Origin of the sequence: Chitinophaga sp. CF418 (genome assembly GCF_900142925.1) — a bacterium.
In the GTDB taxonomy this organism is placed as follows: Bacteria; Bacteroidota; Bacteroidia; order Chitinophagales; family Chitinophagaceae; genus Chitinophaga.
The window spans coordinates 1-57,671 of record NZ_FRCN01000001.1; the positions used below are offsets into that span (position 1 = coordinate 1).

A 57,671-nucleotide genomic window follows, 5' to 3' on the forward strand; every position below is an offset into this window, starting at 1 on the left:
TGTACTCCGTATACTCAATCAGGTACCGCAGATCTTCGTTCGACGGGTCCTGCTTCAACAGCTGTTCCCCTGCCTGCTGCTTGTACTCCGTATACCGGATCAGGTACCGCAGATCGTAGTTCGACTTACCCGATAAATCAATTTTATTATCAACTGACATAAAAATTCGATGTTTGTTTATGTTAATTAATGAGTTGCATAATAGAGCGAGTGATGGATATCACCCGCGGATCATTGGCTGTTCGTACTTCTAACTCCAAATTCTTCACTCCGCAATGTTGAGCCGTATTCGGGCATGCCATCTGGCTTATTATCTTCCCATCGCTGCACCATCTCCCGGAACTCTTCAAACCTGGCAGCATCCAACCGGCAGTGATCTGTTAAAGCTGTCATCAGCACTAACCACTCATACTTATTCAGATCATTGAAAGATGGTGCCATCAATATGCTGCGTACACTCATGCTATCTCTTTTTAGATCGTCCCGGCATGAACACCGCATACGGTGAGACGAATATTAACAATGCCAATACACACGTGATAAAAAGCGACATAGGTTATGGTTTATAGCTTTATACTGCGATTTTATTCAGGTAGTGAAGAAGTAGGTTCATGGACATTTCCGCATCTAAGTTGTAGTGCATGAAGCGGCCTAAATCCAACCAGGTGTCGCAAGGAACGTCATACGCAGGCGCGGGCATTGGTACCTTAATTAAGTCTACTCCACTCGAACCGGTAATGTATTGCGCTGCGTGTAACGCTTTAATTACTTGCTCATGAGACATTACCAACAAGGCAGACGTTGCCTTACGGTGATTCTCATATAGAATCTCAGTTCCATTGTCAGTAAAGTGGGCGGACTTAATAGTCACTGCAGAAGCTGTATAGTCCATGTGAGATGGTTTAAATATTGTGGTTAATAGCTCTAGAAGTCTCATCGCACTACTTCTTAGTAAGTTCCTCGAAATCTGCCTTGCAGATACTATCTACGCCCACTATGTATACATCTCCAGGGGTCCTGTGCGTAATGTTCGCCGCTTCGCAAATTAAATCTGACTGTCTCGGATATGTCTTATTAGACTTAAATCCAAACCATGACTTCTTTAGGCAGCCACCACCATCATTATAGATGAAAGTGACGAAAAAATGCCTGTCATCGCCCTTGAGGGAGCCCGGCCTAAATGCTATAGGAAATGATATCGTTGTTCGCTCACCAGGCAATAATGTATCACCCGAACCTGAGCGCTGCGGAGAAACTTCAGAAACGACATATTGTTGTGCGAATACACCATTAACTGAGAAAAAGAGGACTAAGAATGTTGTGAGTGCTTTCATGACTTTGGAATTATATGGATGATGAAATAATTATTTGCGAGGTTTGATGTGTCCCGTTAGGATGCGGGCTTTTAAATCCGCTACTCCGTCCGTCTGCTTTTTGTTACGTTTAGCCCTGGCAGGTGCAGTTGCTTTTACTTCCCGCACCTGCTTCAGAACTAAGTCAGCAATCTTCCGGAGTGCCAATGCGTTTTGTTCTAATTCTATGATAGCCTCAGTGGTCATATGAATTATGCTTTTGTCAGGGCCTTAGCTGTTTCGAAATACTTATTCCTATACTCATTGATTTTGAGTATTACTTTCTCGTCAAATTTTTCCTGATTGCTAAGGGTCATGTAGTTCTTAACTGTCTGCCTATTCAAGCCTGTACCTTCAGCTATCTGTGCTACCGGCACACCCTGTAAATCTTCGTTTATGGTGCGGTGCCACTCTGCTAATAGCTTTTTGATAATCATATGCTCATTTTTTGTATTCTAGACACTATATTTGCGATATATTGTCATCTCAATTGCAGCGACAACACTACAAATGTAGTGAATGCCGTGAAACGAGCAAAAATTTTGGTGTGTTTTTTCAGATAATATTTTAACTAATACATAAATGACTGTAGGAGAAAAAATCAGAAGCCTGCGAAAAAGCATGAAGCTATCGCAGGAACAGTTAGCTGCCGAGTTGGGCGTGGATAGAACTAATGTTTCGATGTGGGAAACAGACAAGGCAAAGCCTCAGCTAACGAGCCTTAAGGCATTAACGAAATTTTTCAATGTCGGAGCGGCATACTTTCTTGACGAAACAGACCCCGCTGCCATTCCACCTCCTGGCGACAAAATGAACCCCATTATGGCAATGGTTGCGACACTTCTTGATGAGGTTGCGATTATGAAAGCTGAGAAACTTGGGATTTCTGTGAGGGATGCGAAACTTCTGATAAAGCAAAAATCAAGTCTAATACTTGACAATTTAGACTCTTGGCTGCCTGACCCTCAACAATAGCCCTCTTGTCTTTCTTTTTTTTCTTCTTAATGCTGGTTTTCCTGACAACCATGTCTTTCATAGACGGAATTTTAAACGTTTACATTTCATAACCTATAGGCGGACACAGATGCCCTTATCCCCCATCGTGGAAATATATTCACGATAACAATAGTCTGTACAGCAAACGCAATGTATCTGCGTGCGGTATGCATAGGAATTATAAATGAGCGTTGAACTGATTTGCCTGACCAAAAACGGCGTTTGGGACCACCGTTACAAACCATTAACAAACATCATAATTGAAGACCCTTACTGCAATATTATGGCTTTGGTTGCTAAAATTAGTTAACCATTAGTTAATTAATTTAATTTATAGATGAAATTGTTTTATAATATATGCTTTATTTTATCATTAACTTCTAATTAACTAATTATAATTCCTGTTAGTGTATTGTTGTTTCAAATAAACAACGCATGATCACATTAACTAAGTATGTTATTGCAATGTCCATCTTCATACTAACAGCCAACGGCTGCGGCTATGGAGACGTCTCAGGAACAGGCAAATATAGCTATACCCACACAGGAGAGCCGCTAAGCGATGATGGGGCATCGAAACTAGATGGCAAATCGAATAAAAAGGAAATTGATGTTTCCAAAATTATTGGAAAGAACATAAGGGAAATAAAGAAAATATTAGGACCTGGTGAGGTTACTTACCAGGCTACCTCTGAGCAAGTTAAAGAAGGAATAACCAGCTCCATTCATTATGTTGGAAACCAGTTCAGCCTTGATATAGATTACTACGATGCTACTTCAAAAATAGAGAGCATGTACTATGGCCCCGATGCGTCGGAAGTAAAAGATTATAAAATCCTTGTTACCGCATCCAACCTGAGCGAAAATGACAAAAGATATGTCATCAAGCCACAAGCTGTTCTTAATAAACCCGGAGAATACGCGTCAATCAAGATAATTCCCAATGAATAAAGCCAGAAACTGGAGCGTCGAATACCTGAATATGTGGTAAACAAAAAGGGAGTGTATCAACTACACTCTCTTTTTGTTTATAGATCTGGCGTCTTTTCAATTATTTGCTTACGCAGCCGCTCTCCCTCTTTCTTTAAGTATACTCCTCTGGCCATGTTGGTGCTTGTGTGGCCATATGAAGCAGCAACAGCCTCTATATCAATACCGGCATCCCGCTTAGCATCTCCGCCCCACCCTTTAAAGCTATAAAAACTAACCTTTATCCCCAGATCCTCAATGATAAGTTGCCGCCACAATACACTTACCCAATGCGCAGTTAGCTTATGAGGCCCGGGGCAGAAGCGTCTGGAAAAAATATAGTTGGAATCCGGCTGTCCTATAGCTCTCTCTTTGAACCACTCTAACAGGAAGCAAGGCACCGGCACTCGACGATATGCCGGGGTCTTGCTAATGAGCTCACCGGCCTCGTTATAAAGAGCGTCTGAAATATTAATGGTGCTATTGAGGTAATCAATCATTGAGAACTTTACATCCAAGATTTCATTCGGCCTCATGCCTGTCACCGTCTCGACCCTCAATAAACTCAAAAATTGCGGATGCCTCTCGGCCAGAAACTCCTTAATTCGCTTTACTTCCAATTCAGTAGGATGGCGATGAGTTCCAAAGTCAATTGGCGTCTTTCGGGTAATTTTCTCACAAGGGTTGTACTCGATAACGTCAGAGTCCTCTAATTCAAAAAAAAGGCAGGATAGCATAGCTAAATAGCTATTATAAAGATTAGGGGTGAACGTCTTGCCTTTATACTGCGGTTCTTGAGATGTATCATAAAACCTCTGCCGGTTTAGCTTCATTCGATCAAGCAATTCTTTAACATAATATCGAGACACCTCTCTAATGTGCATAGTATGAATGCATAGATCTGTCGCTGCCGCAATCACCTTTTTAAGAAAGGGATCGAAGCATCTCTTAGAATTCCGCCTGAGATCTTTCTTTTTATATGCCCAGGTAATCGCTTCAACAAAATTCATCTGCCTTGCGTCGTTAAGTCCTATTGGCCCCTGTGGTTTTGTCTGTTGTGCGGTAATAAATTCTTTGATACTACTTTCAAACGGATTCCACCCCTCCTTCAAGCACTGTTCTACCAGGGCCTTAACATTTTCAGCCTCTTTCGACCGCTCTCTAACAGTGTTATAATAATTGATACCGAGACGGACTTGGGGACGTTTCTTTTTTTTCCGTTGTGCACAATAAAATTTGAACCCAACGAACCATTCCTGGTCTAAACGTTCACCATATATTTTGATGTCTTCGAATGTGTTTTGCATTTCCAAAATGTTTGACTTTTTTGTTTGACTTTTAAAAATCGTCGTTCATTTTGGCACTCCGGAATCATGCTAAACATTATCCACACTAACAATTGCAATATACCGATTTCCAATTTACATATAATTATAAATATTGTTCATTTCGCGATAATTTATAACATATGCGTTCAGGTGCTTCTCTACTGTATATCAATATGACAAAGGAGTCATTCTATCTGCTCAACTTTTTTCGCAATTTTGCGCATATGATATTTTTGATTTAACTTGCCTCAATCTGAGAATGCGATAATCAATAAGTCCGTCAAGTTATTACTTGCATAATGGTGCCCCAATCATTATAAGGTGTCTTATTGTTTCTATTTGATCGCTACTCCATGACTTCTAACACGTCTTCACCACGATATTTTTTTAGCCTGGATGCTATAAGAGGCCTTGCTGCGCTTATTGTCGTCCTGTGCCACTGGCAGTTCTACTTTTATAAGGATCAGACCTTACAGACCAAACCACTGGAAGAACTGGGACTGCCGTTATATCCCTACCTGTCCATTTTTTATAATCATGCATTTTACGCGGTAGACCTTTTCTTTCTTTTGTCAGGATTCATCTTCTTCTGGTTCTATGCAGATAAAATAGCTGACAGGAAAACACCTTTCAGTAATTTCATGTGCTACCGGCTCACCCGTCTTTACCCGGTTCACTTTATTACCCTGCTATCGTTGATAGTGCTGCAATACATGATGGTTAGCATGAATGGTCATACTTTCATTATTCAGAATAATGACACCTATCACTTTCTGTTAAATCTGTTTGTAATACATAGCTGGGGATTTGAAAGCACACCTGCCCTCAATGGATTTAACGGCCCCTCCTGGTCTGTATCAGTAGAACTGCTGCTATATCTGATGTTCTTTCTCATTAGCTGGAAAAAGTTGCATCATAATAAAGGTTTCCTGCTGGCAATCGTGGTGGCAGGCGCTGTTATACAACATTTTTATTCTATGATAGGCCAGGGCATCTACTCATTCTTTCTTGGGGGACTTACCTATTATTTTTACGCATGGCTTATTAAAAGAAGAAACATACACAGGATCACGACTATCGTAACTATTACTGCTGTTGCATTATGGATGGTCGTCCTGACAGAATATGCATTTTCTTATGTCAGGGATTTTTCACTGCTGCTGATGAAAAAGGTACTACCCGGCAAGGATGACACCTTTGATATGGCCTTGTACAGCCTGTCCAGAAATACTTTCTTCCGGACCATTATATCGCCGGTTACAATTCTAACGCTTGCATTGTCGGAAACAATAAGGGGAAGTCTGAAAGTAAAATGGGCAATGGTATTGGGGAATGCCAGTTATGCATTATACCTGCTACATTTCCCCCTAATGGTAGCATTATTTATTGGGATCGATACAATCGGAATTAGCAGGGAGGTCTTTCATTCTCCGTTTGCATTGCTTTTTTTCTATTCAGTGTTGATCCCGCTAAGTATTCTTACTCATTATTATTTTGAGCTACCCCTGCAGGAAATATTCAGAAAGCGGCTACTCAGAAAACCAGCACCGGGTCTTGTTACTGTCGTTAATAATCAAATCACCACATAACGCAGGTTATCAGTACGAACAATCAGCAACTGTTATCACCTTGTTTTATTAATCGAAATCAGATATGATAGCTAAATTCTATTTATTGTTATTTATTACCCTCGTCTTTCTTACAAGCTGTATCAACACTAAAAAGATAACTTATTTCAATGACCTCGAAAAAGCCACCGGAACAGAATCTGCTAACAGGTTGCAGCCTCTTAAAGTGCAATCCGGGGATATACTACAGATCACTATCACAACGATCGACAAAGACATTTCGCTCATATTAAATCCCGCATCGGTCGGTTCATCCCCTTTATCTGCCAACGGTATGGACGCGGGGTATATTGTAGATAGCGCAGGAAATATAAACCTTCCAATGATCGGTAAAGTATACGTAAAGGATAAAACCACAACAGAAATAAACGATCTCATCACACAGGAGTTAAACAAGACGATCCGCAATCCTTATGTGTCGACCCGTATCGCCAATTTCAGGATCTCTGTACTGGGAGATGTGGCTCACCCCGGTTCTTACAGGGTCTCCGGCGAAAGAGCATCGGTGCTGGACGCATTAAGTATGGCGGGAGATCTGAATGTAACAGCGCTCAGGGACGACATCATGATTATCCGTGAGGTGAATGGACAAAAAACATATGCCACGCTGAACCTGAATAATGGTAAAACGCTTGCTTCTCCTTATTACTATCTGAATAATAATGATGTGATATATGTAAAGCCAGGCCCTAACAAACAGTTCAACACTTCAAAAATAGTACAGCTGTTACCTGCAGCTATCGGCATTCTGTCACTGATCACCACCATCGTCATTGTTTCCGCAAATTGATACTGCACATGAACCGCAACAAAGAAATTAGTAATAAAAATGCCATAATAGATCTTGGCGATCTGTTCCAAAAACTGCTATTCCACTGGCCCCTGTATCTCATTGTTCTGCTGATAGCCGCAGGCGGTGCTTTTGCCTATCTCAAGTATGCACGGCCGAGGTATATGTCGAGCGCCAAATTGTATCTCAAAGATGAGAAAAAGAACGGGGAGGAAACAGATCTGCTGAAGTCTCTATCCCTTTTCAACAGCGGGAAAAATATCGAGAATGAAATGGAAGTGCTTAAATCTCCCATCCTTGTTGAAAAGGTGATCCGCGATAATCGTTTCAATGTACGCTACTATGTGAAAGGTACTTTCCGTAATGAGGAGATCTATGAACAGAACCCTCTCACACTGCAGTTTCTGGGCGACAGTACACATATAGGCAATTATACTTTTGATATCAGGGAAGACAAGAACCTCCTGCAGGTAAAGTGGGTGAATAATCCGCACGATGATGGGCGCAGCACATTCAATATACATTCCGGTGAGCCCTTTATGGTGAACAATAACCAGTTCAGCATCATTTTTGATCCAACGGTTCCTGATGCTGCCCATAATACTTACAGGGTACGGATCGACTCTGTAGAGGAACTGGCTTATAAGAAAATAGAAGACATTGGTACTGCCCTGGTCAATAGGGACGCTACCGTTGTCATGGTGACCTACGAAGACAGGATAGCCGCGCGCACCGCGCATTTTCTGAATGCATTGCTGGACACCTATAATGAATACACCCTCGACGATAAGAACCGGGTAGCCCTCAAAACTATCCGTTTTCTCAATGTACGTATCGATTCACTTAAAGATGAGCTGGGATTCCTCGAAAAACAGGAAGAACAGTTTAAGGTACAACGCGGTATCACAGACATAGAAGGTAGTTCCAAATTAGCCCTGGAACAGGTAAAGGAAGCCGATCTGAAGCTGAACGACGCCAATATGCAATTGTCTGTATTTGACCAGATGGAGTCCTATATTAATGATCCCGGTACAGACTATCCGTTTGCGCCGGTGCTGGGCAATGTGGATCAGGCTTTGACGGGTATGATCAACCGGTATGAGGAACTGCTGAAGGAGAAAAAAAGGCTTTCCCTCTCCCTGCAACCGGGCAGTATGATACTGCAGAATACGGACGCACAGATCAATGATGCCAAGAACACGATCAAGAATTACATTTCCGGATATAAACGTAATGCTGGTGTAGCGCAGAACCAGATGCAGAGTAAAGTGAACCAGATACAGGCCAAGATTGCCGATATCCCGGCTTATGAACGTGAGTACATCAATATTAAAAGACAACAGAGTGTAAAGGAGAATCTGTATCTCCATCTGCTGAAGAAAAAAGAAGAAGCGGCGATCTCTTACGCCAGTAATGTTACCGACAATAAAGTGCTGGCGCCGGCATTTGTGCCTTCCAAGCCGGAGTCGCCTAAAAAGACACTGGTATTTGTGAGCTTCCTTGCCGCCGCTCTTGTGCTTTGTACAGTATACGTCTATATCAAATATTTCCTGAACAATAAAGTACTTGATAAGTCAGAAATAGAACAGGCATTTGGCAGGCCGGTGATGGCAGAGATTTACCAGGATGAAACAAAAGGGAAAGATATGTCGCTGCATAACAGGTCGGTATTGCTGGAACAGATCTTTAACCTTCGTACAAACCTGCGCTTCCTGCTGAATGAGCATCACAGTTCTGCTACTATTATGATCACCTCCAGCATTTCCGGCGAGGGGAAAACCTTCATGACAGCGCATCTGGGCAATGCACTTACTGTTAACAATAAAAAAGCCATACTGCTGGAACTGGATCTGCGTAAACCGAAATTATCCCGTTCTCTCGGACTGGACAATCAGATTGGCGTGACCAGTTACATGGTGGAAAGCAAAACGATAGATGAGATCATCAAAAAAGTACCGGGTACGGAGAACCTGTACCTGATCTCTTCCGGCCCCATTCCACCAAATCCTGTTGAACTGATTGAAAGTAACCGGATGAAGACATTACTGGAAACATTAAAACAGCGGTTTGATTATATCATCATTGATACAGCTCCGATCGGCATAGTATCAGACTCGAAGAGCCTCGCGCCATATGTAGACTGTACACTGTTTATGGTACGCTACAACTTTACGCTGAAGTCCAAGATGACGGCTGTAGCCGAAAACGTCAGGGAGAGCTTCTTCCGGAAAACAGGGGTCATTTTCAATGGCATAGAACAGGATTCCTTCTATCCTTACTACTATTATGATCATTATTCTTATTCTGATGATGGTAATAAAACCAGGATGTGGTCAACATTTGCTAAAAAAATGAAACAGCGGATTGCATAAGATATTCAAAAACAGCGGTTGGTTACTGGTAGATAAACTTGCCAGGTTGTTCATAGGTCTCATCACTATCGCAACGATAGCCCGTCATATCGGACCGGAGGCCTTTGGCATATGGAACTATGCCGTTGCCTTAACGGCAATAGTGGGCAGCCTTGCTATACTGGGCCTCGACAAGGTGGTAGTGAAGGAAGTGGTATCCTGTCCGGAAAGACATGACAGGATCATTGCATCTACATTAGCCATACGTTTTGCAGCCGGTATTGTTGCGTTTCTTTTCTGCGCAGCTATTGTGTTTGCCACTAAACGGCACTCACAGGTATACCTTTATTGTACAATCATCACAGCATTAAATATCATCCTGCTAAGCTTTGACGTATTCGACTACTTCTACCAGGCGAAAAATGAAGTACAGAAAGTAATCATTCCCAAGGTCGGCTTCTTTGTAGTCTTTTGCATCATCAAAATTGTATTTGTCTACATCGATGGCACTTTGCTTCAATTTGTATGGCTGTCATTTGCTGAATTGCTATTGACCTATCTCACTATACTTATCTTTTACCTGAAAGAGGGTCACCGCCTTTTTACGGTTATTAGTTTGTCAGAGATAAAACACCTGTTCCTGCATAGCTGGCCACTGATGTTCACGGGCATACTGATACTGCTTTATGTAAAAGCCGATCAGCTGTTACTTGACACACTTGGCACTCCTGTGCAGCTGGGGGAATATGCCGCAGCAGCAAGAATATCTGAGCTATGGTACGCACTTCCTACGGTGCTGGCTACCGCGCTGTTGCCAGGTCTGATAGCCAAAAGACAGGACGACATATCCGCTTATCTGCATGCGATGGAAAGATGGTTACGCTTGTCGTTCTGGGTAAGTGTAGCGATTGCAGTAGTAATGACCTTTTCTTCAGCCAGGGTCACCCAGGTATTATATGGTGTTCAATTCCCAAAATCGGGGATCATTCTTTCCATTCATATCTGGGCCAATATTCCGGTTTTCCTGAGCACGGCCTTAATGCAGTACCAGTTGATAGAGGGCGCCTACAAAACAAATCTGTACGCCAGCTGTGCAGGACTTGTTGTAAACATAGCCATTAACATGCTGCTCATCCCATCTCTGGGCGGAGTGGGTGCTGCCATAGCGACCGTTGCATCTTATATGGTTGTTGTGTCCACCCTGGTGATACTGGACAAAACAGGACAATTGCTATCACTTATACAAAAGATGTTGTCCCCGGCACTGGCGCTGGCGGACACAAGATATATGATCGATGCGCTGAAACTATTTGCAGACAATTTTCTAACAGTAATACGTGAAAAGCATTTGACGAAATGACGAGTGTAAAAAAAATAATTGCCACGCTAGCCTCAAGAGTTGCCCCACAGATCCGGTATCTCGCGCCCGCTTATAGTTCAGAGGGAGAAGATCTTATACTGAAGAGGATATTTGATAATAAGACCAATGGTATCTATGTAGATGTAGGAGCGCATCATCCGTTCCGTGTATCGAATACTTACCTGTTCCACAAAATGAAATGGACAGGCATTAACATAGATCCCATGCCTGGCTCCAAAGCTTTGTTTGACAGGTACCGGCCACAGGATGTCAACCTGGAAATGGGTGTATCTGCCACCAGGCAACACCTGACCTACCATATTTTCAATGAACCGGCTTTAAATACGTTCTCTACTCATAAAGTGGAAGAATATACACAGGATCCAAAATATCGTGTAATAAAAGAAAGAAAGATCGAGACATGGCCATTGGCAGACATCCTGGATCACTACCTGCCCGCCGGCAGGTCTATTGACTTTCTGACCATCGATGCCGAGGGGCTGGACATGGATGTCCTGCGATCCAACAACTGGGAAAAGTACAGACCAGCCTACATACTCGTTGAGTCTGATCCTTTCCTGCTTTCTGACATGCAGCACTGCGAACTGGGGCAATTCATGCAACAGACGGGATATGCCATCTTCGCGAAGACCTACTATACCTATTTCTTTAAAAACATGCATCATGAGTAAGTTATATGTCCAATACGGTTGTGGTCCTTTTTCTGCCCCTAAAGGTTGGAAGAATTTTGATGCCTCCCCTACCCTTCGTTTTCAGCAGCTACCCCTGATAGGTGGTCTGCTCAGAAACAGAATGCATGTCGCGTTTCCGGAAGATGTGTTACTGGGAGATATCCTGAAAGAATTGCCCGGCATTCCTCCGGATTCCTGCGATGGCGTATACTGTTCTCATGTACTTGAACACCTCGCATATGATGACTGCCTGCTGGCAGTTCGTAATACCTATCAAATGTTAAAGCCCGGCGGCTACTTCCGTTGTGTGGTGCCTGACCTCGAAAGCGCAGCAAGGGAATATGTGCAGGACCTTGTCAACAACGACCAGGAAGCCAATACAAAGTTCCTGGAGAAAACCATGCTGGGAAAAAAACAAAGATTACGTGGACTGAAGGGATTGCTGCAAACCACGCTCGGCAACAGGGAACACCTGTATATGTGGGATACCCCATCCCTTTCCAATATACTACAACAGACAGGTTTTAGTCATGTCCGGACCTGTAGCTTTAATGACTGTCCGGATGAAATGTTCAGGCTTGTAGAAGAGGCATCGAGATTTGAAAATGCAGTTGCACTGGAAGCTATAAAATAACTGAACTTGAATACACCTATCTTATTATTGGTATTTAACCGTCCGCAGCAGGCGATACGGATACTGGAAAGTATACGCGGGCAGCACCCCAAACAGTTATTTATTGCAGCAGATGGACCTCGTCATGACAAACCCGGAGAAGCCACTTTGTGCCGGGAAACCAGGGATGCTATACTGCAAAGACTGGATTGGCCCTGCGAAGTACATACCTTATTCAGAGACCAGAACCTTGGTTGCGCCTTCGCCGTAAGCAGCGCTATAGACTGGTTCTTCTCACAGGTGGAGGAAGGGATCATACTTGAAGACGATTGTTTGCCTGATCCGACTTTCTACAATTTCTGTGAGGACCTGCTGGAACGCTACCGTGACAATACACAGGTGATGCATATCGGGGGCACTAATTACCAGGCCGGCGTTACCAGGGGAAATGCTTCCTATTATTTCTCGCGTTACGCACATATATGGGGATGGGCCACCTGGAAAAGGGCCTGGAAATACTATGATTTCACACTGCTCAGGTACAGGAATGCGCCTCAGGATGACCTTCCTCTACAATTCACATGGGACCTGGAGTCCTTCTATGAACAAAAAATGGATACCTGGGACACTCAATGGTTCCTGACGTTACTTTTCAACAAGGGACTTGCTATAACGCCCAACACAAACCTGATCAGAAATATCGGTTACGGGAAAGAGGCAACACACACCAGAACCGAACCAGTATGGTTTAAAAAGATGATATACGGCACTATTACACAGCTCACACATCCGGCCGAAATTACTGCAGATCAGGAAGCAGATGCATACACAATTGAGACAGTGTTTAAATGCAATCCCCTCTTCTACATGGTTAAAAAGATCATCAAAAAAAATGCACTCCTGTATAACCTGTATAAACGCATATCATAAATGCTATGGCGGATACAATCTTTGATATACTTGTAAGCAACAATATATATGTGGAGGTTTTCAAGGAAACCATGCCACTGGTCATTGCGGGTACCTTGTTACACCTGCACTACAATAACCGTATCACTGCGCTGGAAGCGATATTGTATGCGTTTGCCACTGAGGCCTACACGATGCTCAAAGTCGGACCTACCTTTACGGCCACCTTCTTTGTGAGCATCGCCTTCATGTTTGAGCAGATACACCTGTTCATAAAGGGACAGATCTACGTACACCGAAAATTCCTGTTATTGCTGATCCTTCCGGCCTTGTCGAGCTTTACGATATTCCTGATCGTACAATTCTACAGGGACCCATTCTATTATCCACCGGGTAAACAAACAGCCTTCTATCTGCGACCGGTTTATTTCTACATAAAAACATATCTGCCCCTGTTTGCGATCGGAGCCAAGATACTGCAGGAAAAGGAGCGGATATCATTTGAGTTCTTCTCCGGCGTGATGAAAAGGATCGCAAAATTCTCTTTCGTTATAGCTGCGCTGCAGATATTCTGCCAGATGATCTTACGCAATGATACGCTCGGAGAGATCCTGGGCATGCAGCAACGGTATATGATGGAAGCCTCCACATTCATTTTCAGCATCCGCGTACAGGCCTTATTCGGAGAGCCTAAAGTGTATAGCGCATTTCTTTCGTTGTGTATTCCCCTGTTCCTGAAAGATAAAGAATACCGGATGGCAGCGCTTGCGCTGCTAATGGGCATCCTGACAGTGTCACAGACATTCTGGATCAATATGCTGACGGCTACACTGATTTTTATGGTGGTATCCCGGATATCTTCCACCAGGCTCAAAATAGCGGGTACACTGGGAATTATTATCGGGCTGTTCCTGATTATCGCCGAGAGCAAAGATTACTTTATCAAACTGTATGCTAAAAACCAGAATAGCACCATGTATCAGCTGGTATTTAAAAGATCCGTATACCGCTACGATAACGAGTTCTGGCAGAAAAACAATGTGATACTTGGGATGCCGCTGCAGCGGGATATGGAGCTTCCGGTAGTGGACTTCCTCAAAGATCAGCCCTACCTGCTGCTGTCGGGGTATGGCGCGGGCAACAGTACTTTTATTCCGGCACAATACTTCTTCGGACAGATGAACTATGAGAACAGGCTGAATGGAATAGGCGGACATAATCTCAATATGAGATGGTTTTATATACTAGCTGAATTCGGCGTCTTCTCATTACTCATCTTCTTTACAATACTTACACAGACCAAACCGGAAATCACCCTCTTTCAGAGCAGTTATTTTGCTTTTATATGGGTGTGTTTCTTCTTCAGCCAGATAGATCTCTTCCTGATCATCACTGCACTGTTATGCGCTTATGAACCGGACGAATCACCATCATTGACAGTATACAAACCAGATCATTCTTACTAGGCTTTATGCAGATATTTCTCGACAATATCGTTTTCACTATACAGAAAGCCGGTGGCGTATCCGTCTACTGGTATGAGCTGTTGCAAGGTATGTGCAATGCAAGACTGGCAGTCAATTTCCTGAACGCAGGATTAAATCCTGCCAATATCTTTGAGCAACAGCTGGATTACCAGCGTCATACCTGTATCCGTGAAAGCTGGATCCCGCCGAAATATCTGCGCTACCTGCCCCTTCAGTATACCTTACCTCCTTATGCTGTCTTCCACGGTGGCTACCTGCGCGTATCACCGCAAAAGAATATTGTGAACATCATGACCGTACATGACTTCGCCCATGAACGGAAGCTTGCTACTCCTTTTCCACGTGGATTGGTAAACACCAGACAAAAAGCCTATGGCATAAAACGGGCCGATGGTATTATCTGTATTTCTGACAGCACCAGGAAAGAACTCCTGCATTTCTATCCTGATACCAATCCTGCGAAACTGAAAGTGGTATATCATGGAATTGCTGATACCTTTTTCCCGCTGAATAAAACTGGTCTCGCTGCTATATTACCTGCACGGGTAACATCTCCCTACATATTGTATGTAGGCGGCCGGAACAACTACAAGAATTTCAACATCGCATTAGATGCCATTGCACTATTACCGGCACATTATAAACTGGTTGTAGCTGGCGGTGGGACATGGACAAAGCAGGAACAACTACTGGCCGAAGAAAAGATCCGCGGTCGTTATGTTATCATAGAGCATGTGCCTCCCTCCGACATGAACACACTTTACAATTATGCATGGTGCCTCCTCTACCCTTCATCCTATGAAGGATTTGGATTTCCACCAGGCGAGGCCATGAAAGCGGGATGCCCGGTTGTGGCCTCCAACTGTACTTCCATACCTGAAGTAACAGGCAATGCAGGCTTACTTACCACTGCAATAACTGCAGCAGCATTTGCGGAAAAAATATTACTGCTGGAAAATGGGACATTCCGGCAGCAGATTATACACGCCGGTCTTACACAAGCCAGTTCATTCACCTGGCAGAAGAGCGTACGGGAAACAATACGTTTTTATAAAGATTGCTGGAACAATAAATTTTTGTCATGAACCTTATCTTCAAGTTAGCAGAAGCTGCTAAAGTTTTCTCACAATCCGGCAGAGGATTAACGTCGCTATTAAAAAAAGGCGTGTCCATTGCTTCCACACAACTGTTGCACAACTGTAAACGCTATATTCCAGAGCTCAACACTATTCTGGACGTCGGCGCCAACAGGGGGCAATTTGCCTTATCGGCGGTGCATTTTTACCCTAAAGCAGGTATCCATTCCTTTGAGCCCATACCCGCCGTATACACTGCGCTGAAGCAGAATACCCGGAATGTACCTGGCATTCGCACTTACAACTTTGCGCTGGGCAGCACCAGCGGAACACTGGACTTTTACGCTAATCATTATTCACACGCCAGTTCAGCGTTGCATGTATCCTCCTTACAACAACAACTCATGCCGCAAACGGCGGAAGCTGACCAGATCAGTGTTCCCGTAAAATGCATCGACGACCTGCTGCCTTATATTCCTGTCAAACATCCGGTATTACTGAAACTGGACGTACAGGGTTTTGAAAAGGAGGTACTAAAGGGGGCAGCAAACTGTCTCGGACAAATAGACTATCTGCTGTTTGAAACCTCGTTTGTCCAGATGTATGACGGAGAACCGCTGTTCGATGAAATGCACAATTATGTTAAAGAACTCGGCTTCGAATTTATAGCGCCGGTAGGATTCTTACAGACAGACGAATTACAGATCCTGCAGATGGATCTCCTATATAAAAGAAAGAAATAACATCCACATCATTTCACACAGATAAAGCTATTTGCATTGTATTACCTGAATCCCCAAAGCCTATCATCAGCTACAGGCTCACACATCCGCATATCCCGACGATTTATCCTTAACGCTTATAAACCGATACTCTTATGAAACAACGTATTCATGCCAGTCAGTTTTTAAGGCAGACTGTTGATTACATAGTATTGACTGCCGCGTTTTTATTAACAAGACAGTACATCGCAGCAAAGGGTGATGTGTTCCTGTCACACTTCAACATATTTTTACTCGCTGTCAGTCTCGTTACGTGGACAATAACCGGCACCTCCCTGCACCTGTATGACGATTACCAGAAGACGACATCTTTCGCTATTGAGTTTGTAGTGATACTCAAAAATGTTTTACTACATGTCTGCCTGTTTTCTTTCCTGTTCTTTTACTGCTTTAAATTATATCCTTATGCCCGTACCTTCACCCTGCTGTATGGCGGATATTTATTTACCGGCATTATTACAACGAAGTACATCGTGAAGAAGCTGTTGTTGCGCTGGAGAGCTCATCACACCAATCCCACCAATGTATTGATTGTTGGTACAGGACAGACAGGCATGAATTTCTATGACACCATTACTGCCAATAATCATTTTGGTTATAACTGTGTAGGATTTGTAGATGATCATAGCAATGCGCAGATAAACGGCCGTTATCTGGGTAAGCTCTCTGAGCTGACACACATCCTCGAATCCAATGAAATTGATGATGTGATAGTAGCGCTGCCGGAAACAGCAAAGGAACAAACAGCGGGGATCATCATTGCCAGTGAAAGAGCAGCTAAAAGGGTCAAGATCATTGCAGATGTACATCAATATTATACACCTACCACGAGTATGAATCTGTTGGGCAATATCCCTCTCGTAAATATCAGATCGTTCGCCCTGGATGATCCCGGCCATCAGCGCATGAAACGGGCATTTGACATTTGCCTCACACTATTCGTTCTTATAGCCTTTAGCTGGCTTTTTATACTGATCGCAATATTGATAAAAATGACATCCAAAGGTCCTGTACTATTTAAACAGGAGCGGTGGGGGCTTAAGAATAAAAAGATCACCTGCTATAAATTCCGCTCTATGAAAGTACAAGCCTCGGAAATGGACGAAAACGGGAAATTCATGCAGGCTACACGCGATGATCAACGTGTAACAAATATAGGGCGCTTTCTACGTAAAACTAACCTGGACGAGCTGCCACAATGCATCAACGTATTAATGGGCAACATGTCTTTTGTAGGACCGCGCCCACATGCTACCCCACTGCATATCGAAGCCAGAGAGACGGTGGAACACTACATGCTCAGGCAGATGGTTAAACCCGGTATTACCGGCTGGGCACAGGTGAATGGCTGCAGAGGCGAAACCCGTTTTTCCGGGCAGATGCAGAAACGTGTGGATCTGGATATCTGGTATATAGAGAACTATAGCTTCTGGCTGGATTGCCAGATCATTTTCCAGACATTGATGAATATGATAAAAGGAGACAAAAACGCCTATTGATAGCGATATATGCTTAAACGTTTACTATTGATAGGTGGAAACTATGCACCTGAACTCACAGGAATTGGAAAATATAATGGCGAGATGATCAGATGGCTGGCGGACAATGGCTATGATTGTACTGTTATTACATCGTTCCCCCACTATCCTCAGTGGAAGGTACAGGCGCCTTATCAGAAAAGCCGGTATTGGTTCAGGAAAGAGGTGGCAGACAATAACAATATTACTGTTTACAGATGTCCACAATATATTCCCTCTCAGCCCACAGGAAAAAAAAGATTGTTGATGGACTTCTCCTTTGGACTGTCTGTGACAATGAAACTATTGCAACAACTGCTCACCCGTAAGATAGACATAGTAGTGGTGGTAGCGCCGCCCTTTCATCTTGGATTACTGGCGGTGCTCTATAAAAAGCTTCGCGGAGCCAGGTTTCTCTATCATATCCAGGATTTGCAGATCGAAGCCGCACGCGACCTGAAAATGATATCCTCTCCCTCTCTCATAAGATCATTGTTCCGTATGGAAAGATTTATACTGCGTCATGCGGATATTGTCAGCAGTATTTCTGACGGCATGATGAAAAAGGTACAGGGGAAAATAGGACAGGAAGTATCTTTTCTCCCCAACTGGGTGGATGTGACGTTTTTCCATCCACTGGAAAACAGGGCTCAGATTAAAACCGAATACGGCTTTTCAGCTACTGACAAAGTGATATTATATGCCGGCGCTATCGGAGAGAAACAGGGGCTGGAAGCGATCCTTCAGGTAGCTGATAGCATGAAAAAGGATGCCCGCGTAAAATTTCTGATATGCGGTGCCGGTCCCTACCGGGAACAACTCCGGCAGCAGGCTGTAACTTCACAGTTGGACAACGTCTACTTCCGCGATCCGGAACCTTTTGACAGATTTAACCGTTTGCTGAATATGGCAGATGTACACCTGGTGATTCAGAAAGCCAGTGCCGGCGATCTGGTTATGCCTTCAAAACTGACCACTATCCTGGCAGTGGGTGGCCTCGCACTGGTAACAGCCAATGAACATACCAGTTTGTATTCACTTGTGAAGGAAAATAATATCGGAATTGTAATAGAAGCGGAAAATACAGATGCCTTGAAAGAAGGTATCTGTCTGGCAATTTATAAAAGACAAGAGCATATCACCAGGAATGCCTGGCAATATGCCCTCAATTATTTGGCTATAGATAAAATAATGTCCCGTTTGGATCAGGTCATCAGGGCTTCCACATAATGTTGGCGCCACCGGTAGTGTTCTGTGCTCCGTTGTTGGTGGAAGTGAATTGCACATTACAGAAGCTCACCATTGTGGTTGTACCGTTCAATGCCACATATACAGTACCTTGAGTCGCGGTAAAAGGCGACTGCGTGGTTACATTGAAAACTACCCTTGCTTTACCAGCGCCTATAGCGCCTGTACCTGCTTCCACAGTATATTGCCCTTCAGTAGGAGGCTGATTGCCGGGGAATTCAAAGTTGGCTAAAGCCAGACCACCATTATCCGCCTGAATAAGGTAGTTAGAACCGGAAACCATTCCCTGCACCCTGGTGAAAGATACCTGAGTCACCTGGTTGATCTTTAACACGTTACTATCCAGACCACAGGGATTCCATGGACCTGTTACAATGATAGAACCTGAAGTAACTGTATAGGTGCATCCACCATTGGTTACCACACTGAGTGTGTATACCTGGCTCCCTTTAGGGGGATTAGGTATTTCAGGCGCTTTTTCATGAGATACATAGCCGTTTGGTCCTTCCCAGGTATAGCTTTTAGGTTCAGCGATACCGAAAACAGATAATTTCAGGACGTCATTCTGGCCCAAAGGAGCGTTAGAATTTATTACGGCGTTTTGCGTAGGGCATGTAGTCTCTTTACCACCGCCTCCGCCACCGCATCCAACTAATAACGCTGAGATACCAATAATTACTAATAAGAAATATTGCCGCATTGCTGAATATTCATCAAAACTCTTAATATTATTACGATAGTATTTCAAACAATATTTTGAAATAAGATTCCGTTTAAATGCTTTCATAGGGATACACCTGCCATTGGCCGACCAGCTCCTGACGTTCCGGATTCCGGAAAAATCTACTAAATCAGATAAAAACGACAATCTCATTATTGGCATAATACTTGGAATAGGTGTAAACCGATTATAAATATAGTAAATAGTTTATTTATTAATATTTTTTTATATTAATAATAGAATAAGACCATATCAGAGAACCAGATAGAAAAACCATGTAATATCTATCATTAACAAGGACTTGCGAGCATAAAAAGGCTCCTAAACTTTTTTCACTTTTAGTGGACAGGAATACTCATTCCCGGTCAAAAAAGGTAAAAAATACCCATTTTCAGGTAAAAATGAAAAAGGGCCGGAATGCTATTTCCGACCCCTGAAATCTTAAAAAGTCATTAAAAAGTCATCAAGCTTACTTAGCGATATTGATCGTTTGTTCTGACAAATTCCATCCGGAAACAGTCACAACTGCATTACTGCTTTTCCCGATCGCTTCGCCACTGATAGTCACAACCTTCTCTTCACCAGGCAATACGGATACATAGTTATCATTATAGAAAACAGGCAGGATACGCTTCTTTGTTTTGCTATCCACCAGCGATACGCGGTTGAAAAAAGCGACCGGCCCGTTGGCTGGATTGCTGATCTTTACCCTAATACTATCAGCGCCAGCCTTTTGTGCCACGATCTGTACTTTGGCCGCTTCCATTTTCTGCAATCCGGAGTAGTTACCGGTGCTGTCGGGGAACCAGTACAGGTTATCGTCAAGGATCTGCTGGTCTTTGCCCCTTAAACGGGCTGACAGGAACATCCCTTCCTTCGCACCCATTCTTTCTATAGCTCCTTTTACAGAAAGGTATTTTTGTAATGATTTTGGACTGATCTCAGTGAATACCTGGGTAAGCTGCTTTTTCTGCCCCTTCATATCGTAGGCGTTCAGTTCCAGCATTACGTCAGTATAGTATCCAAAGGTGTTATTTACAGTATATATATTACCATCTACAGGATTACACATGACGTGCAGCGGAGCTGCCCCTGTGCGGTTACCATACAGACAGGCATTAGGATCCAGGTAGTAGTCATACATCTGTCCGCGTAAAGCTGTCCATGGGTTCTGGGTTTTCCAGATGATCACCCCTGTATACCAGTCCCACATATGAGCACTGAATCCTTCCATCAGGCCGCGGTACTGATCGTAGTTCACCAGCTGTGCTTTGTTGGCGAAGTCCTTTACATCTTTGGGTTTGCCATACGGATCTACAAAATCGAAGTAAGGAATGTATTTATGATAATCCCATACGGAATCCACTCCATCTTTTACATTCTGCGGCGCTTTCATATTCGCTGCCGGAATGAAACGCTCCAGTGATTCATAGTCGCCTACGCCTACAGATCCTACTTCTGAGTTAAAAGGAAATGTTCTTTCATTCCAGAAAACAGACAGTGGCTGTATATTATAGGGACCATCTCCATTACCTCCTAAAGTATTGTAAGACATACTGTCTGTGTTGGAATAATGGAAGAAGAAACGGGTATTATCCAGTGAAGGCAGCAGGGAGTCCTTAATAGCTGCCAGGATATCTACCGGAGGTGTGATTTCATTGCCACCGCACCAGAAAGCGAGGGAAGCATGATTACGCAACATCTTTATCTGGTCAGCCACTGATTCAATGAACAGGTTATGATCATCAGGGTAGCGGCGGCGCGTCCACTGATCTTCTTTCTTCATAGGGTCTACCCATCTGCCGTTACAATCGCCTGACATCCAGAAGTCCTGGAATACCAGCAGGCCATATTTGTCGCAGGCTTCGTAGAACTCTGGTCTTTCGGTCAGACTTCCACCCCAGATACGGATCAGGTTCAGGTTCATATCCCTGTGAAAACGTATTTCCGCATCGTAGCGCTCCCTACTGAAGCGGAACATAGCGTCGGAGGTGATCCAGTTACCACCTTTAATGAATACCTTCTGGCCATTTACAGCTACTTCGCGGCTATTGGTGTGCGCGTTCCAATAGGTCTGAATTTCCCTTACACCAAAGTTGACATCCTCTGTATCATCCACACCGGCATTATCCACAAATTCCAGCTGGAGTTTATACATATGCTGAGGACCATAACCGCTTGGCCACCAGAGTGCTGGTTGCTTCAGCTCCATGTCCGGCAGCTGTACCGTAGTCGTAGCATTGGGCGCCAGTGTCACCTTCCGGGAAATAGTATTGCCCGCCAGTGTATAACGAAGCGTACCTTCTACGCTTTTTGCTGTTGCATTCTCCAGTGTAGCAGCAACAAGGATATTGGCAGGAGCCTGTTTGCCTTCCGGCAATCTTACACCAGGCACTTTTGTAATGATCTGTGGATCTTTGATGCGCACAGCGCCCGTCTTCTCGATGGTCACCTTATCCCATATGCCGGTGTTACGGTCGCGCATTGGCTGGATCCAGTCCCATCCTGCAGTATACTGAGGACCAACGTTCTTCGCAATGGTTCCGTCACCACCCTGACCACCATTGGGATTTCCCACTACAGCAGGCGGATATACCACCACTGCCAGGCGGTTTTTACCATCTTTGGACAACCATTGCGTAATGTTATAAGAATGACGCAGATATGTTCCAAAATGGGTATTTGCATTCAGACGGTGACCATTCAGGTAAATATCACAACCATCATTTACACCCCTGAAATGCAACCAGACCTGCCCATCGGCAGCAGGATGCTGTTCAGTGAAATCTTTTACAAACCAATAGGTGTAATGATCTCTGCCCGTGGTATAAATATCCGGGATCTGCTGGTTGTTCATTCCATAGAAGGGATCAGGCACCAACTTATTGTTGAGCAGCGTAGTCAGCACCGTACCGGGTACAGTGGCTGGCAGCCAGCCTGAAAGCTTGTAGGAAGGTGCAGAAAGCGCCTCTCCTTTCACAGTGACCTTGGCAATATTGTTACACTGCCACCCACTGTTCAGTTCATATTGGCTTTGTGCGGCCAACGGTAAAAAAGGTGCTAGTAAAAGACCTGTTGCATTCAGTAATTTCCGAACCATAATAAGCATGAAAGTTTATAGGTAGTGAATCCCCCTGTTCACTAATCAGACAAAAATATAGGTTGAAAGTTCAAAATCAAAATACATAAGGGCTAATATTGGATAGACGGCAACAGAAAAAAGCAAAGAGCAATAATGCACCATTAATTGAGAATTCCCTATCAGGGCAAGGAGGATATTAAAAAAAATGCCGGTATAAGACTAAACCAGCAACTGTTTAAACCTACAACTGTTATACTATGCATTTAAGTGCATAAATAAACCATGGCAAAGATACTGCAACGAACAAGCAGAAAGCCCCTGCTTTCCGCAAGTATACCGCTTACCTAAAGGTTACCTACCGGCGGGGCATAAAAAAAGGGGAAAAGTGATATGATCACCTTCCCCCTTTTTATAAACTACTATTTATTATGGAATAGGATCCGAATCTACAAGTACAACCTTCGCATAGATTGTATTCGAAGGGGGATTAATGGTAGATCCATCAGCTCCCTGCACTTCGAGGAACAGGCTACCTGTGGTATAGCTGTATACGAAAGTAGAGCCATTGAACACATCAGGAATAGCTTCATAGGTTACTTTATCCGAAGATATGTATACCAGTATGCCACTATTTTGGTTTACGTCATTATCTATTTCGTCGATTGGAAGCTCTGCAAAATAGGTTTTGGTTTGTGAGTCATATTTCCATGCTGTGGATTTCACTTCAAAAAGGATAGTGCGGTTAGGCTGGACTACTTCCTGTTGAATAATTTCTTCCTTTTTACAGCTAGTGAATAATATCCCCAGCATCAGCATGGGCAGAAGCAAGAGTGATTTCATAATAGAGCCGATTGATAGTGATTTAATATAGATTGATATTATAAACAGTTATTAGATATGATTTAAATATCAAATAGGATGCCACAAACGTTTTTTACAATCCAATAGCCGACAGTGTTGACTTTGCGGCCTGTGCAACTGCCGGATCAGGGTTGTTTAGCAGCAGTCGTATAAAGCGCTCCTGTCCTGCCGCCTGTTTTTGCGCCAGTAACTGTAAGAGGATAACCTGTACAGATGGAGGTGCATGCTGCATGGCTACTGCAATATGGCCAGGCACTTCGCTACTCCTGATGGTCAGTAAAACATCTCCTATTGCTTTTACGGTTGAAGTATCTGCTGTTTTCATTGCAACCAGCAGTGGGCTGATCATCTCTATACTTTGTAATTGTCCCGCTGCATTGATCGCAGCCATTCTGACCTGTGGATCGCTATCTTTTAACGCTTTTGTAAATAAAGATATTGCAGCACGTTGCTTACTGTCTGCCAGCATTGTAATAATTGCGGCCTTTTTGCCGGCATCAACACGCTCTGCTTTCTGTATCCAGCTCTCTGCATTTGCAGCGTTCATAATCTTCACAGCCAATGCCAGCGCAGCAGCACTATACTCACGATCTTTACTGTCTGCCGCCAGCATCAATGTATTGTTGGCATCGTAATCCAGTATATCTGCAACTATTTTTAAAGCAGCAATACGGACGTGCTCCAGGCTATCTCCCTTACATTTTCTCAATATGTTAGTAGCCGCAGTCATAGCGGGAGCTGTAGGCCACTGATGCCCCAGATTTGCGACGAACAATAAATAAGCTGCTGTTGCTCCTGTTATATCATATCCGTATCCCACCTTCTCTGCAGCGGCTTCCAGTATAGGACCACTGTCTCCTCCTACTATATTCGCCAATGCAAACAAAGCAGTTCTTCTCAGTACAGGATTCTCAGATTGTGCTCTTTTAATAATGCCGTTTTCTGCAGCCAGATACCGTAAATCTCCCAATGCTTTTATCAGGCTGATCTCACACGTACCCTGCGCTTTTTCCAACGCAGCTTCCATCGCTATCAATGCTTCGGAACCACCTATCTGCATCAATACACGAACAGCAGGATCACAAAAACGTGGCTGCAATAAATATTGCTTTAATACCGGCACTACACTTTTATCACCAAACAGCTGCAGCTGATCGATCAGGAATATTTTGCTCTCTGGCTGCGTCGTTAATTTCAGCGCTTTTGACCAGGCCAGTATAGCCGTTTTACGCATTTCTTCCCGGGAGGCAGCTGATATATAGGTGGCATATCCTGACAATGCATATTGCAAGCGGGTGTTATCGCCTTTACCCGGAGCATGCAACATGACTGCCATTTCAGTCAGTCCCGCTGCTCCTAAAGCTTTTATCTGCATCATACAGCTGTCCAGCTGCTGTTGGTTACCTGCCGGCAGTTGCTTCAGAATACGGTTGATCCTGGCTGCATAAGGAGGCTGCACTTGTTGTGCATTCACATTGATGCAAACCAGCAGGAAAATTATGGATAGTAACTTTTTCATCATGTTCATATATCAAACCTGCTATGACCAGAACGTACGTGCCGGCGGATCAATTAAACTATTGGCGCCATCGTCATGCAGGAATAATTGTTTTTCAGGATCAAATGCAAGAGAACGCCCAAGCTGCAATGCGATCTTTCCCATATTCACCAGTGTACAGGAACGATGACCATTTTCTTCATTCAGTGCAAACTTTCGCCTGTCCCTTACAGATGTAATAAAATCTGTTACCTGTGGAGGCGGATCGGGGTAAGCTGCCAGCTTTTTCTCCAGGTCAGGTATATCAGACCGGAAACCGGGATATAACTTCCCTGCCGGTCCTGCAATAAATGCCGCCTTTTCATCCCTTCCTTCCCCATCGAGAATGATACGGCAACCATCTTTGTAGGTATAGATGATACGCGACCAGGTACCCACTGCATCAGGATGCTGCTGCGGCGCCTCTACTTCCACAGATACAGGACTGGTGTCATCTTTCCCCAGTATATATTGCACAGGGTCCAGGTAATGTTGTCCCATATCTCCCAAACCACCTCCGTCATAATCCCAGTAGCCCCTGAAGGTCTGGTGTACCCTGTGAGGATGATAGGGTTTATAAGGCGCAGGCCCCAACCAACGGTCATAATTCAGCTCTGGTGGTACTGGTGTGACAGGAAGATCGGTCTTCCCTGTCCAGTGCTGCTTCCAGTCGAACCCTGTATGACGGCTCAGCGTCACCGTCAGCGGCCATCCAAGCAGTCTTGCACTTACAAGCTTTTTGATGGGCTTCACAGGCGTATTCATTCCATAGAAATTATCCGTAAAACGGAACCAGGTATTCAGACGGAACATCCTCCCGAATTGCTGTACAGCCTCCATCACTCTTTTTCCTTCACCAATAGTACGCGTCATCGGCTTCTCACACCAGATATCCTTGCCGGCGCGGGCTGCCTCTATGGCGATTGTTCCATGCCAGTGCGGCGGAGTAGCAATATGCACAATATCCACTTCCGGCAGCTGTATCAGTTCCCGGTAATCGTCAAAAGTTTTCACACCCTCTCCCAGCAACTGCATCGCCTCCTGCAGATGCAGCTTGTCCACATCACAGATGGCCACCACCCTCGTACCGCCATATCCGAAATGTTCTTTTCCCATCCCTCCGGTGCCGATCACTCCTTTGGTCAGCTGATCGCTGGGAGCCAGGTAGCCGCGGCCCAATACATGACGGGGTACAATGGTAAAAGCCGCCACTGTACCAAGACTGTTCCTTAGGAAAGACCTTCTGGATTGATTCTTTTTCTGCTCCATTTATGGTTAAAATTGAATACTAAACGCCAAGATATAAAAATGATTTTGCAAGTATGAATTTCTGTGATGACCGGGGTATCCACTATCATTTACCGCAAAATTTTTCTATATTCGTCCGTGTATCGAATTGTAACATAATATAGTTACGCCGTGACAAACCTCTGTAATAACCCATAAACCACATATTCCCCGAAATCTTTCACCATTAATACACAACCCATGCCGTCGCTTATCCACATACCTGTTGCCCGGAAAGGTAAAAACCCTAAAGGTAGTTCCGCAGGAGTTCCAACAGTAAGTACACCTGTTTTCAAAACCCATCTTAAAATCCACACGCGCCTCTACAAAACAGAAGCAAGCTACCTCCATTCATGGTGGCCGTATGGCAACTGTAGTCAATATGGAGGAAAGCGTGAGCACTATGAAAAGCTACCGGAAAAATGATTCGTTGACCCGCCGTTAAGCACGGCTCTGAGGAACATTAAATACCAATTACGACAAAACATCGACTAGCTATGTTAAAAAAATCACTGCTTGAATTGCCAGCGGTCCTGCTGACAATTTTGTTTACTTATGCCAGTATCAGTAAACTGCTACAGTATAACACCTTTAGGTCTCAGCTTGACCAATCCCCCTTTACTACCGGTTATTCCGGTATCATTGCATGGTCCATTCCGGCCACCGAGTTAATCACCACTGCCCTGCTCATATTTCCGGCAACGAGACTGAAAGGGTTTTATCTTTCCTACGGATTGATGCTCTTATTTACGGTATACATTTATGCTATCCTGCATTACAGTTACTTTATTCCCTGCTCCTGCGGAGGTATATTATCGCGGATGAACTGGGAACAACACCTCGTATTCAATATCACCTTCACTTTGCTTGCACTTACAGGCATATTTACATTTCCCTTTAAGTCCAAAGTATAATCCATCTTCAGTTAAAGACACAACTCCTATGACAACTAGAATATTTATTGTATTACTTACCACGATAGTGGTACTGGGTTTCATATTTACAATCGTTCGTACTTCCCGTCAGCCATACGAAAAAAAACATGGTTTCAACAGGACATTTCGCTCCGGGAACCATTTACAGCTGATAAAAAAAATAACAATGGAGTATCCTCTCTATCTTGCAGGCTACAACAATAGTAATATCTATTTTCATAGTGACGATCCCCACATAATCGCTTATACAGATACTGCATTCAGTACCATAGCAACAATTTCACTTTCGATAGACAGCGCTGTCGGCCATCAACTGGCCAATGCTTTCAGTACGCATGTCAGGTATCCTGAAGCTTTTATTTTCGCTTATAATATGGCGGCAATATTTGTGTATAATTTACAAAGCGGCAGGCATACAGTTATTCACACACCTTCTAACTACAGTAATGCAGTGCAGATCTCCGACTCGACTTTTATACTGAAATATTTCACTGGCAATTCAACAGATCAGTCATTCTGCAAACTCAATGTTTATACAAAACAGCTTACCAAAACGGAGCTGCTCACAGAGGATCTTTCATCCAGCGGTATACTGCTCTATAATGACCGGAATGCCTCCTGTTATTTCATTCATCATTACAATAACCGTATCGCCGTCTTCGACACCGCCTTCCATGCAATAAGTTCCAATCATACTATCGATACCTTTACGCAAAGCCAGATCCAGTATCTCAGCATGATTAAGACTGGCAGCAGCGACATACTGTACAAACCCAATGGCACCCGCATGCTCATTAACTATTTAAGTCAGCTGCACGGGGGCCGCTTGTATATTAACAGTTTAATCAAAGCGGATAACGAAACCTTACTGACGGATCAATCAGAAACTGTTATTGATATTTATAGCACTAATACGGACAACTATCTGGAAAGTTTTTACATTCCGGTCCCTCACAATCAACACCTGAAATCGTTTCGTATATTTGACAGTAAAATACTAGCTACATATACTAACCACCTTGCCCTTTATAAGTTTCCCGGCCTGAGCAAATGAGAATGCCGAATGGCAATATGATGCGTGTCCGAATGGATAAAACTTACTTCAAATTCATCGTAAAATCTGCACGTTAGAAATATCGTGTCAGAAAAAATACTAGCTAAAAATGAAACATCTGAGAATAAACCATGTTCTAGTGGTTTTATTGCTAAGTGCTGCCAGTGCATTTGCCACAGGTATTCAAGCGAACATGCTTAGCGTATGCAGTACAATACCCAGTGCTACCGGCCCAAGTATAAACGGAGAATGCGAATATTCTCCCTCTATTCCATGTTGTTATATTGCCGCGGGTAGCTCCTCCCAGTATGTGATCCAAACCCAGAGCGGAACCTCTGTTTCCATCAGGAGAAATCCTTCAGCCATGGTAACGATCTTTGGCACGATGCCATAGTTATCACAGTACGACGCTTATCATTATTGATCTTCTATCAATAAAACATCAACCAATCGTTCCCCCTCAAGGAGCGCGAGCCCATATTTGCTTAATTCCCTCTTCAGTGAAGAAATATCATTTATCCTGGCTGTTACATTTATATCCACCCTGGATGAAAAATTGGTTTCATCCACTATGATAGCAGATTCCAGCCCTTTATAGGGTGTCGTTTTGCTACCCTCATTATATGCTCTGATATGCTCAGTCAACAAGAAAAAATCCGCATTCTGTAATTTTAAATAATACATATTGCCACGTACATACGGGTCTCCTCCTTTTGTTCTAAGCCTGCTACTATCTACTAAAGAGAGAATGTAACACCATACTTTCCGCTTAACAAATTTCCCGCTGACACCAAAATACCTGTAAAGATCTTCTTTCATTCTTTCCATCAACAGCCGCCGGCCCTTTCCGGGAACAATCAAATCATAACAATACATATCTGCGGTTGTGTCAGGTGGTTGTTTAAAGTCTACCGTCAACTTATGCAATATCGCTGTATCTCTGACACTAAAAAAAACTCTTGGCACAGGCACTAACTCCTGTTCCCATATTTCCTTACCTATTTTCCCATATGCGAGCCGCATCATCGTTCCCAGTGGCAGGTTCCATGTACGGATCCTTCTTTCTGCGTATATGCCGGTATAGTCTGTCGCTGAACTAGGAGGGTACTTCCTGTTATAACCACTTAGCATAGAATATCCGATCAATCCTTTTATGGAATCATTCAACATCATTTTCTCCGCAATATCAGCCTCCTGATAAGAGTATATAGCGGGATGTTCATGGGAAAAAATATTCACTTCCTTATTTATCGCAGCCAGCGATCCACCACCGATTAACAATGCAATATTATCATTGTTCAAAGCTTCATATCCCGTAATAGCTTTTACTATTCTATCTTTACCTATCCAGATATAGTGCGGAATATATTTGTGAGGAAATACAAAAAACAAACTATCATTCACATTGTTGTCAACACCCCGGGCAACTGTCAATAAGTTAAAACCCTGGTACCGGATATCCTCAAATAAATTGGTGACCTTCTCCAGGCTATCACTTGTAACGGTAATTACCTGAAGCTCCTTTTTATATTTTTCCTGTATGCGTTGTAATTTTGGGAACTGCGCCAGGCAAGGCTGACAGAATATAGCCCAGAAATCAATCAATAAGGCCTTGTCACTGAATTCTGATAAACTGATTTCCTTCTTCTTATAATTCAGTACCTGCTGCAGTTTATAATCCGGGACGACTGCACCAATGCTCAGCGGTGCGTATATTGCTTTATAACTTTCAAAAGGCTCCTTTTCCTGAGCCGGCAATGGCAAACACCATAAAAAGATAAAAAATGATATCAGTAAATATTTAAGCATATCTCTCTTATCTGGCATTCTGTTCTATACCACTATAAATTATTTCACCTTCAGGGATGGGATATACATAACGCACGTCATTGGGAGGCAATTGATAAACAGCGCCATTAACTATCCTTGTAAGCGTTTTAGCAAAACGGGCATCCTTATTCAATCGCCTCAGGTCAACCCAACGAAGCCCTCTGAATAATAGTTCCTTTCTTCTTTCCGCTAATACCTTTTTCAATGCATCGTCCGCATCTGCCGCTGTCATATCTGTATAGGTGCCTGACTTCCATCTTGTCTTTAGCAAGGTATTCAGATCTTCCATGGCATGCGCAGCATCCCCCTTCCTGGCATAACATTCCGCCCGGGTGATGTACATCTCATCAACACCTATTCCTCCAAAATACTGCGTGTTATTTCCACTGTAAGTGCCCTTAAATAATTTTGTACCACCTGTTCCGTCTTTGAAAAAAAGGACCTTTCTAAGGTCATTATCCTGATATTGTTTATACAACACAGAATCAACAATCATAGTGGCCATTCGAATCAACCCACTACCAGAAAGTTTCGCGTAGAACAATACGTCATCATTGAACCCATCGAAAGGCAAACTACTAGCGGGATCCTGCGTATTATAGTCCAGTAAATTATGATAAATTGCTAACGACAGGTTTGCATAATCCAGTGCTTCCTGATAATTTTTCAAATCAAGATGGATCCTTGCCAACAAACCATATACCCCGGCTTTGGACGGACGGGTCTTAAATGTAGTTATATCCGGCAAAAGTTCCGCGGCAACAGCAAGATCTGACAACACCTGTTCATAGGTAGCTTTCACACTTGCGCGCTGGTAAATTATCTGCATGTCCGATTTTAGTCTTAATGGAATACCCAGATCAGTAGCAGCGGTAATGCTATCGTATGGTTTGCTGAATTCTCCGGCTAAGGAGTAGAAAGATAATGCCCGGAAAAACAAGGCCGCACCTTTTACATTATTATATGCGGGGGAACCCGTACCGGCAGAAAGCTTCTCAAGCCCCTCCAACACGAGGTTACAATAGTTCACTCTTACATAACCGTTAGCCCAGTCCGTCGCATTTTCTTTCGCTGGAAAAATATCCTTTCCCCATATGTAGGCATTTCGCTCACCAGTTAATGCAAGTCCATTATAACGGGCATCTGTTATATAATAATTATCCGCCCCTACCTCTCCATACGAAGGAATATAAGCATTAAGTATATCTGTAAAGTCCATCATTGCCTGAAAATCAGCCACCGTTTGAGGGACAATCAAAGACTGGTCCGGCTTTATATCCAGCTTTTTAGTACATGCTGATAATAAAATGATGGCAGCCAGGAGAAATATACGCTTTGTCATATTAAACTCATTAACGGTTAGAACTTTGCATTACATCCCAGGGAAAAGGTCCTGGGTGCCGGATACCCCATCACATAATCAGGGTCCAGCCCGGCCTTATTAGCTTTCCAGATAATGCCGACATTATTGGCATAGAAGTACAGCTGTATATCCTTGACGCCGGCTTTACTTAGCAGCGACGGGGCGAATGAATAAGCAACTCTCAAATCCTGCAAACGTATATGATCTCCCTTTTCAACAAGTACACTTGAATATTGATAAAAGTATTCTCTGTTGGAATCTCCGGGATAACTCAGAGAAGGCACATTTGTATGCAACTCATCTCCCGGTTGCTGCCAACGGGATAAGTAATCTTTATGCCCTCCCGACCAGTTGCTAAACAAACTGTTGTACATGACCGAAGATCGTCTGAAATAATATCTCAGCTTATAAGCAAGGTTAACCGACAAAGTGATATGCCGGTATGAAACCGTATTACGCAATGCACCAAAGATTGTAGGACGTGCCGGGCCATGATAAAGAATATTACTCTCATCTTCACTACCTAGTATAGCATTATAATCTTTGCTCACCTTCCCGGCTATATAGCCTTGTGGATCCCCATTTTCGGGGTCCAGCCCCGCCGATTTATAACTGTAAACACCATAAACGGGTTTGCCAACAAATGGGAATAAAGCAGACATTGTTCCATCACCACCTAAAACGACTCCTCTTATTCCTTTAAAATAGCTATAGCCTGTTATCTTATCCCAATTATAACTAAACAAAAAATCTGTTGTCCAGCTAACCCTTCTGTTTATATTATAGGAAGTCAGACTGGCATCCACCCCACCCCCGCTCATATCAGCAAAATTCCCTTTGAACATTGTCGTTCCGGCTTGCAGCGCAATAGATTGTTCTCCTATCAGGTCATCTCCCTTCTTTCGATAATATTCAATACTACCACCCAGTATCTTGTTCTTCGTTTCAAAGTCCACTCCAATATTGAGAGTTCCGATCTTTTCCCATCTCAGCCTTGAGTTGGGGCGATTAACGATACCCGCTTGCGGTAGCCCCGTTATGTTATTCACGTTCCGGTATATTATTGCCAATTGCCCGAAAGTGCCTGGATCAAGATTCCCATTGTATCCATATGTTCCTCTTATTTTAAGATATGGCAGCCAGTCAGATTTGTAGAATGGTTCCCTGCTTAACTCCCATCCCACCCCTGCAGACCACAAAGGCACTCCTTTCTGGTTGGTATTTACCCCCCAGATATTGCTCTGATCAAGACGCATACTGGCTGAGGCAATATATTTTTCATTCAGTGTGTAAGCGGCATTAACAAAATAAGAAATGAATTCATTGCTATAACGGGTCACTAAGCCTCCACCAGGAATATATCCCCCTGCACCGAGGTACCGATAAGCGTCATAATATCTGTTGTAATCAATCTGACTATTGTACGAAAGATTCTCTTTGTTATACCCATAAAAAGTATAACTGTTTTCCTTTGTAACTGTTTCCCTTTGTTCAAAACCTGCAATAGCGGCAATATTATGTCTCCCGGCAAAGGTCCTGTTGAAATTCAGCTGCGCCCTGTAGTTGTTGCTGGTAAGTTCCTTATTACCTTCTTCAAAAATACCAGCAATAGGTAAAGGGTGTGTTACACCATTTGCATCAACCTGCGTGAACAGATTGATCAGGTTCCGGGTATAATATGTCTCAGTGCTATAATAGTATTCCGCCTTCCCTATCTGCTTCTCGAACTGATGTCTTATTTCCGCATTTAATCCTTTGACAATATTTATTTTTATACCGGGATTAAACCTGATGTGATATCTTCTTTCTACATTATCAATCGTCTTCAATTCATCCAATGGCCTGTAGGTCCAATCCAATAGCCCGTCCCCCTCCAGCTGACTGATAAAGCTGTACCGGTAATCTTTAGGCAATGGTAAGGTATTACCATAAGCATCTGCCAGTTGTGCATATGGATAATAAACGTTTTTCCCTCCGCCCGGGGTAATAGGAATATTGCCGATATCCATATTTGCTTTATTCAATACAAACGAAACCCCTGAAGACAACTCTACCCTATCCCATAAATGGAATGTACTGTAATTATTAATCGTGAAGCGGCTAGTCGCATCTGTTACCTTATTACTCAGTATCCTGTCATATCCCACTGATAACAGATATGCCGACTTATCCCCTCCACTACTGATATTCACCGCATATTGCTGACTGACACTATTCCTGTAAAAGTATTTTTTATAATCCTTCCTGATATCATTCTTCCTTAGCTGATCAATTGCCGCATCTGCTTCAGATGCAGCGATCAGCCCACTTCTCTTTTTATCCAGCAGCTCAACAACAGGGGATACAACGGGATAGTTATAATTATTGGAAAGATCCGCATCATAAAAACCCTTGTCAAACAAATACTTTTCTACATCAATAAATTCACTGGATCCGAGAAAGGCAGGATTATAAAAAAGATCTGGCTTTGCACCTACGGTAATATTTGTATTTGCTTCCACTTTTAATGGTTGATGCAGTTTACCTTTTTTTGTGGTAATAACAATCACCCCATTACCTGAAAAAGCGCCCCAGATGGAGGCTGCAGCTGCATCTTTAAGGATCGTGACATTTTCAACGTCATTAGGGTTCAGCAGATTAATATCGCCGGTGAAAGGAAAATTATCTACTACTATTAAGGGTTGGGCATTAGCAAGAATAGTGCTTCTCCCACGTATGGAAATGTAAGCTTCATTCGAATAAGGCGGAATATTCTTATTGGGGAATAACACGCCGCTGGCAACATCTTCCAGCCGCTCAAGTATAGTTGGTCCTACTCTGCGGTTCAGCAACTGGTTATTCATCTGCACAAAAGAACCTGTTGCCCTTTCAGCAGGTATCTTCTGATAACCATTGCTCCTAACCGCCACTACGGCCAGATCTGTGATCACAGGTTCCAGTACAACACGAAGAACAGCAGTAGGTTTTATCCTGATATCCTGCGTTTTAAAACCTGTATAGCTGATCCTGATAAGACTATCAGCTCCGGTATTATTCAAAAAAAAGGAACCTTTTTCATTTGTTCTTGTTCCTGCCTTACCGGCACCTGGTATATTTATAGTAGCACCATCCAGCGGTGTGCCATCGGGCATGGTAACTATTCCGCGAATGATCGGTTCTTCCTTTTTCTTTGCAGGCGTTTCCACATCCGTTGTTTCCTCTTTTCTGAAAACACCGATCCTGTTCGTACGCACTTCCCAGTCATATCCCCTGGATCCCAGCAATCTCTCCAGCACCTGTGTCAACGGCACATTGCGCTCATGCACAGTTACTTTGATACGGTCATTAACAGTCTGATTATTGTAGAAGAAAGTATACCCTGTCTCGCGGCTTATGATATTGAAAAGATCAGCAAGGCTGATGTTCTCGTATTGCAGGGATATTTTTCGCTGAATGCTTTTGTCCTGGGCCCGGACAGGAAAAACAGTATAAGGAAAAATGAGCAAAACAATGACCCAGAGACCATACCTTTTATGGTCCCGACGACGGTGAGACATAATCATCAGTAATTATAGTGTTCAATAAAACGTTTACTACAATTGCACAATGCCTGAAACTGACTAACGCGTATAGTATTGTAACTCTACAGTGACATCTTATCCAAAAAAGCTTTAGCGAGCCGGAAAGCTTTTTTTTAAAATGAGAAAACCGCTACTCTTTTTTTAGCGTATATGTACTCAGTGCCATAACAATCTCAATAAAAGACATCCACGAATCTAACGCGCACGCAAGGACCTAAAAGACAAGCATTTACAGCACAGTAGCATTGTTTACGTACTTATCTCAAAGACACATTCACAAATCGTTAACATGAGTACCCATAAGTTAATTTCAAAATAACATTTATGTCTTTAGTACTTTCGCCCCACTTTCTTAATGAAAAAACAAACTGTATCTGTTACCGGGGGATTAGCATAACATTCGTAAATAGTAAAGGGTTTATATAATGCGTCATGCGAATACTAACGATCTGCCTCTTGCAGACGATAATGTTACATACGAAAATATATTTCAGAACCATGCAAAGGCTCTTTGGGCGGAAGCCTACCGGCTATTAAATGATAGCCAGGACGCCAAGGACATTGTTCAGGAGCTGATCATAGAAATATGGGAAAAGCGCTCTCTGTCAAATGTACAAACCAGTGTACGGTCCTACCTGTTCCAATCACTCCGTTATAAATGCTACCGCTTTATAAAAACGAGAGATACGGAAGAGTGTAAAAAAGATGCATGGTCATTCTCCCAGGATTTTGCTACCAAAGCAGAATCCAGTATAGAGAATGAAGAACTGAAACGCACCATCTCTGCTGCGATCAAAACGCTTCCTCTGCAGTCGTCCAACATCTTTAAACAGGTCTTCATTGAAGGTAAAAAGAGAAAAGAAGTAGCCCTCGACATGGGCCTCTCTATCAATACCGTCAATGTCCACATCTATACTGCCTGTAAAAAGCTGCAGGAGAAACTGAAAAAGATCCTGTAAGCACTAAAGCTTTTATACCAGTATTGTCACAATGAGAAGTACATGGAGAGTAGATCTGACATACATGAGTTATTAATGCTTAAGCTGACGGGCGGTCTGAGTAAAGATCAGCAGGAGGAGATCGATGCATTAATTGAGGGAGACCCTGAGGTAAACGAGGCGTGGAAACACCTTCAGGAATATTACCTCCTGCATGAAAAGCGCAGGGCAGATTTTGACAGTATCTCCGCTACCGACATCATGGCCGGTGTAAAAGACAGGGTATTTTCCCTGCAGCCCAGGCCAGCCTTCTCCACCGGAAAATGGATCACAGCCGCAGCGGCCGCCCTTACCGGCGTCGGTATATTTATATACGCATTCACAAAAACCAACCATTCCTCTAAAGTCCTGTCTGCCGTTCATAAGAACATTCCCGCCAAAAGTGTTTATCTTGAACTGCAGAATGGCCAGATTATCGACCTCTCCGGCGGCGAACAATATCAAAAAACGGAGGATGGACAGGTTACACTCAATAATAACCGTAACACACTCACGTTCATTGCAGACAGGAAAAACAGCGGACTGAATAAACTGATAGTGCCACACGGTAAAGAATATTCCATAAGGCTCTCTGACGGTACAGAAATCCGGATGAATGCCGGCAGTACCCTGCAGTTCCCCTTCGGATTTGCAGGCAGCTCCCGGGAAATATCCCTTACCGGGGAAGCCTATGTAAAAGTAGCCGCAGCAGCAGGCCAACCCTTCACAGTGCACACACCTGAAGCCACCATACAGGTATTGGGTACCGAATTTAATATTAACACATATAGTCCGGGCAAAGCCGCTATATCCCTCGTCCAGGGCGCAGTGAAAGTGCTGGCCGGCAAGCAGAAAGTAGTACTTCAACCAGGTTTCCAGGCAGAATATACTACTCAAAATGGCATCAATACGCATCCATTTGACAAAAACGACGTACTTTCATGGCTGGAAGGAGAATATGACTTCAGGGAAACACCGCTTAGTGAGATAATTCCTATACTGGAAAGATGGTATGACGTAAAGATCATAACAGACCATCCTGCTGTAGCTGACAAGACATTTACTATGCTGATCAAAAGACCAGAAGGGATCAAAGCCTTCCTGGAGATGCTGAAGGTAATCCGTGGTGCAGACTATTACTATAAAAATGATACTATACATATTAAATAGTACCGCCAGGCAATAACGCCAGCGAATACTATCATCTTCGTTTACGAACAATGCAAAATGAAATACCGGTACTTTATTCCTTTAGTGCCGGTTTTTTTTATTCCTGCCGTAAACGGTATATCCTTTTACTGATCCTAGTAAGCGGGAGGCTTTTTCGAGGTTTCCTCATGATTTTCCAGGCGCTCATCCAGCTGCTCATCACTTAATTCCCACTCTGCTTCATCAGTGGCCGACTCTGTTTCATCAAATGCTCCTCCTGACCCGGTATGTACTATTTCTTCCTCCTTACCGGTATCGGACGACTGTTCATTGTCCCTGTCCTTAAATAAATAAAAATCTGTCATACACATGTTGAATTGGCTATTCCTATCATTCAACATTTAATTTATGATTTTTTTTTCTTACCTGATAGCTTTTTATCGCCTCCACTGGAAATAAAAGATGCTCCCCTCCCCCGGTTTCGACTCTACCCACACCTTTCCCCCCTGCGTTTCTACCAGCAATTTCAGGATGTTCAGCCCTATACCAGTGCCTTTGTCGTCATCATTGTCCACCTTTTCAAACAAGCGGAAAATGCGTTCATTGTCTTTTTCCTCAATGCCGGGGCCATTATCCTTAACAAAAAATTCATAGAACTCCCCGTCTGGCCTTCCCCCGATAGCAATCTCACCTACCGGCTTGTCGCCATATTTAATAGCATTCGTCAGCAGATTCTGGAATACTTGCTGCAGTTTCTGCCTGCTGGTATGGATCATCGGCAGCCCCTCCGCTATCTCTATCTTGATATGTGCAGGAGGAAACAATAATTTGATCAGCTGCTGCAACAACTCCCCCACATCCACATCTTCCTCAATATGCCGGAACTGGTGCTCCCGGCTATAATCCAGGATAGCTGTGATCATATCCGCCAGTTGGGATGTGGCATTGATAGCCATATTCGTATATTCGGTCAGGAAAGCCGACTTACTGATCTCTTCCTCTTCCTTCATCAGCATCAGCAAGCCCGTTATACCGGAAAGCGGCGATTTCAGGTCATGCGCTACCACATGCATAAACCGCTCGAGCTGACCGTTGATCAGCTCCTTATCTTTTAAAGCCTGCCTTAACTCAAGTTGATAAAGATAGAGGCGCTCAAACACATCCACCTTGGCACGTGTCATATTGATGTCCAAAGGTTTGTACAAATAATCCACCGCACCTTTCTCAAACCCTTTGAGCACATGATATTCGTCTTTGTTGATGGCAGTTACAAAAATGATGGAAATATCCCGGGTTTTAGGATTTGCCTTTAACAGCCGCGCTACTTCAAATCCATCCATATCAGGCATTTGCACATCCAGCATGATCAGCCCGATATCGTCATTCCTTAATACCTGTTTTAATGCTTCATTCCCGGAAGCGGCATGCAGAAATACCCTGTTTTCAGCAAGCAGCATCTGTTCCAATGATAGCAGGTTCTCCATCCGGTCATCTACTAACAGAATCGTAAATTTCTTAGTCATCTCTAACTCTTTTAACGGCTACGCTGAAGGTATATACGAAACAATCCACATTTACGTTTCACCGATAATTATTTTCTTAATATCTTCAATAGACAATATCTGAACACCATCACACATTGCAATGGCTGATTGCGGCATAGCTTCGAATGCAGCTGTCTGCGGATCCTGAACAATACCCACGCCTCCCGCAGCAATGATCTGACACAAGCCGGCGGCGCCATCCTTATTAGCGCCGCTCAGCAAAATACCCAATGCCCTCGCACCATAAACATCGGCGATACTACTAAAAGTCATATCAATGGACGGACGGCTATAATTCACCAGCTCGGAATAATCCAGCATGAAAGTTTTCTCTGCTTCCACCATCAGATGATAGTTCTGCGGGGCGAGATAAATACTGTGCTCCCTCACAGGCTCTTTATCTTCCGGCTCGATGATCCTTCTTTTGCTGGACAATAAACGCCCCATTTCACTCTGTACATTACGAAGACGATGCAATACAATGATCACAGGAGCAGCAAGATGATGAGGCACGATATCCAGGATGTCAGTCAGTACAAGCAGACTGCCGGCGGAGCCTCCAATGGTAATAACGTCAAATCTGTTCTTCATAAAGTGACTGTCAATAATAATGCCTGCTATTCTTTGCGCCGGTAGATCTTATGATATGCATGCACTGTCTCAAATTTGCCATGAATGTCTGCAAAACGCATTGTCTCTTTGAGTCCCATTGCCAGATATCCTCTTGAGGACAGACTGTCAAAGAACAGGCGCAATACCGAGTTCTGAAGATCCCTGTTGAAATAGATAAACACATTCCTGCAGCAAATCAGCTGGAACTCATTAAAGACCGTATCTGTCACCAGATTATGCTGAAAGAAGGCAATATGCCGTCGCAATTCTTTCTTAATAAGCACATTGTCATACCGGGCCGTATAGTAATTGGAAAAGTCCGCCAGACCACCGGACTGTATATAATTCTGTGTAAAATCCTTCATGTTGTCCAGGGGTAGGATCCCCGCCGCAGCCCGTTCCAGGTTAGAAGGGTTCAGATCTGTTGCGTAGATCTTCGTCCTGCTTAACAATCCTGCTTCCTGTAACAGTATCGCCATTGAAAACACTTCTTCTCCCGTGGAACAACCCGCATGCCATATTTTAATATTGGGGTAAGCAGCAAGTTTAGGTATCACCTGTTCCCGTAAAGACCTGTAAAATCCGGGATCCCTAAACATTTCGGTTACATTCACCGTAATGTACTGCATCAACCGGGAAAAAACATCCTGATCATTGACCAACCTGTGTTTCAGCTCAAAAGCGGTATCCAGCCGCATATGTCCCATGAAGCGGAGCAAGCGCCGCTTAACAGACGCTTGTGCATAGCCGGTGAAGTCATAACCGTATTGTAACTTGACAATGTTGATAATATCCAGGAAATCTGCATTTGAGATGACCTCCTTCATAAGAAACAATAAGGTTTTACACCATCCATACACGCATTAAAGACAAAAGCTTGCTGCTATCTATTGGTTTTGCAATATAATCGGAAGCCCCCGCTGCAATACATTTCTCCCTGTCGCCGGCCATCGCTTTCGCTGTCAGGGCTATTACCGGCAGGTGTTTATGACGCATATCGGCCCTGATACGCCGCATAGCCTCATAGCCATCCATCTCCGGCATCATGATATCCATTAGCACCAGCCGTATGTCCTTATGCTGCTCCAGTTTGTCAAGCGCTTCCTTTCCATCCGCGGCCGTGATGACCTCCATACCCTGCTCTTCCAGTAGCGCACTGATAGAAAAGACATTCCGCATATCATCATCTGCCAACAGTACCTTCTGCCCGGACAGATTTTTTTCAGATACTTCTATTATGCTTGCCTGTTTTGGAGCTACCTCCTTCAGCTTATACAAAAAGAGTTCCAGCTCGTCCATCAGCCTGTCGGTAGAAAACGTAGAGTTCCTCACAATAGCTGCTGCCTCTTTTTTCAGCTTCAGTTCATCTGCTTCTGAGATATCATGATCAAGATATACAATTATAGGCATGCCTTTGTTGCCTGCCAGCTGCCTGAGCCTGTTCAGTTTTCCGATCCCTGCCTCAATATCCGTCCCTGCATCCAGTATCACGGCATCATAACTTTTCTCTGATAGCTCGCTGGCGGCTGCTTCATGATCTTCCACATGACTGTATTGTGTCTGTAGCAGCCTTTCATCGCTGAGCGACTGCAATGACGGATGACGCAACAGTACTCCGTCAGATACTACCAGCACCTTCTTAAAACGGGATTGCAACTGCTCACTGATACCTGAAAATACCGACTCCATATCAGTCACCTGCAATGGCTTCTGCGTATAGCCTTCCACCCTATCCCTCACCTGGATCGATATTTCTCCTGCGGAGATCACGTGTACCAATATATGTTTAAGATCTTCATTGCTCTTCAGGATTTTCAGGATACTGTTCCCATCTATCAACGGCAGGTTCATGTCCAGCAGTATGGCCGCCGGCAGGTATTTACGGGCAAAGAATAAGCCATCGTTGCCATTCAGCGCCACAATGGTCTTATATCCCTTCTCACGGGCAAAATCCCGCAGGATCATTGCAAAATTGACGTCATCTTCTATGATCAATACCAGCTTGTCCTGCTTACTGAGCCCTTCCCGGTCATCTTCTATCTGGTCTGTCGCTGCAGCCGGCTGCTCCGGAATGGGAACAGGCAGTGCTTCTTCTTTTATAAATGAAGGTTCTTCTTCCCCGCCTGCTGCAACCGGGGCCGATACGCCATTGGTCTTCATCACTATCGTGAATGTACTTCCTATTCCTTCCTCACTTTTCAGTCTGATCTCTCCGTCTAATCTTTTCATCAGTTCTTTACTGATGGAAAGACCCAATCCTGTTCCTCCATATTTCCGGCTGGTAGAACCATCCGCCTGCCGGAAGGCTTCAAAGATGAGTTGTTGCTTTTCTGCAGGTATGCCCCCTCCTGAATCGCTGACCGCAATGTGCAATCCATCCGGCTTAGACATCAGGCGGAGCTTAATGGTACCTCCCGTCGGCGTAAACTTGAATGCGTTCGATAAGAGGTTTTTGATCACCTGTTCCAGCCGCTGCCTGTCTGTCGGGATCTCTTCAGGCACGCCTGGCAATATTTCCGTTGTAAAATGAATATTCTTCTGTTCTCCCACCACCAGGAACAACTGCTCCAGGTCACTTACCATAGCCCTCACAGATACCGGCTCTATGTGCATCTCTACCTTACCAGCTTCTATCTTGGACAGATCCAGGATGTCATTGATCAGTTGCAACAGGTCAGAACCGGATTTATGAATGATACCAGCATATTCTATCTGTTTGTTGCTCAGGTTGCGATCCTTATTTTCCTCCAGCAACCGTGCTAATATTAACACACTGTTGAGTGGCGTACGCAGCTCATGTGACATATTTGCCAGGAATTCCGACTTGTACCTGCTGCTCTGCTCCAGTTCTTTGGCTTTCTCGGAAAGCTCCTCCCTAGCCATTTCCAGGGCATTATTCTGCACACTCATTTCGTCATTGACCTGCCGGAGCTCTTCCTCCTGTACCCGTAGTTCCTCCTCAGAGGCCTGCAGGATCTCAGACTGACGGGTCAGTTCTTCATTGGACTGCCTCAATTCTTCCTGCTGTGTTTCCAGCGTCTCTTTCTGTTCCTGTACCCGCTCCAGCAGCTGCATGATCCTGGTCCTGGCGTCAGCAGCATTGACAGCAACGGCTATCGCATTGCTACAGGTACGCAACAACTCCAGCATGGCCGGGTTCACTTCACCAAATACCACCAGTTCGATCACTCCCATCAGATTATCATGGTGCCACAGTGGCAGACATACGATAGCCCCGGGCAACGTGCTTCCGCTGCCGGCTTCAATATTCCAGTAACTGGCGGGTACATTTTCTATAACAGTCAGCTCCTTTTTTGTAGCGGCATAACCGGTGATCCCTTCCTCCAGTGCATATTCCTGCTTTACATCTGCCGGCAGGGCAATCCCCGCAAATAATCTCAGCAAACCAACCTTTTTATCAAAAGAATAAAGCGCCCCCGCGGGTATTCTCAGGTAATTTACCATCACGTCAAGACATCTTCTGGCCAGCACCCCTATCTCCAGTTCTCCACTCAGGCTTTCATTGATCTTCGACATCCCCGTCAATAACCAGTTCTTACCTGTCGTTATCTGATGGAGATCTTCCACATCTTTCAGCTTCCTACGCAATTCCTGCTGGATCAGCATTCTGCTGCTCAACTCGCGGAAAGACACCATCATCAGGGTAACGGCCACCAGCAGAATAAAAATAGTGTTCAGGATCAGCATATTCATGGCCCTTCCCACAGAAGCCTTGTTGGATGCCGTCCGGTCCACAAGCAAAGCCCTTTCCTCCGAAATGAACTCTCCGATAATATTGTGTACCGTGTCCACATATTTCAACTCCTCCTGCATGACCGTCAGCTGGTTCCCGAACAGGTACCCCGTGTCCCGCATCTGGTACAGCTCCTGCCAGTAATTCAATAAAGTGATCACACCAGTCTCCAGTCTTCCGGCCCTCCTGTACTGTGTTGTATTATCGGCCACCAGCTTGCGCAGCTCTTCCGCTATTGGCAAGACCCTGGGGTTGCTTTCGTAATAGGAATCCAGGAATTTTTTTTCCCTCGTACTTCTGTAAGCTACACCCGACGATTCAATTTCATATATATACCGGTTCAGCCGCTGGGCAGTAGTGATCACTTCGTAGGAATGCTCCACCCATTGTCCTTCAGTTCGCTGATGACTAAAGGTCAGATACGAAAAAATACCTCCTGCGGTTACAAGAATAAGGGCGAATGCAAAACCTAGATACAGGCGGAGTTTCAAGGTATTTTTCATGGTTATGGTTATACAGCGTGAACAGCCAATAGGATTTATGACAACAACTAGACCCACAAATATAGCGAATTGTCCTACGTTAGGAGCGAAGGCCGCCACTGTCCACATATATTTCTAAGCCTAATATGGACCATCTTTGGAACAGGCCCCTTAACTTTGAGGAAGAGTCAGGAAAAGCAACGTAAACATATTATACACCTACAATAAGTAATAATTATTCATCATGTGAACAGGCAGAGCATTCTTCATAGCAATAAGTCCCTGCAAGCGGATTTTCAGTATATAATAGCATACTGTGAAAAGATTGTTTAATACAAACTGATACTACCGAAATGCACGCTTAAACTTTCACGCTTAAATACCTTACCAATGCTGAAAAACCGATCTACCACCTGTGCATATTGCACAAAAAAGCCGATTTTATGAGTAGCAGGATCCTCCTCGTCGAAGACGATGAAGTAATGCCTAAGATAATGGAAAGGATACTTCATAAGGAAGAATATAAGATAGAACATGTCACTAATGGAAAAGAAGCCTTTCAGCGTCTTGAAGACACCAATTATGATTATGACCTGATCATTACAGATATCATGATGCCATATGCAAGCGGCTTTGAGATCCTCAGCAAGGTGAAAACAAGAACAAATGGTAAACCAATTCCTGTAATTATTGTTTCTAATGCAGGTAACGAAGAGATGATCCTGGAAGGTTTCAAGCTGGGAGCAGACGACTTCCTTAAGAAACCGGTCATACCGGGCGAACTACTGATAAGAGTAAAACGTTTACTGATGCAGTATGGTGCCAGATAAGACATTGTTGTTACTTTCCTCTTGAACCTTGATCAATTGACCAGTCCTGTATGGAATATAACCTATATGATTTCAGGGGGTCTTCCCTGAATATTCAGATCGCAATAATATTTATTATCATTGCGGTATCCTTCACGGTCCTTGCCTACCTGTCCATACTTACCGGCAGGTATAAGGCCTATCAGCGGGAAAAGAAGCTTGCCAGCCTTCACCCTGTTATAGATAACCTGCTCATGGAGCATATCCTTCTCAATGACGAGCTGGCCAGTGATATTCCCGCAGAACAGGTTGCTCTTCCCATAGAAGTGTTCCGCCTGCCAGTCTTTGAACACAGGTGGGCCAGACAGGCATTAATAGACAGGCTGATAGACTATAGGAATAACGTGCGCGGCGCTATGGGAGAACAGCTCAGGAACCTCTATATACAGTTGGAACTGGACAAGGATTCCCTTAAAAAAATGAAGTCCAGTAAATGGGACAAAAAAGTGCAGGCGCTGGCAGAACTCAGCAATATGAATATGTCCATTGCCGATGTGACCATTCTCCCCCTTACCAACAGCAGCAACCGTGAGCTACGCGCTGCCGCCAGGCACGCATATATCAAGTTGAGTAAAAATGAGCCTTTCAAATTCTTTGAAGTCGTAACTGAGCCCCTCCTTATGTGGGACCAGGTGGAGCTTTTCAAGATCATTTCCACCACGGAGCACATCGCCATTCCCAACTTTGCGCAATGGATCACCTATTCTTCCAATAAGAGCATTGTGTCTTTCTGCCTCAAACTAGTAGTGCACTATAACCAGATCAGCGCTGTTCCTGCAGTAGTAAAATTACTGGATACCAAAGATCATTATCTGCGTGCAGATGCTATCAATTGCCTCGGCAAACTGAAAATGGAAAGTGTGGAAGACAAGCTCCTCCAGATGTATGACAGTCAGCCGCTGAACTGTCAGCTGGAAATACTGAAAGCCCTGGGCCGCATCAGCAGTGGCCGGCATGTTGATTTCCTTCGCCAGGAATTCCTGCATGCCACCGATTTTGATGTTCGCAAACATGCTGCTAAATCGATCATCAACAATAAATGGGCTGCCAAAGGCATCATTGAAGAACTGGTAGAAACCGCTACTGCGGAAAATAAACTGATCCTTAAACATAGCATGAACCCTTTAATTAAATACTGACCGTGAGATGGGTAATATCTGGGATACGATAGGAAAATTTTATGAAACCACTGTTTTTATTTACGGTACCATACTGCTGATCACATACGCGTTGTTGGCCATCTTCTCCATGATTTCTGTCAGGGCATACGCCCGAAAAGATAAGTTCAATCAGCAAAACACCCTGCTCAGTTCTCCGCTTGCCCCCGGCATCACTGTATTGGCGCCCGCCTTCAACGAGGGGCTGACCATTATTTTCAACGTACGCTCCCTGCTTACGCTGAACTATCCGAAGTATGAGATCATTATCATTAATGACGGCAGCACAGATAACAGTCTCGAACAGATGATCAATGAATTTGAACTCGTGACTGTCGACTTTGCGTACAATGTTAAAATACAGACTAAACCAGTCAGGAAGATCTTCAAATCTACCAACCCCGCCTATTCCAAACTGCTGGTCATTGATAAAGTGAATGGCAAAAGCAAGGCAGACGCGGTAAATGCCGGCATCAACGTCGCTGCATATGATCATTTTGTCTGTACAGATGTGGATTGCATTCTCGACAAAAATACCCTGCTGGAACTGATTAAACCGGTAATGCAGGAAGAGAAGAAACGTGTCATTGCCACCGGCGCCACCTTACGTATTGCCAACTCCTGTGAGTTTGACGAGGGAGTAATGACCCGCATGCGCCCTCCCGGACAGCTGCTGCCCCGCTTCCAGGAGGTAGAATATATTCGCGCATTTGTGTTGGGTAAAATGGGCTGGAGCCTGCTGAACTGTGTACCAAATGTTTCCGGCGGGCTGGGATTGTTTGATAAGGAGATCGCCATCCGTTCCGGCGGATATGACCATAGCTCTTTTGGTGAGGACATGGAACTGATGACGCGCATGTGCCGTTATGCATATGACAATAAGATCAATTATGCTATCCGTTATATACCGAAAACGCTCTGCTGGACGGAAGCGCCTTCCTCCGTCAAGGTCTTCAACCGCCAGCGTACCCGCTGGGCAAGAGGACTGGCGCAACTGATGTATGCCCACTTCGGCATGTTCATGAATCCCCGCTATGGAAAGATGGGGTTCATCATTTTTCCTTACAACTTCTTCTTTGAACTGCTGGCGCCCATCATTGAAGCTACCGGTATAGCTTACTACATTATCATGACCTGCCTTGGCCTCATTAACTGGCCAACAGCACTGATACTGCTGCTTTTCGTATATACTTATTCTGTGATGATCACTACTATGGCCATCCTGTGGGACCAGCTTACGTTCAGGTATTATAAAACGTGGAAAGAGGTGGCCTATCTCTGCTCGACGCCTTTCATGGAATTCTTCCTTTACCACCCGCTGATAGTAATATTCGCGATTCGCGGTTATTACTACTTCCTCACAGGTAAGAAGAGCGCCTGGGGCAATATGCAGCGCAGAGGCTTCCAGACTACGCAGAAGGCGGCCGCTACGGTTACAGCAAAGTAACAGCGGGCTTATAAAATTATCATCTATAAAAACCAGGAGATACCGTGCAATTGTTTAGAAACGTTTTTGAAAGCTTTGTTTTTATATATGGCAGTACTATGCTGTTCATGTATGCCTTACTGGCTATACTCTCCCTGCGTGGCATCATCAGGTTCCAGCGCAAGAACAGTTATGTGGACTATAATAAGATGCTCCAGTCGCCTATAGCACCTGGTATATCTATCATTGCACCTGCATTCAATGAAGGCGTGACCATCATCCAGAACGTCCGTTCACTACTGACATTGAACTATCCCCGCTATGAAGTGATCATCGTCAATGATGGCAGTACGGACGATACCCTCGAAAAACTGATCAAAGAATTCCAGCTGCAGGTTGTAGATTTCGCCTATAACGAACGTATTAAATCACAACCGGTAAAAAGGCTCTTCAAATCGTCCAACTCCGCTTATGAAAAACTGGTGGTGATCGATAAGGTGAATGGAAAGAGTAAAGCCGATGCCTCCAATGCAGGCATCAATGCCGCTGCCTATGATTACTTTCTTTGTACAGATGTGGATTGTATCATTGAAAAAGATACGTTATTACGCATGATCAAACCATTTATGGATGAGGAGCATAACAAGATCAAAGAGATAGGAGAACCTTGTCCTGAGTGCGGCTATATACACGTGGTGGAAGATAGTATACGCGTAATAGCCACCGGCGCTACTTTACGTCTTGCCAACTCCTGCGAGGTGGATGAAGGTGTGATCACCCGAGTGCGACCTCCTGAGAAATGGCTTCCCCGCTTCCAGGAAATGGAGTATCTGCGGGCTTATGTACTGGGTAAAATGGGCTGGAGCGTGATCAACTGCGTACCCAATGTATCGGGGGGGCTGGGGCTGTTTGATAAAGAGATCGCCATCAAGGCTGGCGGTTATGACAGTAAGTCCTTTGCTGAAGACATGGATATTGTAACCAGGATGTGTACCTATATGATTGACAACAAACTGAAGTATGCGATCAGGTACATTCCCACTACCCAATGCTGGACAGAAGGCCCTCCTACCATGAAGGTATTCAGCCGTCAGCGTACCCGCTGGGGACGCGGCCTGGCAGAGATCATCACCATACACCGCAAGGTGATCTTCAATCCACATTATAAGCGGCTTGGGATGATCGTCCTACCTTATAACCTGCTTTTTGAATTCCTCGCTCCTATTATTGAGATCACAGGTGTTTTCTATTATATCTACCAAATCGTTACGGGCAGTATCAACTGGCACAATGCACTGATCCTGCTGGCATTTGTATATTTCTATTCGGTGATGATCACGACGCTGGCCATATTGTGGGACCAGATCACTTACAAACACTATAAAACCTGGGAGGAAGTAATAGGCCTTGCTTTGATGGCCTTTCTCGAACCTTTCGTCTATCATCCCATGATCGTATTTTTTGCGCTGAGGGGATATTTTCATTTCATCACAGGGCGGAAACACAGCTGGGGGAATATGCAGCGCCAGGGATTTGGCCAGCGGAAACCTGCAAATACTTAAGATGATGTCGTTATTCAAATACATACTATCCGGTACCGTACTTTGCTTTTCATTGCAGGCACAGGCGCAGATCTTCAACAAAGGGAAAGATGCGGACGAACTGTACGAAGAGGCAGTAAAAGAAACACGGCTGAATCATTACCAGAAGGCGATACAACTCTCGAAAGAGGCCCTGCAGAAAAGGCCGGACTTTACCGACCAGGAGTTATTGCTGGGAAGGTTGTACATGCTGACAGGCAATACACTGCTGGCAAGACGGTATGTGAAACAGGTGCTGACCAAAGCTCCCACCTATTACGATGCCTATCTTTATGCTATCAACATTGAGCTGGGCGCAAAGAAGTATGAGGAGGCAGAATGTTATGTTGATGAAGGATTGTATCAATTCCCGGCGGATAAAACACTGATGCTGAAAAAACTCAGCGTACTGGACGCCTCTGAACGTTTCTTCCAGGGCAGTAACTATGCGAACTCACTGTTGGAAAAATACAGTACCGATACGGCTGTCCAAAGGGCATACACCGGCCACTTTCTGCTCGCGGGCCGCTACTATCAGCTCAGGAATAACCAACTGCTTGCCATGCAGAACTATGAGAGGGCATTACTGTTGGATCATACTAATGAGGAAGCGAAATCAGCCATCACCGCCATGTATATCAAAAGCGGCAGTTATACAAGAGCGATTGAACAGGTGAATGCAGAACTGGCCGGCAACCCCGGCTCTTATGATCTGATGATGCGTAAACTGGGACTACTGCAGGAGATGCATGACTATCCCGCAGCCATTGATCAGTTGCAACAGATCCTGAAACGTTGGCCCGGAGATGCCAAAGCCCATAGTATGGAAACACCCCTGCGTATGGAAGCAGCAGCGTGGTATGCCAATACAGATCCTTACCTGCTATACCAGGGCGTACTGGAAAAAAATCCGGGCAACCGGGAAGCCCTGGATAAAGTAATAGGACTGAGCATGTCCCGGGGCGCTTATCGTGAAGCCCTTGCCTGGATCAACAGGGGTTTAAAGAATAATCCAAACGATCAGAAGTTATTATCGCTCAAACTGGATGTACTGGAAAGCGACAGGAAGTTCACAGAGGCGGCATTACTGGCTGAAAAGCTATATGCTGGCAACAGATCCAGCGCAGACCTGAAAAGCCGTTATACCGCCTTAAAAATAGCCAGCGGGCGCGATTATCTATCCCAGCAACAGTACGACCTTGCGCTGGCAGAATTTGATAAAGCCCTGCAAACAGATCCACGGGATACCACCGCGCTGGATATGATGGCCAACACCTACATCAACCAGAAGGATAACGTACACGCGATACAGATACTGGACAGGGCACTTGCCTCCTATCCGGACAACAGCCGTTTTCTCCTGAAAAAATCCAGCATACTTGCTGCCATGGGGCAGTACGACGAAGCAGCGGTGATTGCAGAACAATTGTTACGCCATGCCCCCTCCGATCCGAGATATGCCGCTAACCTGACAGACCTACGCCTCACGGCAGGCCGTACACTGATGCAGGCAGAAGAATATGATATGGCCGCCAGAGAGTTCCGTGCAGTGCTGACACAATCGCCCGACAACCTTGAAGCACTGAACTATCTCATCAACCTGCAGAATACCGTAGGACAAGCGGATAGCTCCCTGTTCTATGCCAACCAGGCATTGACATATTACCCTGACAATAAAGAGCTGCTATTAAAGAAAGCTGGTATACTGACCGAAATGAAGCGATATAACGAAGCCAATGCTATCTCATACCAGCTGATGCAACGTTATCCCTTCACTGCCAAATACAGAACCGCATATACAGACGGGCTCATTGCCGCAGGCACTGCCTATCAGCGTAACAATGCGCCCGACAGTGCACTGGCCATCTACCGGCAGGTACTGGGGCTGAACAGGAGAGATTCTCTTGCCTTGCTTTACAGCATCAACCTGCTCAGCGACAAAAAAGAATATGACAGTGCATTAGCGTATGCGAACCAGGGTATCCGCTTTTACCCCGACAATGCATCTTTCATACAGAAAAGAGCAGTCTTGCTGGAGAATAAAAAGATGTATGCAGATGCTGCAATAGCGGCAGACTCAGTTGTAAAGCTGAACCGCAGTCCTGAGAACATTGATTATGCAGACTACCTGCATAGTAAAACAATGAAAAATCAGTTCGGGATGTACTTCCTGCATTCCAGTTACGACTACCAGGATAACTCGTATAATATTGCTACGCTTGAATACCGTCACTTCTTCAAACGGGGCTCTTATGCCGGTCGTCTGAACTATGCGGGACGACAACAGGGCACTGGCTTACAGGGTGAAGCAGAATTGTATTACACACACAATCCTAAGTTGTACTCTTATGCCCTCGCCACTTATTCCAATGAGATTGTCTTCCCAAAAACACGGCTGGCTTATTCGCTCTTCAAAACATTCAAACATGATATAGAGGGTGAACTGGGCATCCGTTATCTAAGTGCAGACAGCTCCAACAGCATATCAGGAGTAGCCTCTATTGCAAAGACATGGAAAGAGTTCTGGGTCAATTTCCGGGCTTATTTCATCAGTGATTCGCCTGAGTTTTATACTTCTTACAACCTTACTGCCCGTTACTATATGAATCGCCAGCAGGATTATATTGCTTTCAATGCAGGACTGGGTACTTCTCCTGACGACAGGAGCCGTCTCATACAATTCCCTAAACTGGCGGGATTACTGACACGCAGTGTAGGCGCAGGATATCAGAAGACGTTTAAATACCGTACTACCGCAGGTATTTTCGGTACGTGGATCAATCAGAAGATCAGCTCCACCGTCTTTCAGAACCAGTATGATATTTATGTAACCCTGCAACGTAAATTTTAATCACGCTATTCATGTTCAGGATGATACACGCTTTATTGTTGATAATGACCCTGCTGACGTATAACAGTTGCCAGTCCAAAAGGGGGAATATTGATCTTGTATCCAAGGGCAGTTCCAGGTATGTGATCGTACTGCCGGATGAACCCACGAAACATGAAACAAAGGCTGCCAGCCTGCTGCAGACTTATGTGAAACGGATCTCAGGCGCATCGCTTAACATTATTCAGGAAAAAACATATAAAGAGCAACCCGGTATTTTCATCGGCAACACTGAGCATGTGGAACAGTTCAGGAGTGGTAAGCTGAAGGGAGAAAGCTTTTTCATTGCTACGGACAACCAACACCTATACATCAGGGGTGGCAGCGGCAAGGGCATTCTTTATGGTGTATATACCCTGTTGGAAAATTATTTCGGTTGCCGTAAATATGCTGCTATTCCTGTCACTATACCCATCAGTAAAAATCTTCGGCTGCCACAGGAGCTGATGGATAAACAGGAACCTGCTTTCGTATACCGGGAAACTTATTACCCTGCTGCATTTGACGATGAATACCTGGAATGGCATAAGCTGCACCGCCTGGAGGACCTCTGGGGCGTATGGGGACATTCCTTTTTCAAGATCCTTCCTCCGAAAACATATTTTGCCACCCACCCGGAATACTATGCACTGGTGAACGGTAAAAGGCAGACCAGCCAGTTATGCCTGAGTAATGAAGGTGTATATAATACGATGGTGGAATATTTCCGCAAAGCCATCGCTAACAATCCTGATGCACTTTACTGGTCCATTGCCGCAGAAGATGGCGGCGGTTTCTGCACCTGCGATCAATGCAGTAAGGCCAATGCAGAGGAAGGCGGTCCACAGGGTTCACTGATTCGATTAGTGAATAGAGTTGCAGCTGCATTTCCTGAGCAGCGGTTCACAACACTGGCCTATCAGTACACGGCCCATCCACCGCTTAAAACCAAACCCGCCGGCAATGTATACATTATGCTGAGCAGCATTGATGCCTACCGGCAGGAGCCGTTGAGCACCATCACTTCTGCCGCTGCATTCAGAAAAGACCTGGAAGGATGGGGTACAGTAACAGATCACATTTTCCTGTGGGATTACACCACACAGTTCACTAACTACCTGGCGCCTTTTCCTGACTACAATAATCTGCAGCCTAATATTCAGTACCTGTCAGCACACAAAGTAACAGGTGTCTTTTCACAGGGCAGTGGCGATACCTACAGTGATATGGCTGCCTACAACAGTTACCTGCAGGCCAAACTGCTGTGGAATCAATCATTGACTACTGAGGCGATCAGCACAGATTTCCTGAATGGCTATTATGGTAAGGCTGGTCCTTTCATCGGACAATATCTACAGACATTGATCACTACCATGCACAACACCAAAACACAACTGGATATTTACGGCAATCCTGTTAACAACTATAAGAATTATCTTTCACCTGAGGCCATTGATCAGTACTCTAATCTCCTCGACAAAGCTGAAAAGGCGGCTGAAGGCAATAATGAGCTGCTCACAAGAGTATATAATGCCAGGCTGCCCCTGGAGTATACTGTATTACAGCAATCCCGTTTCTTTGGTACGGAAAAGTTCGGATATCTTATTCCGGATAGAAACGGTTATGTCGTGAATCCCCACTGGCCTGAACGTGTCAGGAAATTTGTAGCACAATGTAAACAGGCGGGTGTAAAAGAACTATCAGAAGGCGGCGGCAATGCAGATACCTATCAGCAGGAATGGGATACTATCTTCGCCCGCAAATGGATTAACAGCCTGGCCTTCGGGGCAAAGGTTTCGCTACAGAATGCATGGTCGGATGAGTATCCTGCTAAAAAGGAGCGGACACTCACTGACGGTTTACAAGGTGATAAGGACTTTAGCATCAACTGGCTGTTCATCTATGGAAAGGACCTGGTAGCGACCATCGACCTCGGGGAAGAAAAGATCATCACTCAGGTGCAGATGAACTTTCTGCAGGATGCCCGGCATTATATTTTCAATCCATCTGATATTGTGGTAGAAACATCTGCAGATGGTATTAACTTCAAACCGGCAGGCCAGCAACAACCGGCTCCTGTAGCTGAAGAAGATTATACAGCGGTTGTGCGTAATTTCCGTTTCCGCTTACCTGTTGTTCAGGCACGTTTCGTGCGTATTACCGGCCATTGTCTGCAGGCGGTGCCGGCATGGAGAGGAGCGCCCTCGGGTAAAAAGGCGGCTGTATGTTGTGATGAAGTATTTGTGCTATAAAACAAAAAAGTGGCAATTGCTATCGCAATTGCCACTAAGGATATCGTAAGACTGTGTATGTTATTTCAGTTCCAGCACCACTACTGATGCAGGAGGCAGTTCCACTACAAGATTATCACCCTGTTTCTTTGCTCCTGAGAATTTCTCAATACGCACTTTATTAGGCTGTTCAAATGTATTGATGTCAGTTGTTTTTGCTGAAGTCAGCACTTCACCTGTTACTGTTTTCCATTTTGCCTGCTCGAAGCTGGTGCTAAGGCTGATTTTCTGTGAAGGATTTAAGTTCACCAGGGATATATGTATTGCACCAGTAGAATCCTGCGAAGCAGAAGCATTCACTGCAGGTATCTGTTCGTTACCGGAAGTGTAAGCAGGGCTGTTCAGTTTTATAGGCAGGTACTGTGCATCCTGATGTACTTTATACAGATCAAACACGTAGTAGGTAGGCGTCAGCAGCATCTTCTCCTTGTCTGTCAGGATAAGGGCCTGTAACACGTTCACGGTCTGCGCCAGTTCGGCCATTCTTACACGGTCGCTATGATTATTGAAGATATTCAGTGTGCTGCCGGCTATCAGTGCATCGCGCAGGCTGTTCTGCTGATACAGGAAGCCAGGGTTGGTGCCTGGTTCCACATTTGTCCAGATCCCCCATTCATCCACTACCAGGGCTACACGTTTTTTAGGATCGTATTTATCCATGATGACGGAATGTTTGGTCACCAGGGAATCCATGGCCAGGCATTTTTTCATGGTAGTGAAATATTCCTGTTCGGTGAAGTTGGTAGCAGAGCCTTTATCGTGCCATGTTTTAGGTACAGTATAATAGTGCAGGCTAAGTCCCCACATATTTCCCAGGGGGATCTGTTTCATGCAGGTCTCTGTCCAGTTAAAATCATAATCACTTGCACCGCTCGCGATCCTTTTCAGAGGCGCTCCTGCATAGTCACGTGCGTAGGTAGCATATCTGCGGTACTGGTCAGCATAAAAAGCGGGTGTCATATTACCGCCACATCCCCAGCTTTCGTTACCCACTCCCAGGAAGCTCACTTTCCATGGTTTTTCGTGTCCGTTCTGCTTACGTAAGTTGCTCATAGGGCTGATGCCATCAAAGTTGAAATACTCTACCCATTTGGCCATTTCTTCCACAGTACCGCTACCTACGTTTGCAGAGATATAAGGTTCGGTCTGCAGCAGCTCACACAGTTCCAGGAATTCATGTGTACCGAAGCTGTTATCTTCTGTTACGCCACCCCAGTTGGTGTTCACCATTTTAGGGCGTTGTTCTCTTGGTCCGATCCCATCCCGCCAGTGATACTCATCTGCAAAACAGCCTCCCGGCCAGCGCAGGTTAGGGATATGGATCTTTTTCAATGCCTCTACCACATCCAGGCGTATGCGGTCCTTTTTAGGTACGTTCAGTGCAGGATCAACCCAGAAGCCATCATAAATGCAATGCCCCAGGTGCTCAGAAAAATGTCCATAGATATGACGGCTGATGGTGTGATCAGATTTAGGCTGTACCACGAGACTTGCCGTATTTTGTGCCTTTGCCGCATAATTGAAAAGCACCAGTAACAGGAGCGATAGCTTCTTTTTCATAATTTAGAATTTATGTATTGCATGACTTATCAACATTAGTAAGACGTGGAACAGGCACAAGATAGAAAAAATAATTGTCAATCATACAACTATTTTGCTCCTATTACAACCCTTACTCCCACTGCATTTCATCATTATCAAATACCAAACATCATGATTGTTTGTTCAGTGTATTTGAAAGTGTTTCAACTTTTTTCGAAAAAAAGGACACAAATATTTTGCGTTTTCGGACAATGTTGTACATTTGCAATCCCAATCGCGAACAACGCAAGCGGGAAGCAAAAAGTTCTTAATTAAAGAGGTCAGTTTAAACAGGCAATTGCTGAATGAAATTGTATCTCAAGACCTGCGGAAGTAGCTCATTTGGTAGAGCACGACCTTGCCAAGGTCGGGGTGGCCGGTTCGAGCCCGGTCTTCCGCTCCACAGAAAAGTCCTGCTGTATATTACATCAGGACTTTTTTATTGCGCTGGCTTACAACATCAGTTGTAGGTAATACAAACAGGGCAGAACAAGTTCTTAACTAAAGAGGCCGGTTTACATCAGCAATTGCTGTCTGAAAACTGCATCTCAGATACGCGGAAGTAGCTCATTTGGTAGAGCACGACCTTGCCAAGGTCGGGGTGGCCGGTTCGAGCCCGGTCTTCCGCTCCACAGAAAAGTCCTGGTGTTATCACATCAGGACTTTTTTTATGCCCTATAAGGGCCGATATTTCCTCCCTGATCCATTTTTCCCGGTGGGACCATCCCAGTCTTTCCTTAGACCAGCCAAATCGTATTATTTTTCGCTGTTACCATAACCAGCCTCTGCTACCCGTGCAGAAAAATAGACCAGGAAACTGACGTTATCCTACACCGTCATTATTACCAACCTCTACTACCAGGCACCCATCCAAATTGGCGATTTTGGCTTTTAAACTATCTTATATTAAGATAACACAATACGAATACTAATTAATTATCAAAATCTTACAAAACAAGTATTTTATACAGTCCTTGTAAAGCTTCTACTATAGCGCATTCTCGGAGATAACCCATATATAACCCATATATAAGCCATATATGACCCATATATAACCCATATCTAAGAGGTATGGGTTATATATGGGTTATATATGGGTTGACTATAGTTTATAGATGAGTAACAGAAATGAAAGCGACGAAATAACACCCTTAGCAGACCGGACAGGACGGCCTGAAGGGCAATAAAAAAAGCCCCCTGGTCAGACCAGGGGGCTTTCGCTAATATGATTTAAGTGGCTTATTTATACTTTGGATTGTACAGGGTATTATCCGGTACTACTACTTCAGGTTTACCCTTGTAGCGGTGTTTGAACAGGTTATAGCAACCGCCTAATACAAAGGACAGGAGGCAGAAGATTGTCACATAAAACAGGAAACGGGAAGATGATACCCAGCTACCGGTAAAGTCATTCTTATTTTCAACAGTATTGTGTTCCATAGCTAAAAATTTCGCATTGCAAACTTACGTCATGTCAAATAATAATGCAAGTTATTTTTCCAGGGTCCCGAAAGTCTTGCGATTCAGGAAATAATACCTCCAGATCATGATACCATGGAAGACGCCAGTCATTTCCAGCAGTCTTTTCTGTGGCAGGCGGTCTTTCGAGAACTGGTACCTTCTCCTCCAGCGGAAATAGTCCCTGTAAGCCCTGAAAATGGCCTGCATATCCTTTGGCTTACCTGCCACCAGGCTCTTCACCGCTGCCAGCAGGTCAAGGAAAAAGCGTTGGAATAAGATGATCCAGCGGTCGGCCGGATGCAGGTTCTTCCAAAGCATCATCAGGTTATTCCGGAAGTTCAGGTAAAGTTTACGGGGATTGCCCTGCGGCAGGCTGCCACCTCCCACATGATATACAACGGATTCCGGACAATAGCAGATCCTGTACCCTGCCCTTTTCAGTCGCCAGCAGAGATCCACCTCTTCCATATGTGCAAAGAAATCGGCGTCAAAGCCCCCCACTTCATGGAAGCAGGCCGAACGAATGAACAAGGCGGCGCCAGTGGCCCAGAAAATATCCTGGGCATCGTCGTATTGTCCCCTATCTTCCTC

The 57,671-nt window shown here is 44.4% G+C and carries 46 protein-coding genes and 2 tRNA genes (1 of these 48 running past the window's edge); 26 read left to right on the top strand and 22 right to left on the bottom strand.

What is annotated here, in order from left to right; translation table 11 throughout:
- Nucleotides 1-231 precede the first annotated feature (231 nt).
- The 5 genes from F3I09_RS00005 to F3I09_RS00025 form a co-directional block, all read right to left on the bottom strand.
- Nucleotides 232-462: a hypothetical protein gene (locus tag F3I09_RS00005; protein WP_149692991.1), complete on the bottom strand. Its 231-nt coding sequence runs from the start codon at nt 460-462 to the stop codon at nt 232-234.
- Nucleotides 463-571: 109 nt separating this feature from the next.
- Nucleotides 572-892, bottom strand: coding sequence for a hypothetical protein (locus tag F3I09_RS00010; protein WP_149692992.1), 321 nt, complete (start codon nt 890-892; stop codon nt 572-574).
- A gap of 49 nt (nt 893-941) precedes the next feature.
- Nucleotides 942-1,334 (bottom strand): hypothetical protein, encoded by a 393-nt coding sequence (locus F3I09_RS00015; RefSeq protein WP_149692993.1) that lies wholly within the window; start codon nt 1,332-1,334, stop codon nt 942-944.
- A 30-nt stretch (nt 1,335-1,364) separates the two neighbouring features.
- The gene (locus tag F3I09_RS00020; protein ID WP_149692994.1) at nt 1,365-1,559 is read right to left on the bottom strand and encodes a hypothetical protein; all 195 of its coding nucleotides are present in this window, start codon (nt 1,557-1,559) and stop codon (nt 1,365-1,367) included.
- A 5-nt stretch (nt 1,560-1,564) separates the two neighbouring features.
- Nucleotides 1,565-1,789 (bottom strand): hypothetical protein, encoded by a 225-nt coding sequence (locus F3I09_RS00025; RefSeq protein WP_149692995.1) that lies wholly within the window; start codon nt 1,787-1,789, stop codon nt 1,565-1,567.
- Between the two features lie 145 nt (nt 1,790-1,934).
- Here F3I09_RS00025 and F3I09_RS00030 point away from each other — a divergent pair, with 145 nt between their 5' ends.
- Together F3I09_RS00030 and F3I09_RS00035 are read left to right on the top strand one after the other, a co-directional pair.
- On the top strand, nt 1,935-2,327 hold the full coding sequence (locus F3I09_RS00030; RefSeq protein WP_149692996.1) for a helix-turn-helix domain-containing protein: 393 nt from the start codon (nt 1,935-1,937) through the stop codon (nt 2,325-2,327).
- Nucleotides 2,328-2,783: 456 nt separating this feature from the next.
- Entirely contained in the window at nt 2,784-3,299 is a 516-nt protein-coding gene (locus F3I09_RS00035) for a hypothetical protein (RefSeq protein ID WP_149692997.1), read from the top strand.
- 77 nt (nt 3,300-3,376) lie between these two features.
- Here F3I09_RS00035 and F3I09_RS00040 read toward each other — a convergent pair whose 3' ends face one another.
- Nucleotides 3,377-4,624 (bottom strand): tyrosine-type recombinase/integrase, encoded by a 1,248-nt coding sequence (locus F3I09_RS00040; RefSeq protein WP_149692998.1) that lies wholly within the window; start codon nt 4,622-4,624, stop codon nt 3,377-3,379.
- A gap of 374 nt (nt 4,625-4,998) precedes the next feature.
- Here F3I09_RS00040 and F3I09_RS00045 point away from each other — a divergent pair, with 374 nt between their 5' ends.
- The 12 genes from F3I09_RS00045 (at nt 4,999) to F3I09_RS00100 (ending at nt 19,080) form a co-directional block, all read left to right on the top strand.
- Nucleotides 4,999-6,234, top strand: a complete 1,236-nt coding sequence (locus F3I09_RS00045; RefSeq protein WP_149692999.1) for an acyltransferase — start codon at nt 4,999-5,001, stop codon at nt 6,232-6,234.
- 64 nt (nt 6,235-6,298) lie between these two features.
- Nucleotides 6,299-7,063, top strand: a complete 765-nt coding sequence (locus F3I09_RS00050; protein ID WP_149693000.1) for a polysaccharide biosynthesis/export family protein — start codon at nt 6,299-6,301, stop codon at nt 7,061-7,063.
- Between the two features lie 8 nt (nt 7,064-7,071).
- Nucleotides 7,072-9,435, top strand: a complete 2,364-nt coding sequence (locus tag F3I09_RS00055; protein WP_149693001.1) for a polysaccharide biosynthesis tyrosine autokinase — start codon at nt 7,072-7,074, stop codon at nt 9,433-9,435.
- Nucleotides 9,428-10,774, top strand: coding sequence for a flippase (locus F3I09_RS00060; RefSeq protein ID WP_149693002.1), 1,347 nt, complete (start codon nt 9,428-9,430; stop codon nt 10,772-10,774). Before F3I09_RS00055 ends, F3I09_RS00060 begins: the two co-directional genes overlap by 8 nt.
- Entirely contained in the window at nt 10,771-11,466 is a 696-nt protein-coding gene (locus F3I09_RS00065; RefSeq protein WP_149693003.1) for an FkbM family methyltransferase, read from the top strand. Before F3I09_RS00060 ends, F3I09_RS00065 begins: the two co-directional genes overlap by 4 nt.
- Complete coding sequence (locus tag F3I09_RS00070) at nt 11,459-12,100, top strand: methyltransferase domain-containing protein (protein WP_149693004.1); 642 nt, start codon at nt 11,459-11,461, stop codon at nt 12,098-12,100. Before F3I09_RS00065 ends, F3I09_RS00070 begins: the two co-directional genes overlap by 8 nt.
- Nucleotides 12,101-12,106: 6 nt before the next feature.
- Entirely contained in the window at nt 12,107-13,009 is a 903-nt protein-coding gene (locus F3I09_RS00075) for a glycosyltransferase family 2 protein (RefSeq protein WP_149693005.1), read from the top strand.
- Nucleotides 13,010-13,014: 5 nt separating this feature from the next.
- Nucleotides 13,015-14,454 (top strand): hypothetical protein, encoded by a 1,440-nt coding sequence (locus F3I09_RS00080; protein WP_149693006.1) that lies wholly within the window; start codon nt 13,015-13,017, stop codon nt 14,452-14,454.
- 5 nt (nt 14,455-14,459) lie between these two features.
- The gene (locus F3I09_RS00085) at nt 14,460-15,560 is read left to right on the top strand and encodes a glycosyltransferase family 1 protein (RefSeq protein WP_149693007.1); all 1,101 of its coding nucleotides are present in this window, start codon (nt 14,460-14,462) and stop codon (nt 15,558-15,560) included.
- On the top strand, nt 15,557-16,294 hold the full coding sequence (locus F3I09_RS00090) for an FkbM family methyltransferase (protein ID WP_149693008.1): 738 nt from the start codon (nt 15,557-15,559) through the stop codon (nt 16,292-16,294). The genes F3I09_RS00085 and F3I09_RS00090 overlap by 4 nt, the downstream gene beginning before the upstream one ends.
- 134 nt (nt 16,295-16,428) lie before the next feature.
- Nucleotides 16,429-17,832, top strand: coding sequence for an undecaprenyl-phosphate glucose phosphotransferase (locus tag F3I09_RS00095; RefSeq protein WP_149693009.1), 1,404 nt, complete (start codon nt 16,429-16,431; stop codon nt 17,830-17,832).
- A 9-nt stretch (nt 17,833-17,841) separates the two neighbouring features.
- On the top strand, nt 17,842-19,080 hold the full coding sequence (locus F3I09_RS00100; RefSeq protein ID WP_149693010.1) for a WcaI family glycosyltransferase: 1,239 nt from the start codon (nt 17,842-17,844) through the stop codon (nt 19,078-19,080).
- On the opposite strand, the gene F3I09_RS00105 is transcribed toward F3I09_RS00100, so the two are convergent.
- The 5 genes from F3I09_RS00105 to F3I09_RS00125 all read right to left on the bottom strand — a co-directional run bounded on the left by F3I09_RS00105 (nt 19,064) and on the right by F3I09_RS00125 (nt 26,568).
- Nucleotides 19,064-19,672, bottom strand: a complete 609-nt coding sequence (locus F3I09_RS00105) for a hypothetical protein (RefSeq protein WP_149693011.1) — start codon at nt 19,670-19,672, stop codon at nt 19,064-19,066. The two genes, F3I09_RS00100 and F3I09_RS00105, sit on opposite strands and share 17 nt — an antisense overlap.
- 616 nt (nt 19,673-20,288) lie before the next feature.
- Nucleotides 20,289-22,919 carry a glycoside hydrolase family 2 TIM barrel-domain containing protein gene (locus F3I09_RS00110; protein WP_223233087.1) on the bottom strand — a complete coding sequence of 877 codons (2,631 nt, stop codon included), beginning with the start codon at nt 22,917-22,919 and terminating at the stop codon, nt 20,289-20,291.
- A 408-nt stretch (nt 22,920-23,327) separates the two neighbouring features.
- The gene (locus tag F3I09_RS00115) at nt 23,328-23,741 is read right to left on the bottom strand and encodes a hypothetical protein (RefSeq protein WP_149693013.1); all 414 of its coding nucleotides are present in this window, start codon (nt 23,739-23,741) and stop codon (nt 23,328-23,330) included.
- A gap of 94 nt (nt 23,742-23,835) precedes the next feature.
- Entirely contained in the window at nt 23,836-25,281 is a 1,446-nt protein-coding gene (locus F3I09_RS00120) for a HEAT repeat domain-containing protein (RefSeq protein ID WP_188133625.1), read from the bottom strand.
- 21 nt (nt 25,282-25,302) lie between these two features.
- Nucleotides 25,303-26,568, bottom strand: a complete 1,266-nt coding sequence (locus F3I09_RS00125; protein ID WP_149693015.1) for a Gfo/Idh/MocA family oxidoreductase — start codon at nt 26,566-26,568, stop codon at nt 25,303-25,305.
- Between the two features lie 515 nt (nt 26,569-27,083).
- On the opposite strand from F3I09_RS00125, the gene F3I09_RS00130 reads away from it, so the two are divergent.
- Nucleotides 27,084-27,500, top strand: coding sequence for a MauE/DoxX family redox-associated membrane protein (locus F3I09_RS00130; protein ID WP_149693016.1), 417 nt, complete (start codon nt 27,084-27,086; stop codon nt 27,498-27,500).
- Nucleotides 27,501-27,528: 28 nt separating this feature from the next.
- Nucleotides 27,529-28,575, top strand: a complete 1,047-nt coding sequence (locus F3I09_RS00135) for a hypothetical protein (protein ID WP_149693017.1) — start codon at nt 27,529-27,531, stop codon at nt 28,573-28,575.
- 417 nt (nt 28,576-28,992) lie between these two features.
- Here the strand turns inward: F3I09_RS00135 and F3I09_RS00145 are convergent, their stop codons facing one another.
- The 3 genes from F3I09_RS00145 to F3I09_RS00155 are packed head-to-tail and all read right to left on the bottom strand — an operon-like array spanning nt 28,993 to nt 35,304.
- Nucleotides 28,993-30,384 (bottom strand): TlpA disulfide reductase family protein, encoded by a 1,392-nt coding sequence (locus F3I09_RS00145; protein WP_188133626.1) that lies wholly within the window; start codon nt 30,382-30,384, stop codon nt 28,993-28,995.
- 7 nt (nt 30,385-30,391) lie between these two features.
- On the bottom strand, nt 30,392-31,747 hold the full coding sequence (locus F3I09_RS00150) for a RagB/SusD family nutrient uptake outer membrane protein (RefSeq protein ID WP_149693020.1): 1,356 nt from the start codon (nt 31,745-31,747) through the stop codon (nt 30,392-30,394).
- A 17-nt stretch (nt 31,748-31,764) separates the two neighbouring features.
- Nucleotides 31,765-35,304 carry a SusC/RagA family TonB-linked outer membrane protein gene (locus tag F3I09_RS00155; RefSeq protein WP_188133627.1) on the bottom strand — a complete coding sequence of 1,180 codons (3,540 nt, stop codon included), beginning with the start codon at nt 35,302-35,304 and terminating at the stop codon, nt 31,765-31,767.
- Nucleotides 35,305-35,753: 449 nt separating this feature from the next.
- Here F3I09_RS00155 and F3I09_RS00160 point away from each other — a divergent pair, with 449 nt between their 5' ends.
- Nucleotides 35,754-36,287, top strand: a complete 534-nt coding sequence (locus F3I09_RS00160; RefSeq protein ID WP_149693022.1) for a sigma-70 family RNA polymerase sigma factor — start codon at nt 35,754-35,756, stop codon at nt 36,285-36,287.
- A gap of 42 nt (nt 36,288-36,329) precedes the next feature.
- Nucleotides 36,330-37,475: a FecR domain-containing protein gene (locus tag F3I09_RS00165; protein ID WP_149693023.1), complete on the top strand. Its 1,146-nt coding sequence runs from the start codon at nt 36,330-36,332 to the stop codon at nt 37,473-37,475.
- 134 nt (nt 37,476-37,609) lie between these two features.
- Here the strand turns inward: F3I09_RS00165 and F3I09_RS00170 are convergent, their stop codons facing one another.
- The 5 genes from F3I09_RS00170 to F3I09_RS00190 all read right to left on the bottom strand — a co-directional run bounded on the left by F3I09_RS00170 (nt 37,610) and on the right by F3I09_RS00190 (nt 43,867).
- Nucleotides 37,610-37,819 carry a hypothetical protein gene (locus F3I09_RS00170; protein WP_149693024.1) on the bottom strand — a complete coding sequence of 70 codons (210 nt, stop codon included), beginning with the start codon at nt 37,817-37,819 and terminating at the stop codon, nt 37,610-37,612.
- Between the two features lie 72 nt (nt 37,820-37,891).
- Entirely contained in the window at nt 37,892-38,977 is a 1,086-nt protein-coding gene (locus F3I09_RS00175) for an ATP-binding protein (protein ID WP_149693025.1), read from the bottom strand.
- Between the two features lie 51 nt (nt 38,978-39,028).
- Nucleotides 39,029-39,589 carry a chemotaxis protein CheB gene (locus F3I09_RS00180; protein WP_149693026.1) on the bottom strand — a complete coding sequence of 187 codons (561 nt, stop codon included), beginning with the start codon at nt 39,587-39,589 and terminating at the stop codon, nt 39,029-39,031.
- 26 nt (nt 39,590-39,615) lie between these two features.
- Nucleotides 39,616-40,437 (bottom strand): protein-glutamate O-methyltransferase CheR, encoded by an 822-nt coding sequence (locus tag F3I09_RS00185; RefSeq protein ID WP_149693027.1) that lies wholly within the window; start codon nt 40,435-40,437, stop codon nt 39,616-39,618.
- A 16-nt stretch (nt 40,438-40,453) separates the two neighbouring features.
- Nucleotides 40,454-43,867, bottom strand: coding sequence for a response regulator (locus F3I09_RS00190; RefSeq protein ID WP_149693028.1), 3,414 nt, complete (start codon nt 43,865-43,867; stop codon nt 40,454-40,456).
- 422 nt (nt 43,868-44,289) lie between these two features.
- On the opposite strand from F3I09_RS00190, the gene F3I09_RS00195 reads away from it, so the two are divergent.
- The 6 genes from F3I09_RS00195 to F3I09_RS00220 are packed head-to-tail and all read left to right on the top strand — an operon-like array spanning nt 44,290 to nt 53,999.
- On the top strand, nt 44,290-44,676 hold the full coding sequence (locus tag F3I09_RS00195) for a PleD family two-component system response regulator (protein ID WP_149693029.1): 387 nt from the start codon (nt 44,290-44,292) through the stop codon (nt 44,674-44,676).
- Between the two features lie 50 nt (nt 44,677-44,726).
- Nucleotides 44,727-45,854, top strand: a complete 1,128-nt coding sequence (locus tag F3I09_RS00200; RefSeq protein ID WP_149693030.1) for a HEAT repeat domain-containing protein — start codon at nt 44,727-44,729, stop codon at nt 45,852-45,854.
- Between the two features lie 7 nt (nt 45,855-45,861).
- Nucleotides 45,862-47,319 (top strand): glycosyltransferase, encoded by a 1,458-nt coding sequence (locus tag F3I09_RS00205; RefSeq protein ID WP_149693031.1) that lies wholly within the window; start codon nt 45,862-45,864, stop codon nt 47,317-47,319.
- 44 nt (nt 47,320-47,363) lie between these two features.
- The gene (locus tag F3I09_RS00210) at nt 47,364-48,860 is read left to right on the top strand and encodes a glycosyltransferase (protein ID WP_149693032.1); all 1,497 of its coding nucleotides are present in this window, start codon (nt 47,364-47,366) and stop codon (nt 48,858-48,860) included.
- A gap of 1 nt (nt 48,861) precedes the next feature.
- Nucleotides 48,862-51,729 carry a tetratricopeptide repeat protein gene (locus tag F3I09_RS00215; RefSeq protein WP_149693033.1) on the top strand — a complete coding sequence of 956 codons (2,868 nt, stop codon included), beginning with the start codon at nt 48,862-48,864 and terminating at the stop codon, nt 51,727-51,729.
- Nucleotides 51,730-51,740: 11 nt separating this feature from the next.
- Nucleotides 51,741-53,999: a DUF4838 domain-containing protein gene (locus F3I09_RS00220; RefSeq protein ID WP_149693034.1), complete on the top strand. Its 2,259-nt coding sequence runs from the start codon at nt 51,741-51,743 to the stop codon at nt 53,997-53,999.
- Between the two features lie 60 nt (nt 54,000-54,059).
- Here the strand turns inward: F3I09_RS00220 and F3I09_RS00225 are convergent, their stop codons facing one another.
- Nucleotides 54,060-55,598 carry an alpha-N-arabinofuranosidase gene (locus F3I09_RS00225; protein WP_149693035.1) on the bottom strand — a complete coding sequence of 513 codons (1,539 nt, stop codon included), beginning with the start codon at nt 55,596-55,598 and terminating at the stop codon, nt 54,060-54,062.
- Between the two features lie 348 nt (nt 55,599-55,946).
- Between F3I09_RS00225 and F3I09_RS00230 the strand changes: the two genes are divergently transcribed.
- A tRNA-Gly gene (locus F3I09_RS00230) sits at nt 55,947-56,022 on the top strand.
- Nucleotides 56,023-56,175: 153 nt separating this feature from the next.
- Nucleotides 56,176-56,251 (top strand) — tRNA-Gly (locus F3I09_RS00235).
- Nucleotides 56,252-56,858: 607 nt separating this feature from the next.
- Here F3I09_RS00235 and F3I09_RS00240 read toward each other — a convergent pair.
- Together F3I09_RS00240 and F3I09_RS00245 are read right to left on the bottom strand one after the other, a co-directional pair.
- Nucleotides 56,859-57,059 (bottom strand): hypothetical protein, encoded by a 201-nt coding sequence (locus tag F3I09_RS00240; protein WP_149693036.1) that lies wholly within the window; start codon nt 57,057-57,059, stop codon nt 56,859-56,861.
- A gap of 51 nt (nt 57,060-57,110) precedes the next feature.
- Nucleotides 57,111-57,671 carry the 3' portion of a glycosyltransferase family 2 protein gene (locus F3I09_RS00245; RefSeq protein ID WP_149693037.1) on the bottom strand. Its footprint extends 465 nt past the window's final position, so the window shows 561 of its 1,026 coding nt (coding positions 466-1,026); its start codon lies beyond the right edge, outside the window; its stop codon occupies nt 57,111-57,113.

Coding starts and splice junctions, on each gene's coding strand:
- F3I09_RS00005 (WP_149692991.1), bottom strand. CDS start 462: ATGAGTGTACGCAGCATATTGATGGCACCATCTTTCAATGATCTGAAT.
- F3I09_RS00010 (WP_149692992.1), bottom strand. CDS start 892: ATGGACTATACAGCTTCTGCAGTGACTATTAAGTCCGCCCACTTTACT.
- F3I09_RS00015 (WP_149692993.1), bottom strand. CDS start 1,334: ATGAAAGCACTCACAACATTCTTAGTCCTCTTTTTCTCAGTTAATGGT.
- F3I09_RS00020 (WP_149692994.1), bottom strand. CDS start 1,559: ATGACCACTGAGGCTATCATAGAATTAGAACAAAACGCATTGGCACTC.
- F3I09_RS00025 (WP_149692995.1), bottom strand. CDS start 1,789: ATGATTATCAAAAAGCTATTAGCAGAGTGGCACCGCACCATAAACGAA.
- F3I09_RS00030 (WP_149692996.1), top strand. CDS start 1,935: ATGACTGTAGGAGAAAAAATCAGAAGCCTGCGAAAAAGCATGAAGCTA.
- F3I09_RS00035 (WP_149692997.1), top strand. CDS start 2,784: ATGATCACATTAACTAAGTATGTTATTGCAATGTCCATCTTCATACTA.
- F3I09_RS00040 (WP_149692998.1), bottom strand. CDS start 4,624: ATGCAAAACACATTCGAAGACATCAAAATATATGGTGAACGTTTAGAC.
- F3I09_RS00045 (WP_149692999.1), top strand. CDS start 4,999: ATGACTTCTAACACGTCTTCACCACGATATTTTTTTAGCCTGGATGCT.
- F3I09_RS00050 (WP_149693000.1), top strand. CDS start 6,299: ATGATAGCTAAATTCTATTTATTGTTATTTATTACCCTCGTCTTTCTT.
- F3I09_RS00055 (WP_149693001.1), top strand. CDS start 7,072: ATGAACCGCAACAAAGAAATTAGTAATAAAAATGCCATAATAGATCTT.
- F3I09_RS00065 (WP_149693003.1), top strand. CDS start 10,771: ATGACGAGTGTAAAAAAAATAATTGCCACGCTAGCCTCAAGAGTTGCC.
- F3I09_RS00070 (WP_149693004.1), top strand. CDS start 11,459: ATGAGTAAGTTATATGTCCAATACGGTTGTGGTCCTTTTTCTGCCCCT.
- F3I09_RS00080 (WP_149693006.1), top strand. CDS start 13,015: ATGGCGGATACAATCTTTGATATACTTGTAAGCAACAATATATATGTG.
- F3I09_RS00085 (WP_149693007.1), top strand. CDS start 14,460: ATGCAGATATTTCTCGACAATATCGTTTTCACTATACAGAAAGCCGGT.
- F3I09_RS00090 (WP_149693008.1), top strand. CDS start 15,557: ATGAACCTTATCTTCAAGTTAGCAGAAGCTGCTAAAGTTTTCTCACAA.
- F3I09_RS00095 (WP_149693009.1), top strand. CDS start 16,429: ATGAAACAACGTATTCATGCCAGTCAGTTTTTAAGGCAGACTGTTGAT.
- F3I09_RS00100 (WP_149693010.1), top strand. CDS start 17,842: ATGCTTAAACGTTTACTATTGATAGGTGGAAACTATGCACCTGAACTC.
- F3I09_RS00110 (WP_223233087.1), bottom strand. CDS start 22,919: ATGGTTCGGAAATTACTGAATGCAACAGGTCTTTTACTAGCACCTTTT.
- F3I09_RS00115 (WP_149693013.1), bottom strand. CDS start 23,741: ATGAAATCACTCTTGCTTCTGCCCATGCTGATGCTGGGGATATTATTC.
- F3I09_RS00120 (WP_188133625.1), bottom strand. CDS start 25,281: ATGAAAAAGTTACTATCCATAATTTTCCTGCTGGTTTGCATCAATGTG.
- F3I09_RS00125 (WP_149693015.1), bottom strand. CDS start 26,568: ATGGAGCAGAAAAAGAATCAATCCAGAAGGTCTTTCCTAAGGAACAGT.
- F3I09_RS00130 (WP_149693016.1), top strand. CDS start 27,084: ATGTTAAAAAAATCACTGCTTGAATTGCCAGCGGTCCTGCTGACAATT.
- F3I09_RS00135 (WP_149693017.1), top strand. CDS start 27,529: ATGACAACTAGAATATTTATTGTATTACTTACCACGATAGTGGTACTG.
- F3I09_RS00145 (WP_188133626.1), bottom strand. CDS start 30,384: ATGCTTAAATATTTACTGATATCATTTTTTATCTTTTTATGGTGTTTG.
- F3I09_RS00150 (WP_149693020.1), bottom strand. CDS start 31,747: ATGACAAAGCGTATATTTCTCCTGGCTGCCATCATTTTATTATCAGCA.
- F3I09_RS00155 (WP_188133627.1), bottom strand. CDS start 35,304: ATGTCTCACCGTCGTCGGGACCATAAAAGGTATGGTCTCTGGGTCATT.
- F3I09_RS00160 (WP_149693022.1), top strand. CDS start 35,754: ATGCGTCATGCGAATACTAACGATCTGCCTCTTGCAGACGATAATGTT.
- F3I09_RS00165 (WP_149693023.1), top strand. CDS start 36,330: ATGGAGAGTAGATCTGACATACATGAGTTATTAATGCTTAAGCTGACG.
- F3I09_RS00170 (WP_149693024.1), bottom strand. CDS start 37,819: ATGACAGATTTTTATTTATTTAAGGACAGGGACAATGAACAGTCGTCC.
- F3I09_RS00175 (WP_149693025.1), bottom strand. CDS start 38,977: ATGACTAAGAAATTTACGATTCTGTTAGTAGATGACCGGATGGAGAAC.
- F3I09_RS00180 (WP_149693026.1), bottom strand. CDS start 39,589: ATGAAGAACAGATTTGACGTTATTACCATTGGAGGCTCCGCCGGCAGT.
- F3I09_RS00185 (WP_149693027.1), bottom strand. CDS start 40,437: ATGAAGGAGGTCATCTCAAATGCAGATTTCCTGGATATTATCAACATT.
- F3I09_RS00190 (WP_149693028.1), bottom strand. CDS start 43,867: ATGAAAAATACCTTGAAACTCCGCCTGTATCTAGGTTTTGCATTCGCC.
- F3I09_RS00195 (WP_149693029.1), top strand. CDS start 44,290: ATGAGTAGCAGGATCCTCCTCGTCGAAGACGATGAAGTAATGCCTAAG.
- F3I09_RS00200 (WP_149693030.1), top strand. CDS start 44,727: ATGGAATATAACCTATATGATTTCAGGGGGTCTTCCCTGAATATTCAG.
- F3I09_RS00205 (WP_149693031.1), top strand. CDS start 45,862: ATGGGTAATATCTGGGATACGATAGGAAAATTTTATGAAACCACTGTT.
- F3I09_RS00215 (WP_149693033.1), top strand. CDS start 48,862: ATGATGTCGTTATTCAAATACATACTATCCGGTACCGTACTTTGCTTT.
- F3I09_RS00220 (WP_149693034.1), top strand. CDS start 51,741: ATGTTCAGGATGATACACGCTTTATTGTTGATAATGACCCTGCTGACG.
- F3I09_RS00225 (WP_149693035.1), bottom strand. CDS start 55,598: ATGAAAAAGAAGCTATCGCTCCTGTTACTGGTGCTTTTCAATTATGCG.
- F3I09_RS00240 (WP_149693036.1), bottom strand. CDS start 57,059: ATGGAACACAATACTGTTGAAAATAAGAATGACTTTACCGGTAGCTGG.